We start from the raw sequence: 57,034 nt of genomic DNA on the forward strand, positions 1-57,034 counted from the left end.
CCCCGTCGAGACCTTCCCCTGGGGCACCGCGAACTCCACCAGCAGCCACACCCAGATCGACCACGAGGAACCCTGGCAACCACCCCGGCACGAACAGCCACCCGGAGCCGAACACCCCCAGGGACAGACCCGCGTCGACAATCTCGGCCCCCTCCACACCTTCCACCACCGCCTCAAGACCCACGGCGGCTGGCAGGTCCGCGAACCCTTCCCCGGCATCCACCTCTGGCGCGACCCCCACGGCCACACCTACCTCCGCGACGCCACCGGCACCCGCGCCCTGCCGAGCACCCCGGGCGAGGCCGCCCGCCGCACCACCGCAACCGTCGTCGAGATCTACCCGGGCCGCGCGGTCGAGCTCGTCGACGACCTCGGACCTGCCGGCTGGGCGGCCTGACCCCTACGGTGGCACCGTGGGGTCTCGGGTGCTCGTGAAGGTCGCGGCCGTGGTCGTCGTGCTCGCCGGCCTCGGCGTCGCGTGGGTGACGGTCCTCCACGACGATCTCGTGACCTACCGCCACGACCAGGCGACGTACGCCGACCAGGCACCACCGGCCCGCGTCATCGAACTCGCGGGTGACGAGGCAGCCCTGTCGGTCGGCAGCCCCGACGGTCGCGTGCTCACCGTCCAGTGGCGCGACCCCGACGGCGAGGGCTGGACCGCGCCCGAACAGGTCTTCGCGCTCGACGGCCGCGGCCGCGACCTCGCCGACACCACGGCGCGCGAGGCCGGCGGCACGGTGGCCGTGCTGGCGCTGTTCTCGAACGGCAACGAGGACGACGGGGATGACCTCGATGTCGGCCTCGTCTGCCGGGAGCAGCAGTGCTGGGTCCAGCCACGGCCCGGCTTCGGCGGCGAGCCGGAGGTGGCGCCGGACGGTGCGACCGCCTACCTCGGCGAGGACCCCGAGGGCGCCTGGCTCTGGGACGAGTCCGATGGCATCCGCCGCGTCCCCTGGTCCGGCCACCCGTCGTACGGCGCCGGGCCGGTGTCGGCCTCGCAGCCGGCGCTGGCACCGGACGGGTCGCTGCGGGTGGTGAAGGCCCGCGTCGTGCCCGGCGGCTGCCGGTTCACGCTCCTGGTCTCGGGCCCGCTCAGCGGCGACCTCACGCCGGTCGTCACCACCACCCGCCCCCGCGACGCCCCGGCCGACTCGGGGTGCCGGCCTTTCCTCACCGCTCCCGGTCCGGACCGGGTCGAGGTGCGTCCGGTGGACCCCGGCCAACGGTCCTTCGCCTGGGACCGCACCGGGGACGGGTGGACCGCCGGGCCGCTGCGCCGGTGAAGCGGGTGAACGTCTCGGCCCCCAGGGGCTAGCGTGCCTCGGGTGGACACGACGACGCACGGACTGGCCATCGCCGAGGGGGAGCTCCCGGCCCGCGAGGACCTGCTGGACCTCTACGACGCCGTCGGCTGGACCGCCTACACCCGCCACCCCGACCTGCTGGAGCGAGCGCTGGCCGGGAGCACCACCGTGGTGACGGCGCGACGCGAGGGACGGCTGGTCGGGCTGGCTCGCGCGCTGTCGGACGGGGCGACCATCTGCTACCTCCAGGACATCCTGGTCCGGCCCGAGGAGCAGCGCCACGGCGTGGGTCGCCTGCTGGTGCGTCACGTCCTCGACCGGCACGCCGAGGTGCGCCAGCGGGTGCTCGTGACCGACGCAGAGGCGGGCCAGCGCGCCTTCTACGAGTCGCTCGGCTTCACCGAGCTGCACGAGGTCGGGGCCGAGGACGGCGAGGCGGGGCTGCGGGGGTTCATCAGCTTCGGCTGAGTCCGCAGCCGCACCGTCGAGGCCTGGCAGCCGCGCTCGCGGGGGTGAGGCTGGCCCCGGCCGGCGGCGCCTAGCGTCGGGACATGTCCGAGAGCGAGCCCGAGCAGACCACCAGCGGCGTCCCCGACGAGCAGCTGCCGCCCGACCTGGTGCCGGGCGAGGACAACCCGCTCGCCGAGGGACTGCCCGACGGCGAGGGTGCCGAGCTGCTCGAGGGTGGCAAGACCGCCGACGAGATGGACGACAGCGCCGACGACACCGCCGATGAGGGTGCCGAGCAGGACGGGTCCGGCGCGTCCTCCTGACCGCGACCCGGTCGGCTGCCTAGCCTCGTCAGGTGACCGACCGCTACGGCTCCGACGTGCTCTCCACCGACTGGCGCGCCCCCAAGCGCGGCCGTGCCGTCGAGGCACCGGCCACGATGGGTGAGGTCGTGGAGGAGGTCACCACGGACTTCTGCGGCGAGATCGTCTCGGTCGACCGCGACCTGGACGTGCTCACGCTCGAGGACCGCCGCGGCACCCGGCGTACCTTCCCGCTCGGCCCGGGCTTCCTGCTCGAGGGCCGCCCCGTCGTGCTCGTCGCGCCGGTCACCCAGAAGGGCCCGGCCAAGCCGGCCCGCACCGCGTCGGGCTCGGTGGCCGTGGAGAGCAAGGCCCGGGTGGCGCGGGCCAGTCGGGTCTTCGTCGAGGGCCGCCACGACGCCGAGCTGGTCGAGAAGGTCTGGGGCGACGACCTGCGGGTCGAGGGCGTGGCCGTGGAGTTCCTCGGCGGCGTCGACGACCTCGCCGACCACCTGCGCGACTTCAGGCCAGGCCCCGGCCGCCGCGTCGGCGTGCTCGTCGACCACCTGGTGCCGGGCTCCAAGGAGAGCCGGATCGCCCAGGGCATCCTCCGCTCCCCCGTCGGCAAGCACGTCCTGATCGTCGGGCACCCCTTCGTGGACGTGTGGCAGGCGATCAAGCCCGAACGGGTCGGCCTCACCTCGTGGCCGACCATCCCGCGCTCGATCGAGTGGAAGAAGGGCGTGTGCCAGCACCTCGGCTGGCCGCACCGCGACCAGGCCGACATCGCCCGCGCCTGGAAGCAGCTGCTCGGCCGGGTCCGCTCCTACGCCGACCTCGAGCCGGCACTGCTGGGCCGGGTCGAGGAGCTGATCGACTTCGTCACCACCGACCAGTCCGACCGCTAGACCAGGGAGACCGATGAGCCAGACGCCCCCGCCGCCGCCGGGCCCTCCGGGTCCTCCTCAGGGGCCGCCGGGTCCGCCGTACGGCCAGCAGCCCGGCTGGGGCCCTCCCGGGCCCCGCCCGATGACCCCCGACGAGGAGCGCACCTGGGGCGGTGCCGCCCACTGGTCGGCCTTCGTCGGCGCGTTCGTGGCGCTGGCGTTCCTGGGCCCGCTGCTGGTGCTGCTGCTGAAGGGCAACGAGTCGGCCTACGTCCGGCGTCAGGCCGTCGAGTCGTTGAACTTCCAGCTCTCGATGCTGATCCTGACCATCCGGATGGTCAGCTGACCCCCAGGGTCACGCCAGCAGGTCCCGCACGACCCCGTCCGCCAGGAGCCGGCCGCGGTCGGTGAGCACGAGCCGGTCCCCGGCCACGCGCACCAGCCCGGCGGCCACCTGGTCGGGCACGGCCTCGCGGCCGGCCTGGTCGAGCACGTCCAGCGGCAGCCCGTCACGCAGCCGCAGCTCCAGCAGCACCCGCTCGACGCGCCGGTCCTCCGGCGACAGCACCTCGCGCGCCAGCGCGGGGCTGACCCCCGAGGCCAGCCGCTCGGCGTACGCCGCGGGGTGCTTGACGTTCCACCAGCGCACGCCGCCGACGTGGCTGTGCGCGCCGGGGCCCACACCCCACCAGTCCGCGCCGGTCCAGTAGAGGAGGTTGTGCCGGCAGCGGGTGTCGGGCCCGCTCGACCAGTTCGACACCTCGTACCACTCCAGGCCGGCGGCGCGCAGGTGGTGGTCGGCGAGCTCGTACTTGTCTGCGAGGTCGTCCTCCTCGGGCATCGGCAGCTCCCCGCGCCGCACCCGGCGGGCCAGGGCGGTGCCGTCCTCGACGATGAGGGAGTACGCCGACACGTGGTCGGGCCCGCAGTCCAGCGCCGCCCGCAGCGAGGTCTCCCAGTCCGCCACGGACTCCCCCGGAGTGCCGTAGATCAGGTCGAGGGAGACCTGCAGCCCCGCCTCGCGGGCCCACTCCACGGCCCGCGGCACCCGTTCGGGGTCGTGGGTGCGGTCGAGCACCGCCAGCACGTGCCGCACCTGCGACTGCATGCCGAAGGAGACCCGGGTGAAGCCGCCCTCGCGCAGCCGCGCCAGGCCCTCGGGGGTCACCGAGTCGGGGTTCGCCTCGGTCGTGACCTCGACGTCGGGGGCCAGGCCGAGCTCGTCGCGGGCCGCGGCCAGGACCGCGACCAGGTCCTCGGGCGGCAGCAGCGTCGGGGTGCCCCCGCCGAGGAAGACGGTGTCCGCGCGCACGTCGAGCTCGCCGAGCACCCCGCGGATCCGGCGGACCTCCGCGACGGCTGCGTCGGCGTACGTCGAGCGGGAGGCACCGGGGACGCTCGCCGGGCCGAGCTCCTCGGCGGTGTAGGTGTTGAAGTCGCAGTAGCCGCAGCGCACCGCGCAGAAGGGCACGTGCACGTAGAGCCCGAAGGGGCGCTCACCCACCCCCTCCAGCGCGCTGGCCGGGAGGCTGCCGTCGGCCGGCGCGGGCTCGCCGTCGGGGAGGGTGGAGGGCACCGACCCATCCTCCCCCGTCCCCGGACGCGACGACGCCCCGGCCCGTGCGAGGTGCACGGGACCGGGGCGTCGCGCCAGATGATCAGTCAGGCGGTGGCCGCGTCGATCAGCTGTAGAAGCTGTCGATCAGCTGCTTGTTGTTGTCCTCCACGACGGTGCGCTTGACCTTCATGGAGGGGGTCAGCTCGCCGGACTCGATGGTGAGGTCGTGGTCGAGGATCTCCCACTTCTTGATGGTCTCCCAGCGGTTGAGCTTGCCGTTGAGCTCCTCGACGTAGCCGCCGATCATCTCCTTGACCTGCGGCGAGCGCACGATCTCGGTGTAGGACTTGCCGGACATGCCGTTCTCCTCGGCCCAGCCCGCCATGGCGTCGGGGTCGAGGGTGACGAGGGCGACGACGAAGTTGCGCTCGCTACCGAACACCATGAACTGGCTGGCGTAGGGGCACAGCGCCTTGAACTTCGACTCGATCGCCGGCGGGGCGATGTACTTGCCGCCGGAGGTCTTGAAGAGCTCCTTGATCCGGCCGGTGATGGTGAGGAAGCCGTCGGCGTCGATCTCGCCCTTGTCACCGGTGCGCAGCCAGCCGTCCTCGGTAAACGCCTCGGCGGTCTTGTCGGGCAGGTTGTGGTAGCCGGCCATGATGTGCGGGCCGCGCAGCTGGACCTCGCCGCCCTCGCCGATGCGGACCTCGGAGCCGGGCAGCGCGGGGCCCACCGTCCCCATCTTGTAGTGATCGGGGTGGTTGACCGTGGCTCCCGCGGCGTTCTCAGTCATCCCGTAACCCTCGAGGATGAGGATGCCCGCAGCATGGAACCATTCAGCGATCTCGGCATTGAGCGCAGCGGCTCCCGAGATGAAGAAGCGTACGCGTCCACCGAATCGCTCGCGAACCTTGCTGAAGACAAGCTTGTCGAAGAGCGCGTGCTGGATCTTGAGCGGCAGCGGGATGCTTCTCCCGTCACGCTTGCGCTCGTTCACCTGCATCCCGACCTTGAAGGCCTGCTGGAAGATCTTCTCCTTCAACCCTCCCTCGGAAGCCGTCATGGTCACGATGCGCGCGTGTGCCTTCTCGAAGATGCGGGGCGCCGCGCCCATGAACGTCGGCTTCACCACCGCCAGGTTGTCGATGATCTTGTCGACCCTGCCGTCCACGGCGGTGGGGAACCCGCATGCCAGCTGGGCCGAGATCAGGACCTTGCCGAAGGAGTGGGCCATCGGCAGCCACAGGAACTGCAGGTCGTCCTCGTGCAGGATGTCCTGGGCCTCGATGGCGGCACCCTCGTACACCCAGGTGCGGTGCAGCAGCCGGACTCCCTTGGGCTTTCCCGTGGTGCCGGAGGTGTAGATCAGGGTGGCCAGCCCGTCCGGCTTGATTGAGGCGACGGTTTCCTCGATGGCGTCCGGGTGCTCCGCGAGATAAGCCTCACCGAGCGCCTCGAGGTCGGCCAGGCCGATGATCCAGTCACCATCGGTGGCACCGTCGAAGACGACCACCTTCTTCACTTCGGGCGTCTCCGCTTTGCGCTCACGGAGCTTTGCTACCTGCTCCTCGTCCTCGGCGAAGACGACCCGGCACTCGGAGTCGCTGATGATGTACGCGACGTCCTCGGCATTGGTCGTGGGGTAGACCGTCGTCGTGGCACCGCCTGCGCACATCACCGCCAAGTCGGCCAAGATCCATTCATAGCGAGTACCTGACGCGATGCCGACGCGCTGCTCGCTGCTCAAACCCAAGGCGAGCAGACCGGCAGCGAGGCGGCTGACCCGCTCGCCGGTCTGCTTCCACGTGACGGACTCCCACGCCTCGCCGACGGGGAATCGGTACGCCTCCACCTCCGGGGTCTTGGAGACACGGTCCAGGAAAAGCCTGGCCACGCTGGGCGAGAGTCGGTCGAGAAAGGCGGTGTCGTGGGTGATGGGCATGACGCTCCTGTGCAGGGGACAAGGGGCTTCCGGCGCTACGGACGCCAGGACATTGCCACGTAACCTATGTCACGTGACCTACTGGCGCGTAGGAACCCCGGACCTCTTCCGGCCACCGGACGCCTCAGGACGCCGCGCCGCGCCCCCGGGCCCCTTGGACGAAGGCCTCGGCCCGCTCCCGCGCCTTCGGCAGGAGGTCGGGGACCTCCAGCAGCCGGGGCAGCAGGGAGTGGTCGGTGTTGAGCGCGCGGAACATCGTGCTGACCGTGACCCCGTGACCGGGGCGGTGCACGACGGTGAGCTCGTCGCCGGCCGCGAGCGTGCCCTCGCCGAGCACCCGCAGGTAGGGCCCGGGGCGCGCGAGCTCGGCGAAGCGGCGTACCCACGCCCGGTTGTCGTAGCCCGAGCGCCCCATCCACTGCTTGAAGTCGTTGCACGGGGTGCGGATCGAGCGGACCTCGAGCAGCACGTCGCCGACCTGCCAGCGCTCGCCGATCTCGGCCTCGTTGACGTCGATCCCCTGCGTCGTGAGGTTCTCCCCGAACTGGCCGTCCGCGATCGGGGTGCCGAGCTCGCCCTCCCAGTGGTCGAGGTCCTCGCGGGCGAAGGCGTAGACCGCCTGGGCGGGCCCGCCGTGGTGGAGGGTGTCGGAGACCTCGTCGCCGTCCAGCCCGAGCCGACCCACGCGCACCGGACCGCGGACCGCGGTCTTGTCGATCGAGGTGCGGCCGATGCCCGCCCACGCGGCCTCGCGGGGGCGGCCGACGCTGACGGTGAGGATGCGCGACATGGCGGCATCCTCCCAGGCGGGCGGGGCCGGCGCCCCTCGATTGTCGTCCCCGCAGCCAGAACGCTTGCCTCACTGGAAAGCGATACCTATGCTTTCCGTCATGGAAACTTCTCGGACCCATGACGACAGGGAGCGCGAGGCTGCGCTCCAGCAGCTCCAGGACATCGAGCGCGCCCAGGCGGCGACCTGGCTGGACCACCCGGCCACGCCGTGGTGGTGGGCGCCGTACTTCGCCGTGTGGTCGGGAGCCCTGGTGCTCTCGGTCGGCTACCTCCCCGGCTGGGGCAGCGCCCTGGGCAACCTCGCACTGGTCGCTGCCTCCGGCTTCCTCATCGGCTACCACCGTCGCCACCGCGGCACCTGGCCCACCGGCGACATCCCGCGCGAGCTGCACCGACCTCTCTGGATGCTCCTGGTCGGGGCCGGGGTGGTCATGGCGGCCGCGACCGCGATCGGGTTCCTCGTCTCCGTGTGGGTGTCCGCGGTCGTGACCGACGTGCTCGCCGGGCTGCTGGTCTGGCGCTACGAGCGCGACTACGCCCGGGCGGCCGAGCGCGCGCGGCGGCGGCTCCCGTGAGCGCCCCTCCCGAGGCCGGGCACGAGGCGGCGCCCGCACCGCTGGCCGACCTCGACCCCGTGCTGACCGCCCCCAAGCGGCTCGCGTTCATGGCGGTGCTGGCCAGCTCGGCGTCGACGGACTTCTCCTTCCTCCGCCGGCACCTCGGCGTCAGCGACTCCGATCTCTCCAAGCAGGCCTCGGCGCTGGAGTCGGCCGGCTACCTCACGGTCACCAAGGACGGGCGGGGTCGGGGAGGCACGACGACCTTCAAGATCACCAAGGAGGGACGGCGCGCCTTCGAGCGGCACCGCGACACGCTGCGCGCCCTGCTGGGCTGAGCCCTGAAGGAGCCGGGCTCAGTCCGCGATCGCCTTGACGACGGTGAGCATCCGGGTGACGTACGCCGGGTCCGGCTTCCCGTCGCGGACCGCCCAGAACGCGTTGAGCACCAGCCGGACGGTGGCCCACGCGCGCGCCCGGTCCTCGTCGAGTCCGGCGGCGTCGACCACGGCGTGGAAGCGGGCCCGCAGCGCCCGGCGGACGTCGCCGGCGACCTCGTCGAAGCGGTTCCACAGCAGCGGGGCCGGCTCCCAGTGCGGGTCGCCGCTCATGGCGTGCGGGTCGATGGCGACCCAGTCCCCGCCGGAGTCACTCGCGGGACGCACCAGGACGTTCTCGTAGTGCAGGTCGCCGTGGACCAGCGTGCCGGTACTGGCCGGGTCGGTCGTCAGGTCGCGCAGCAGCGCGACGCACTGCTCGACCATCCGCCGCGGCAGGCCGGCGTCGCGTGGCAGCGCCGCCAGCGGCTCCAGGTTCCGCCCGACGTACGACGTCAGCAGCACCACCTGGGGCGGTGCCCGCACGTGCAGCAGCCCGTAGAGGTCGCCCACCACCTCGCACGCGTGGACGTCCCACTCCTCGGTGAGGTCGCGTCGCTCGAGCCGCTCCAGGAGCACCGCTCGCCGGTGGGGGTCGGCCCGCAGCAGCCGCACCGCGCCGCGACCGCCCCACTTCTGCAGCGCGAGCGCCTCGTGCTCGGTCTCGATCCCGGGGTCCGCGACCTTGAGCACGGCCCGCTCGCCGTCACCGGTGCGCACGGGGACCGCGACGGAGAAGCGGCCCCAGACCTCGTCGGTCTCCCGCTCCAGGTCCCACTCCTCCAGCAGCCCGCGCAGGACGGGCGGCAGCGGCTCGGGCACTACTTCTTGGACTTGTCCACCGAGCTGCCGGCACCGTCGTTGCTGAGCGCGGCGACGAACGCCTCTTGGGGGACCTCGACGCGGCCGACCATCTTCATCCGCTTCTTGCCCTCCTTCTGCTTCTCCAGCAGCTTGCGCTTGCGGCTGATGTCGCCGCCGTAGCACTTGGCGAGCACGTCCTTGCGGATGGCGCGGATGTTCTCGCGGGCGATGACCCGGGCGCCGATGGCGGCCTGGATCGGCACCTCGAACTGCTGCCTCGGGATGAGTTCCTTGAGCTTGCCGGCCATCATCACGCCGTAGGCGTAGGCGGCGTCCTTGTGCAGGATCGCGCTGAAGGCGTCGACGGGCTCGCCTTGCAGCAGGATGTCGACCTTGACCAGGTCGGCGGCCTGCTCGCCGGAGCGCTCGTAGTCGAGGGAGGCGTAGCCCTTGGTGCGCGACTTCAGCTGGTCGAAGAAGTCGAAGACGATCTCGCCCATCGGCAGCGTGTAGCGCATCTCCACACGGTCCTCGGAGAGGTAGTCCATCCCGCCGAGCGTGCCGCGCTTGGTCTGGCACAGCTCCATGATCGTGCCGATGAAGTCGCTGGGGCTCAGGATCGTGGCCCGGACGACGGGCTCGCGGACCTCGGCGATCTTGCCCTCGGGGAACTCACTGGGGTTGGTCACCTCGACCTCGGTGCCGTCCTCCATGAGGACCTCGTAGACCACGTTGGGTGCGGTGGAGATGAGGTCGAGGCCGAACTCGCGCTCGAGCCGGTCGCGGGTGATCTCCATGTGCAGCAGGCCGAGGAAGCCGCAGCGGAAGCCGAAGCCCAGCGCGCCGGAGGTCTCCGGCTCGTAGGTCAGTGCCGCGTCGTTGAGCTGGAGCTTCTCCAGCGCCTCGCGCAGGTCGCCGAACTGGTCGCCGTCGATCGGGTAGAGCCCGGCGTAGACCATCGGGTTGGGGTGCTTGTAGCCGCCGAGCGCCTCGGTGGCGCCGTGGTGGAGGGTCGTGACGGTGTCGCCGACGCGGGACTGGCGCACGTCCTTCACCCCGGTGATGAGGTAGCCGACCTCGCCGACGCCGAGCTCGCCGGCCTTGACCTGCTCGGGGCTGATGACGCCCACCTCGAGCATCTCGTGGGTCGCACCGGTCGACATCATCTTGATCCGGTCGCGGTGGTTGAGCTTGCCGTCGACCACGCGGACGTAGGTGACCACGCCGCGGTAGGTGTCGTAGACGGAGTCGAAGATCAGCGCCCGCGCAGGCTTGTCGGCGTCACCGACGGGCGGCGGGGTCTGCTTGACGATCTCGTTGAGCAGCGCCTCGACACCGAGGCCGGTCTTGGCGCTGACCTGGAGCACGTCCTCGGGGTCGCAGCCGACCAGGCCGGCCAGCTCCGCGGCGTACTTCTCCGGGTTGGCGCTGGGCAGGTCGATCTTGTTGAGCACCGGGATGATGTGGAGGTCGGCGCCCATCGCGAGGTAGAGGTTGGCCAGCGTCTGGGCCTCGATCCCCTGCGCGGCGTCGACCAGCAGGATCGCGGCCTCGCATGCCTCCAGCGACCGGGACACCTCGTAGGTGAAGTCGACGTGGCCCGGGGTGTCGATCATGTTGAGCACGTAGGTGCCCGGCTCGGCGCCCTGCTCGTTGTCGTCGGCCACCGCCCACGGCAGCCGCACGGCCTGGGACTTGATGGTGATGCCGCGCTCGCGCTCGATGTCCATCCGGTCGAGGTACTGCGCCCGGGCCGCGCGGTCGTCGACCACGCCGGTGAGCTGCAGCATCCGGTCGGCCAGCGTCGACTTGCCGTGGTCGATGTGGGCGATGATGCAGAAGTTCCGGATGATGGCCGGATCGGTCTGGCCGGGGACGGGCCAGGACTTCGGGGGAACGGCAGGCACGGGGGTCTCAGGCGTCTCTCGTACGTCGGGACGGACTCCGCCATCCTCCCACGGCACCCCACGAACCCCCGCCACGCCGAGGCCCCGGGTCCCGGGCTTCGGGCGTGACGCGGGCCACGATGGGCCGGTGCCCACCTCTTCCCCGGCGGTCGCGCCTGCCGTTGCGTCCCCTGCACCACCGACACCCGCGCCCGTGCACACCTACCTGCCGTGGGGTCGCACGGCCCGCCGCCTGGACTGGGCCCACCTGCCGCCGCAGGTGCGCTTCGAGGTCGAGGCCCGGCTCGGCTCCCCGGTGGTCTCGGACGCCACGCTGACCCATGGCTTCGTGCCGGTCGTCGAGACCGTCCTCACGTGTGCCGACGGCAGCACCCACCTGCTGCGGGCCGCCTCCGCCAAGGCGCAGTGCTCCTTCGCCGCCGCCCTGCGCAGCGAGGCCCGGTGGCTGGCCTCGCTGCCGGCGCAGGTCCCCGTCGTGGGGCTGACCGCCTTCCTCGACGGCGACTGGGTCGTGCTGCTGCTCGAGCACCCCGTCGGCACCGCACCAGCGCGACCCTGGTCCGAGGAGGAGCTGGAGCGCTGCCTGGCCGCGCTGGCGTCCGTGGCCGAGGTCCTGACCCCCGCGCCCGCGGGCCTGCGCGACTTCGCCGAGGACCTCGCCGACTGGCTCGGGCGATGGGACATCCTGGCCGAGCGCGAGGACCTCGGTACGCCGATGCAGCTGATCACCGCCGGCAGGCTGGCCGGTCGCCTCCCCGAGGTGACCGCCGGCGACACCCTGGTCCACACCGACCTGCGCGACGACACCCTGCGCCTGGCCTCGGACGGGCGGGTCCTCCTCGACGGCTGGGCCTGGCCGGTGCGCGGCGCCGCCTGGCTCGACTCGCTGCTGCTGCTGGTCGGGCCGTGCGGCGACGGCGTCGACGTCGAGGCCGTGCTCCGGCGTACCCCCCTGCTGGCGGAGGTCCCCGACGACCACGTCGACTGCGTGCTGGCCGCGATGGCGGGCTTCTTCCTCACCAGCTGCGACCTGCCCGTGCCGGCACCCTCGCCCTGGCTGCGGGAGTTCCAGCGGTGGCAGGGTGAGGCTGCCTGGGGCTGGCTGCGCCGACGGCGCGGCTGGTCGTGAGGCTCCCCCGGCAGGCGGTCCCACGCGATTTGGGTGCGCTCCGGCGCCACTGTTAGATTCTCCTGTCGCTTCCGTTGGCGCGCCTCTGCGCGCCCGTTGCGACCGTCAGCTCCACCAGACCAGCACGTACCGACACATGTGAGGCGGGCCCCGTGGCCAACATCAAGTCCCAGATCAAGCGCAACAAGCAGAACGAGAAGCGCCACGAGCGCAACAAGGCCGTCAAGAGCGAGCTCAAGACCGCCATCCGTCGCTTCAACGAGGCCGCCGAGGCCGGCGAGACCGAGAAGGCCGTCCTCGCCTCCCGCGTCGCCACCAAGAAGCTCGACAAGGCCGTCTCCAAGGGCGTCATCCACAAGAACCAGGCGGCGAACCGCAAGTCGTCGATCGCCAAGAAGGCCGCCACACTCTGATCCTCCCCCGGGTTCGACCCGGTCTGGGACGCTGACAGCGACCCGCTCCACTCCGGTGGGGCGGGTCGTCGGCGTTTCCGGGACCCGGCCTGCGCCTCAGGAGCGCAGGGCGGTAATGGTGAGCACCAGCCGCTCGAGGGTGTACGCCGGGTCGCTGGCCGCGCCCTTGATGTCGGCGTCGGCCTGCGCGACCGCGCGGATCGCCGCGACCAGGCCGTCGTCGCTCCAGCCCTTGACCTGCTCGCGCAGGGTGCGGATCTTCCACGGCGGCACGCCGACGTCGCGCGCCAGGTCGGCGTCGCGGGCGCCCCGTCCGCGGGACGTAGCGGCCTTGAACCGGGCCAGCCCGCGGGCGCTGCCGGCGAAGGCCGAGGTCACCAGGACTGAGGCCGTGCCGTTGTCCAGCGCCCAGCGCAGCTCCTCGAGCGCCTCGAACCGGCGTCCGGCGAAGGCCGCGTCGGCGACGACGAAGGACTTCGCCTCGGCCCGTCCCCCGAAGTACTGCGAGACCCGCTGCTCGGCGATGGTCTCGCCCGGGAAGTCGTGGGTCAGCTGGTCGACGGCCGCGGCGAGGGCGCGCAGGTCCTGCCCGATCGCCTGCACCAGCAGGGCGGCGGCGCTCGGCTCCATCCGCGACCCCAGCATCCGCGCCTCGGCGAGCACGAACTGCGGGAACTCCGAGGCCTTGAGCTCCTCGGTCTTGACCTCCGTGACCGGCCCGAGCTTGCGCAGCTTGGTCAGGGTGCCCGAGCCCTTCGGCCCGCCGCTGTGGACGAGCACGAGCGCGACGGCCTCGGCGGGGGCGGCGGCGTAGTCGAGCAGCGCCGCGACCGACTCCTCGGGCAGGTGCTCGAGCTCGCGCACGACGACGCAGCGGGTGCTGGAGAACAGGCTGGGTGCCGACATCTCCCCCAGGGACCCGAGGGTGAGGTCGGAGCCGACCGCCTCGGCCATCTCGGCCTCGGCGTCGTGGGCGCGGACCGCAGCGCGCACGGCACCGACGGTGCGCTCGCGCAGGAACTCCTCCTTACCCGTCACGAGGGTGACGTGGCCCAGGACGTCCCCGGGGGCCGGACCGGCCTGGCGGGCGGGAGCGGAACGGGTGGCTGCCATGGTGCGGCTCAGCCTGCCACAGCGCACCGACGGTGCCGCCCGCACCACCTCACCGCACCTCGCCGCACCTCACCGGGCCGTGAGGGTCGCGGGCGCCCCGGCGGCGTCACCGTCGCCGAGGACCGCGAGCGCCCCGTCGGTGTCGGTCCGCAGGACCCGCGTGCCGGCGCCCTGCAGGGTGCGGACGAGGTCGGGCGAGGGGTGGCCGTAGCCGTTGTCCTCCCCCACGGTGAGCAGGGCGACCTCAGGGCGCAGCGACAGCAGCCAGTCGAGGTCCTGGTGCCGGCTGCCGTGGTGCGGCACCTTCAGCACGTCCACGTCCAGCCCGGGCAGCGTCCGGGCGAGGGCGGCTTGCCCCGGCGGCTCGACGTCGCCGGTCAGCAGCACCCGCAGTCCGTGGACCTCGGCCAGCAGCACCACGCTGGCGTCGTTGGCCGCGCTGCCGTCGCCGGGCCCCGGGGCCGGCTCCCCCGCCGTCGGCCACAGCACCTGGAGGCGCACGTCGCCGGAGGTCCAGGTGCCGGCGTACGGCGCAGGGCGGACGGGGACACCCTGCTCCCGGGCCAGCGCCAGGGCCTCGCGTGCCCCGTCGGTGGGGTCGAGGACGCGCGAGACCCAGACCTCCCCGACGGCGCGGTCCTCGAGCGCCCCGCGCAGGCCGTCGACGTGGTCGGCGTGGAAGTGGCTGAGCACCAGCAGGTCGAGGGTCTCGACCCCGAGGTCGTCGAGGCAGCGGTCCACCGCCGCGGGGTCGGGGCCGACGTCGACGAGCACGGCGCGACCCGGTGCGGTGGCGAGCACGAGGGCATCGCCCTGCCCGACGTCGCAGGCGACCACCGACCAGCCGCGCGGCGGCCAACCCGGGGTCGGGGGTCGGACGAGGACGGCGACGACGAGGACCAGGCAGAGCAGGACCCCGCGCGCGCGGGAGCCCACGAGCCACGGGCCGCGCCACGCGAGGAGCACCGTCAGCGCCGTGAGCACGACCAGCGCGCCGGCAGAGGTACCCCAGTCGACGGCAGCCGTCGGCAGCGCTGCGCCCCGGTGCGCGACCTCGACGATCCAGCCCACGCACCAGGTGGCCAGCGTCCCGACCTGGCGCCCGGCCCACGGCCACACCAGTCCCAGGCAGCCGGCGAGCAGGCCGAGCACGGTGGCGGGGCCGACGGCCGGGGCCGCGAGCAGGTTGGCGGCGACCGCCACCAGGCTCACCTGGCCGCTGAGGCCGGCGACGACGGGGGTGCAGGCCAGCTGGGCTGCCGTCGGGACCGCGATCGCCTCCGCCAGCCACCGCGGCAGCCAGCGGGCGAGGGCGTCGCGCCAGCGCGGCGCGAGCAGCACGATGCCGGCCGTCGCCAGGACGGACAGGGCGAAGCCCGGGGCGACCGCCAGGGCGGGGTCGAGGAGCAGCAGCACGAGGACCGCGACACCGAGGCTGCGCACGGCCCTGCCACCACCGCCCCGGGTCAGGGCGAGCAACCCGACCACGCCCATGACGGCCGCCCGCAGCACGCTCGGCTCGGTGCGCGCGAGCAGCACGAACCCCAGCACCCCCAGGAGGCCGAGCAGCAGGAGCGCGCGCCCCCGCAGCCCGACCGCCCGGGCCGTGAGCAGGAGCGCCCCCAGCAGCAGCGTGAGGTTGGTGCCCGAGACCGCGAGCAGGTGCGTCAGACCGGTCGCGCGGAACTCCTCGGCGACAGCGGGGTCCAGGCCCGCGTCGTCGCCGGCGACGAGGGCAGGCACCAGGACCCGCTCGGGCGCGGGCCGGTGGGCCACGGCCTCGCGCAGCGACGCGCGCAGGGCCGCGGTGGCCCGCCACCAGGGGTCGGGCGCGGCTCCGCGCCGCGGTTCCCCGACCGCCACGACGACCGCCGAGAGGTGACGCTCCCCCGGCTCGGTCTCCTCGAGCCGGCCGGCGAACCCGACCTCGGCCCCCAGGGGCACCTCGGCCCACGAGCCGGGCGCGATGACCAGCACCGGGGAGCGCACCCGCCACGTGCTGCCCCGGCCGGTCAGCTCGCGCACCTGGGCCCGCAGCACCACCGCGTCGCCCCGGGCCGCGGCGATCGGCCGCGGGTCGCTGGTGAGGACCAGGGACCCGCTGACCGCCGCCCCGTCCCGCGCGAGCGCCGCGGTCGGGTCGGTGCCGACCCGCTCCGCCCGCAGCTCGGCGACACCCAGCACCGCGACCAGCGCGACGCCGCACGCCAGCGCCGTGGCTCCCCAGGCGGTCGCGCGCCACGCGAGCAGGAGGGGTACGACGACACAGAGCCCTGCCACGACGAGCCGCCACCCACCGGGCAGCAGCCCCGCGGCCAGGCCGCCGCCCCAGGCCGCGACGCCGACCAGCCCCATCCGGAGGTCCGTGCGGACCGGCCCCGCGGGCGGCACCTGCCCGCTCAGACCGTCACCAGCGGGGCGAGCGTCTCCAGGGTGGCGGGGCCGATGCCGTCGACCTCGAGCAGCTCCTGCACGGCGGTGAAGCCGCCGTTCTCGGTGCGCCAGGCGAGGATGGCCTGCGCCGTCACGGGCCCGATGTCCGGAAGTGCCTCGAGCGCCGCCTGGTCGGCGGTGTTGAGGTCGACGAGGGCGGCCGGGGCGGTGGCGCCGGGCACAGGGGGCGCTGCCGTCCCGGGCACCGCTCCGACAGCCGGTGCCGGCTGCGCGCCCACCAGCACCTGCTCTCCGTCGACCAGGACCCTCGCCAGGTTGAGGGCGCTGAGGTCGACGCCGCCCCGGACCCCGCCAGCGGCCTCGAGCGCGTCCACCACGCGCGACCCGACGGGCAGCTCGACCACACCCGGACGCCGGACCCTGCCGGCCACGTCGACCACCACGACCCCTGCCCCCGCCTCGGCCGCCCCCGCCTCGGCCGCGGCGCCGACGGGGGCGCCCTCGGGCTCGAGCAGAGTCAGGGGCGCGGCCGTCTCCCCCGGGCCGGGAGTAGCCGGCGCGGCGACCGGGACCGGGTCGGAGCGGACGACCCACCAGCTCGTGAGGGCCAGCGCCAGCGCCACCGCGACCGCGAGCACCGCGAGGTGGGCGGGCGCCAGCAGCAGCGGGCCGGTCGGCAGCCCCGGTCGGGCCCGCGGGCGTCGCGACGCGTGCCGACCCGGCACGGGCACCCGGACCGCGGACGGGGCGGCCTCCGTCGGTGGCGGGGTCGGCGGCGGCACCCGGGTCGCCGGGCGGACCACGTGCTCGGGCCACACCCCGGCCGGCTCGCTGGGCGGCGTCGGAGCAGGTGCGGAGCCGGGGTCCTCGGCCGCCGTCGCAACCGCGGCGTCGTCGCGCACACGCGTGTGGGTCCCCCACCACGGCGACACCTCCGCACCCGGACCGGGCTCCCCGGGCGGTCCGGCCATGCGAGCAGGGTCACCGCTCCCCGGCACCGGCGCGAGCAGGGAGAGCCGGTGGGCGACGACCTCGCGGCGGTCGGGGTCGGAGCGGCGGCTTCGCATGGACCCACGCTAGGAACGGCGCGACGCCCTGCCCGCGGGGACGCGCGCCGCTGGGGACGCGCCCGCAGCGCGGCACCGCTGTGGACGACCGGCGGGCCGTCAGCGTGGGCGCGGGGCGACGCAGGCGGCGATCATGCCCGGGCCGACGTGGGCGCCGAGCACGGCGCCGAGCTCCCCGCACGTGACCGGTCGGCCGTCGAGCCGGCCCGCGAGCCGCTCGGTCAGGTGGGCCGCGAGGGTGGCGGCGCGCTCAGGGTTGGCCAGGTGCGCGACGGCGACGTCGACGTCCTGCTCAGGGCCCAGCGCCTCGGCTGCCTCGACCGCCAGCTCCTCGAGCCGGGCCAGGGCGCGACCGGAGGTGCGGACCTTCTCGAGCGGGGCGACCCGGCCGTCCTGGATCTTCAGCAGCGGCTTGACCGCGAGCGCACCGCCGAGGAGGGCGGCGGTGGCGCCGATCCGCCCGCCCCGGCGGAGGTACTCGAGGGTGTCGACGTAGAACAGCGACGCCGCCTCGCCGGAGCAGGCCCGGGCCGCCTCGGCCGCCTCGGCCGCGCTGGCACCCTCGGCGACAGCGCGCGCCGCGGCCAGCGCGGCGAACCCGGTCGCCACGCCCACCTGGCGGGTGTCGACGGTGACCACCGGGATCGGCGACTCCAGGGCTGCGAGCTGCGCGGACTCGTAGGTCCCGCTCATCTCCGACGACAGGTGGATGGAGACGACCTCCTCGGCACCGACGGCGGCGACGTCGCGGTAGGTCTCGAGCATCACCGCAGGCGACGGTCGCGAGGTCGAGACCGGGGTCCACTCCCTCAGCGCCTCGGCCACGCGGGTCGGGGTCGCCCCCTCCGAGCCCTCGTCGAGCACCTCGGCGCCGATGACGACCTGCAGCGGCACGACGACGATCCCGTGCTCGGCCGCCACCTCCTCGGGGAGGCTGGCGGTGGAGTCGGTGACGACGGCGACGCGGTGGTGTGCTGCCACGGGTCTCAGACCACCACGTTGACCAGCTTGGGCGCACGCACGATCACGGTGCGGACCGTCGCATCGCCGATGGCGCGCTGCACGTCGGGATCGGCCAGCGCGGCCTCGCGCAGGGCGTCCTCGGTGACGTCGGGCGCCACCTCCAGGCGGGCCTTGACCTTGCCCTTGACCTGCACGACGCAGGTGACGGTGTCCTCGACCAGCAGCGCCGGGTCGACGGCCGGCCAGCCGGCGCGGGCCACCGTGCGGTCGTGGTCGGGGTTGTTGCCCAGCCGCTCCCACATCTCCTCGGCGACGTACGGCGCCACCAGCGACAGGAGGACGGCGACCGCCTCCACGGCCTCGCGCACCGCCGGGTCGGCGGGACCGCACCCGGAGTCGATGGCCCTGCGGGTGGCGTTGACCAGCTCCATCACCCGCGCGACGACGACGTTGAAGCGGTAGGACTCCACCAGCTCGGCCGCGTCGTGCACGGTCCGGGCGGTGACCCGGCGCAGCGCGACGTCACCGGTGTCGAAGGAGAGCCCGGGCTCGGAGGTGACGTCTCCCGACAGCCGCCAGGCGCGCTGCAGGAACTTCAGCGAGCCCTCGGGCGACATGTTCGCCCAGTCGATGTCGTCCTCGGGCGGGCCGGCGAAGACCAGCGTCAGGCGCACCGCGTCGACGCCGAAGGCGTCCAGCTGCTCGCCCAGGTTGACGCCGTTGCCCAGGGACTTGGACATCTTCTTGCCCTGGTTGATGACGAAGCCCTGGTTGAGCTGGGCCGACCACGGCTCGCGGAAGTCGACCAGGCCCATGTCGTTGAGGACCTTGGTGAAGAACCGTCCGTAGAGCAGGTGCAGGACCGCGTGCTCGACGCCGCCGACGTACAGGTTGGTCGGCATCCACGCGTTGACCTTGGCGCTGTCGAAGACGCGGTCGGTCTCGTGCGGGGAGCAGTAGCGGAACATGTACCAGCTGGAGTCCACGAAGGTGTCCATCGTGTCCCCGTCGCGGGTGGCCGGGCCGCCGCAGGTGGGACAGCTGGTGTTGACCCACTCGGTCGCCGCGGCCAGCGGCGAGGTGCCCTGCGGCTTCAGGTCGGCGCCGCGCAGCTCGGGCAGCAGCACCGGCAGCTGGTCCTCGGGCACCAGCACCTCGCCGTCCACCGGGCAGTGCACGACCGGGATCGGGGCGCCCCAGTAGCGCTGGCGGCTCAGCAGCCAGTCGCGCAGGCGGAAGTTCACCGCGCCCCGGCCGACCTTCATCTCCTCCAGGAAGTCGATGGCCGCCCGCTTGGCGTCGGCGACCGACAGCCCGTTGAGCGTCAGCGCCGAGGCGACCCCGGGTGCCGGTGAGTTGATGGCCGGGCCCTCCCCGGCGTACGCCTCCCCCTCGAAGCCCTCGGGGACCTCGGTGGTGCGCACGATCGGCAGCCCCATCGCGGTGGCGAACTCCCAGTCGCGCTGGTCGCCGCCGGGCACGCCCATGACCGCGCCGGTGCCGTAGTCGGCCAGGACGTAGTCGGTGGCCCACACCGGGATCTGCTCGCCGGTGACCGGGTTGGTGGCGGTGACGCCCAGGTCGACCCCGGTCTTGGGTCGGTCGGTGGCCAGGCGCTCGATCTCGCTGGCCTTGCGGACCTCCTCGCGATAGGCCTCGAAGGCCGGGCGCTGCGCGTCGGTCACCAGCTCCTCGGCCAGCGCGGCGTCGACGGCCACGACCATGAAGGTGGTGCCGAAGATGGTGTCGGGACGCGTCGTGTAGACCGTGACCGGCTCCTCACGGCCCTGGATCGCGAAGTCGACGTGGGCACCCTCGGAGCGGCCGATCCAGTTGCGCTGCGCGGTGACGACGCGGTCGGGCCAGGTCCTCTCCAGCTCGTCCAGGCCGTCCAGCAGCTCCTGGGCGTAGTCGGTGATCTTGAAGTACCACTGGGTCAGCTCCTTCTTCGTCACCTCCGCCCCGCACCGCTCGCACGTGCCCTGCACGACCTGCTCGTTGGCCAGCACCGTCTGGTCCTGCGGGCACCAGTTGACAGGGCTGTTCTTCCGGTAGGCCAGGCCGCGCTCGTAGAACTTCGCGAACAGCCACTGGGTCCAGCGGTAGTACTCCGGGTCGCTGGTGTTGAAGGTGCGCGTCCAGTCGAAGGACGCGGCGTACTTCTGGCAGGACTCGATGGACTTGGCGATGTTGGCCTTCGTGTACGTCGCCGGGTGCTCGTCGTTGCGGATCGCGGCGTTCTCGGCGGGCAGGCCGAAGGAGTCGAACCCCATGGGGTTGAGCACCTCGAAGCCGCGCTGCCACCAGTAGCGCGCCACGACGTCGTGCAGGGCGAAGACCTCCGCGTGGCCCATGTGCAGGTCGCCGGAGGGGTAGGGGAACATCGTGAGCGCGTACTTCTTCTCGCGCGGGGAGTCGTCGTCGGCGCGGAAGGGCTGCAGCCGGTCCCAGACCGGGCGCCACTTCTCCTCGACGGCCGTGACGTCGTACGTCGTCGGGTCCTGCTCCTGCTGGTGCTCGCTCATCACTGTCTCTCTCGCGTCTGGCTCACGTCGGTGGACCTGGCTCGTGGTCTGGCTCCGGGCACAAAAAAACCCCTCGGGCACGAGGGGCAGCCGCGGCGGCGTGGTGCTGGCCGTCGCGGCTAGGTAAGGAGCAGGTCCTGGCGCACGGGGTCGATGCTACTCGCCCCCGGCGCGCCCGTCACAGCGAGCCGACCAGGGCGGCCACCTCCTCGACCTGGCGCACGTCGGAGCCGGTGGGGATCAGCTGGACCTCGTCGGCGCCGGCGGCAGCCATCCGCAGCAGCACCTCGCGCAGCCCGGCCAGCGTGCCGGCGTACCCGGTCGTCGGGGCCATCGCGTCGACGAGGTCGGCGGGGATCCAGTTCATGTAGTGGCGCAGGTGGCGGTGGACCTGGGCCCGCGCCGACCCGTCGCCGTCGTCGAGGGCGAACCAGAACGACGTGGCCAGGTGCGGTGCGGGCTTCCCGGCCTCGGCCCAGGCGGTGCGGGCGGTGTGGAAGAGGGCCGCGACGCCGGCGGGGTCGAGGTCGAGGGTGACGCCGGCCAGGCCCTGGGCCCACGCGGCGGCGTGCCGGACGGTGCGCGGTCCCATGGTGCCGACGTGCACGGGCGGACCGCCGGCCTGCAGCGGCGGCGGCCCGACCGGCAAGGTCGCGCCGGTGACGTCCTCCCCCGCCCAGACCCGACGCATCACCGCGACCCGATCAGCCATCTGCTGCATGGTCTGGGTCGCCGGGTCGGCCCCCGCCGCGCGGTAGTCCTCCTCGCGTCCCCCGACGCCGACCCCGACGGTCAACCGACCGCCGCTGAGCCGGTCGGCGGTCGCGAGCGCCTTGGCGAGGGTGACCGGGTCGTGCAGCTGCGGCACCAGGACGGTGGTGACGATCGGGACCCGCGAGGTCCAGGCCGCGACCGCGCCGAGCAGCGTGAGCGAGTGCGGGTTGGCGAAGGCCATCCGCTCCCCGAAGCAGAGGCTGGAGAACGGCCCCTCGTCGATGGTGCGCGCCCAGCGCTCGAGGGTGTCCGGTGCGTCCCAGAGGTCCGGCTCCATCACGGGGAGCGTCATGCCCAGCTGCATGGCCGGATGCTGCCACAGCAACAGCGCTCGTCCGCGCGGACGACTGATGGTCGAGCAGGCGAGCGCCAGCGAGCCGTCGTCGAGACCGCAGCAGCGGACTGTGGTCGCCGCCCACAGGCAGCTCACCCGGTCTCGACGACGCCCTCGCTAGCGCTCGGGCTGCTCGACCAACGGGTCGGGGACCGGTCGGCGCAGCAGCGGGGCGAGGACCAGGAGGGCGAGCAGCGGGAGGGCGGCGAGGACGACCAGGGCCGTGCCCATGCCGACGGTGTCGCCGAGGCCGCCGACGACCGCGGAGCCGACCGAGCCGCCGGTGAGGAACACCAGCGTCGCGATGCCGAGCGCGACCCCGCGGACCTCGGCGGGCACGGCCTGGCCGACGGCAGCCGACAGGGCCGGCTGGCCGAGCAGGAAGGCGAAGGTGACCACGACGACCGCGGCGGCGATGACCGCGACCTGGGAGGTGCCGACGCCGACCGCGGAGAGCGCGAGCGCGAAGGAGGCGCTGCCGGCGCTGATCGCCAGCGAGCGCGAGGGTCCGATCCGGCTCAGGAGCGGGCCCGTGACCCGCGGCACCACCAGCGCGACCAGGGCGCTGGGCACCAGCAGCATCCCGACCTGCCACGGCTCCCACCCGTCGGCCACCAGCACCGCAGGCACGGCGATGAGCAGCCCGAACCACGCGGCCGGGACCGCCGCGGCCGCGGTCGCGCTGCGCACGACGGCCGGGTCGGTGACGACCACGAGCGGGAGGAACCCCTCCGGTCGGCGGCGCACCCGCCGGGCCGTGACGGGGGCGCCCAGCACCAGCAGCACCGCACCGACCAGGGCGACGACGAGGCCGGTCGAGGGCGACTGCACCAGCAGCACCAGCCCGGCGGCCGTGAGCCCGACCAGCACCGCACCCGGGACGTCGAGGTCGGCGCCGCTGCCGGTGGCGCCCAGGGCGTGCCAGAGCAGCGGCAGCACCAGCAGCCCGAGTGCCGGCAGTGCGAGGACGGCCCGCCAGCCGAAGGCGGCCTCGATCGCCCCGCCCATGAGCGGGCCCAGGCTGGCGACCACCGCCGACCAGCCCGCGAGCCGACCCAGCGCGAGGTTGCGGACGGCGCCGTCGTACCGCGCGCTGAGGGCGGCGACGCCGAGCACGGGCACGGCGGCCGCACCGGCTCCCTGGAGCAGGCGGGCGAGCAGGAGGAGGGGGTACGTCGGCGCCAGGGCCGCCGCGACGGCGCCGCCGGCCATCAACGCGACGCCGACGAGCAGCGGGGTGCGCACCCCGACCAGGTCGGAGATCCGGCCGTGCACGGCGGTGGTGACGGCGAGCAGCAGCGCGTAGAGGCTGATCACCCACGCGGCCTGGCCGACCGAGACGTCGAACTCGGCCGCCACGTCGGACAGCACGATCGCCGCGGAGGCCGAGCCGGAGGCGGACAGGCCGAAGAGGAGACCGAGGACGGTGCTCACCCGACGGGAGTCGTCGCGCTGCTGGTCCGAGGTCACGACCGGGCACAACACCGGGGCGCGGCGGCTGATTCCGCCGGCCGATGGAACGTGCCCGCTCAGCCGCGGAAGGCGGGCTTCTCCTTGGCCAGGAACGCCCGGACGCCCTCGGCGAAGTCGGGTCCGGTGTAGACCTCGCGGAGCATCTCGGCGTCAGCGGCGGGCGAGACCTCGAGCCGGCGGGCGCGGTCGAGCAGCTGGCCCTTGGTCGCCCGGATGGTGACCGGGCTGGCGGCGGCGAGGCCCTCGAGCAGCCGGGCGAGCTCGGCGTCGAGCTCCTCGGCGTCCGGGGCCACCGTCATCACCGCACCGACGGCGTGGGCGCGCGGGGCGTCGACCAGCCGGGAGGCGAGCAGCATCTCCCGGGTCAGCGACTCCCCGAAGACGCTCGCACAGCGGTAGACGATCGAGCCGGCCAGCGCGTTGCCGAGGGTGCGGGCGATCGGGTAGCCGAACCGGGAGCCGGCCGTGGCCAGGCGCAGGTCGCAGTGGGTGGCCACGGCCAGGCCTCCGCCCACACAGACCCCGTCGACCACCGCGACCGTCACCTGCGGCAGGGCGAAGAGCGCCTCGAGCAGCTCGCGGATCCAGTCCTCGTAGGCCACGGGCTCCTGCTCCAGGAAGTCGGAGATCTCGTTGCCGGCGGCGAAGGCCCGGCCACCGGCCCCGCGCAGCACGAGCACCCGGGTGTCGGGGTCGGTGGCGAGCTCCTCGCAGAGCGCGCGCATCGCGGCGTACATCTCGCGGGTGAAGGCGTTGTGGCGGTGCGGCCGGTCGAAGGTCACGGTCACGACGCCGGGCGCCCGCTCGATCCGGAGGTCGCGGGTCGCGGGGTCCTGGGTGGCGGGGTCCTGGCTCACGCGCGCCGACGGTACGGCGTCGGGGCAGCCTCGCGGGTCTCGTCCCGGCTCGCGAACCGCCGCGCCGCGACGAGCCCGCCGACCGCCCCGAAGAGGTGCCCCTGCCAGGAGATCCCGGGCTGTCCGGGCAGCACGCCCCACAGGATGCCGCCGTAGGCGAGGAAGAGCAGGGCCCCCAGCAGCACCTGGCCCAGGCTCTGGGCGAACCAGCCGCGCAGCACCAGGAAGACCAGCCAGCCGAAGACCAGCCCCGACGCCCCGACGTGCACGGTGTCCGAGGGCGCGACCAGCCAGGTCCCGATGCCGGCCACGAGCCAGATGACGGCCGTCACGGCGAGCCCGCGGCCGATGTTGCCCAGCAGGGTCAGGAACATCAGCAGCAGCACGAGCGGGGTGTTGGCCTCCAGGTGCCCCCAGCCGCCGTGCAGCAGCGGCGCGAGGAGCACGCCGAGGAGCCCCTCGGAGCTGCGCGGGCGGATGCCGTCGTCGTCGAGCACCGCGGGTGTCCACTGGTCCCAGGCCTCGAGGACCCACAGGAGTGCGGTGAACCCGAGGGTCAGCGCCGCGGCCGTCGGCCACGTGCGCGGTCGGCTACCGGTGCGGGTGGAGGAGGCGGGTGCCATGCCCCCGAGCGTACGGGCCGCGACACGGGACCGAGCGAGTGATCGGTCCGGGATCGCCGCTCCCCTACGATGCCCGCATGAGCACTCCGAGCACCGTGCCCGACATGTTCCGCCTCGACGGGAAGGTCGCGATCGTCACCGGCGCCTCCAGCGGCCTGGGCGTCGCCTTCGCCCAGGGCCTGGCCGAGGCCGGCGCCGACGTCGTGCTCGGCGCCCGCCGGGTCGACCGGCTCGCCGACACCGCGAAGCTGGTCGAGGCGGCCGGCCGCAAGGCCCTGTGCGTGGCGACCGACGTGGCGAGGCCGGAGGACTGCACGAACATCGTGGCGCTGGCGATGGAGGAGTTCGGCCACGTCGACGTGCTGGTCAACAACGCCGGCATCGGCACCGCCGTCCCGGCCACCCGCGAGAGCGTCGAGCAGTTCACGAACGTCATCGACGTCAACCTCAACGGCTGCTACTGGATGGCCCAGGCCTGCGGCCGCGTCATGGGTGAGGGCTCGAGCATCATCAACATCTCCTCGGTCCTCGGCATCACCACCGCGGGCCTCCCCCAGGCGGCGTACGCCGCGTCCAAGGCCGGCCTCAACGGGCTGACCCGCGACCTGGCGCAGCAGTGGACCGGACGCAAGGGCATCCGGGTCAACTCCATCGCCCCGGGCTTCTTCGCCTCCGAGATGACCGAGCAGTACCCGCCCGGCTACCTGGAGTCCCAGCAGGGGCGCATCCCCGCCGGCCGCAAGGGCGACCCGCGCGAGCTGGCCGCCGCCGTGGTCTTCCTCGCCAGCCCGGCGGGCGGGTACGTCACGGGGCAGACCCTCGCCGTCGACGGCGGCATGACGATCACCTGACCACCCGGTCGCGTACGCCGCACGCACCGCGCCCCCGGGACCTGGCCGGTCCCGGGGGCGCGGTGTCGTGCTGGGGCGGGGCGGGTGCCTGCGCTCAGCGGCGCCGGAACGCGACGACCACTGACGGGCGCGGGAAGTCGTCGGTGTGCGGCCAGGTCGAGGCCTGGTTCTCGAAGGTCGCCCCGTCGACCTCCCCCGGGTGCTGGACGGCGAAGAACAGCGACCGGTTGGCGTCGGTGATGAGCGGCCCGCACGCCTCCGCGCCGCGCGGCATCGTGACGAACTGCTGGACGTTGCCGCGCTCGGGGCCCTCGGTCGGGACCCGGAAGACGCCGTCGTTGGACCCCAGGACGTTGCCGTCGGTGGAGATCCACAGGTTGCCCTCGGAGTCGAAGGCGACGTTGTCGGGGCAGCTGATCGGGCTCACCTGCGCCTTGTCGAAGCCCGCGAAGTAGGTCTCGGGGGCCTCGGGGTCGCCGCAGACCAGCATCAGGTCCCAGGTGAAGGTGTCAGCGGTGTGGTCGTTGCTCGGCGCCGTCATCTCCAGCACGTAGCCGTTGCGGTTGCCCGACGCCGGCGTCAGCGGCGCACCGAGGGCCGAGCGCACCATCGAGCTCGTGATCGGGTTGGCCTCGTCGGCGGCGAACCGGCTGCCGCGCTGGGAGTTGTTGGTCAGCGCGGCGTAGACCTTCCCGGTGGCCAGGTTCGGCTCGACGTCCTCGGGACGGTCCATCGCGGTGGCCGACACCGCGTCGGCGGCGAGCCGGGTGAAGATCAGCACGTCGGCGACCGACATGCCCGGCACGAAGGACTCGGTGTCGCTGCACAGCGGGATCCACTCGCCGCTGCCGTCGAAGGTGCCGTCCTCGGTGCCGTCGCCGACCAGCTTCGCGACGTACAGGGTGCCCTCGGTCAGCAGGCGCTTGTTGGCCAGCCGGGCCTTGCGCGAGGTGCCCTTGGCGACCTTGCGCTTGGAGACGAACTTGTAGAGGTAGTCCCCGCGCTCGTCGTCGCCCATGTAGGCCACGGCGTAGCCCTTGGACACGATGACGTTGGCGCCCTCGTGCTTGAAGCGGCCGAGCATCGTGTGCTTGACCGGCGCCTCGTCGGGCTCGTAGGGGTCGACCTCGACGATCCAGCCGTGGCGGTGCGGCTCGTGCGGCTCGGTGGTGAGGTCCCAGCGCGGCTCGACGAGGGACCAGTTGCGGCCCGAGCCCGTGGCGTTGATGCCGTAGCGGGCGTACTCGTCGGTGTAGCGGGGGTCCAGCTCGCCGCTGGCCTGGAAGTACTGGTTGAAGTTCTCCTCGCCCGAGAGCGACGTGCCCCACGGGGTCATCCCGCCGGCGCAGTTGTTGAAGGTGCCCAGCACCCGGGTGCCGGTCGGGTCGTCGGCGGTCTTGAGCCGGTCGTCGCCGGCGGCCGGCCCGGTGACGACGAACTCGGTGCGGTGGTGGATGCGCCGGTTGTAGCGCGCCCTCTCGAGGTCGGTGACCGGGTACCACGAGCCGGGGACCAGGCCGCGGCGCAGCTCCACGATCGACATGCCGTGGTTGGCCAGGCCGATCTCGGCGACCTGCTCGGCGGAGTAGGCGTCGGCGGGGAACATCAGGTTCTCGTCGGTGTACTCGTGGTTGACCACGAGCAGCGCCCGGTCCTTCCTGTCGTTCCTGGCATCGCGCAGCGGGTGCACGCCCACGTAGTCGCAGTTGTAGCCGAACTGCATCCGGGCGGCCTCGCCGGACTGGTTGCGCACGTCGAAGTCGGGGGCGCCGGCCACGACCTTGTCGCCCCAGCGGATGACGACCTCGTGGTCGAAGCCGGGGGCGGTGACCACGGCGTCGCGCTTGTTGGGGCGCACCGCGGTGAAGGCCGCGCGGGCCAGGTCGGCGGTCGGCGCGCCCGCACGGGCGGCGGCACCGCCGCCGGACGTCGCGGCGGCAGGCGCGGCGACGGCGCCGGAGGCCAGGCCACCGAGGACCAGGGCGCCCGAGCCGGCGGCCGCGCCCTTGAGCACCGAGCGCCGGGCCACGGCCTTGGCGATCTCGTCGCGCACGTGGCCGTTGCCCGAGGTGTTGGGCTCGGGGTGGTCGCAGGCGTTGCCACAGCGGAAGAAGCAGGTCATCCGGCTGCGCGAGCCGTGCCGGTTGCCCCGCACGTCGGGGCCGTCGAGCTCGGCGAGCGGGGTGATGGAGAGCAGGGTGCGGCCCTCGGGCGCAGGAGTCATGGGGGACTCTCCCTTTCAGGGGATGGGCGGGTCGGGGGCCGGGGTGCCGGCCGCGACGAAACCTAGGAAGCGCGCAGGTGCGGTTCGGCGGCCTCGACCTGTCGCCGGGACGACGGTTCGGTGAACGACCGGTGGTCTGGACCGCGAGCTGCCCTGCCCGCGTCCCTCAGCGGGCAGCGCTCGGCGGCCGACCGGTCCAGCGCCGGTGCGCCCGGGTCAACGGCGCGGTCTCGGCGTAGCCCAGCCGGACGGCGACGTCGGCCACCGGGAGCCCGACGGCGAGCAGCTCGGCGGCCAGGCCGGAGCGCACCTCCTCCACGAGCGCGCGGTAGCCCGTGCCCTCGGCCGCGAGCCGCCGACGCAGCGTGCGCTCGGTGACCCCGAGGGCGGCGGCCACCTCGGCCATCGGCGCCCCCTCACGCAGCCGCTGGGCCACCAGCACCCGCACGTCGGCCACGACACCGGTGCGCTCGCGGCGCGGGAGGGCGAGCGCCTGGCAGGCGGCCTCGGCCGCCGCGTGGTCGGCGCCCCGCTCGCGCACCAGGGGCCGGTCCAGCTCGCGCGCGGGGAAGCTCAGGGTCGCCCGGTCCCCCTCGACCACCTGCACCAGCCCGACCCCGCCGGGCACGAGCGAGGTCAGCACCGTGGCCACGGCCGTGGCGTCGCGCTCGAGCAGCCAGCGTCGTACGTCGCGGGGCAGGGCGGACGCGTCGAGCTCGGCGACCACGTGCTCCTCCCCCGGCTCCCCCTCCAGTCGCGCCTGCGGGATGACGAAGGCGAAGCTGAGGTCGATGAAGCTCAGCGCGATGCCGACCGCCTCCCCCAGCGTCGCCGAGGCGCGCATCGCCCAGCCCATGACGCCGAAGGAGGCCGCGGTGTAGCGACGTCCCACGTCGGCACCGCTGTCGGGCAGCAGCCGGGCCAGCGCACGGACCACGCGCAGCTCCTGCGCGGCGGTGACGACCTGGACCCGGTCGAGGTCCTCGGCCCGCAGGCCCGAGCCCACCAGCAGCGGCTCCACCGGCAGGCCGGCGCGCTCGGCGTACGCCAGGAGGTGCCGCACGCCCGCGGCCGAGCGCGGGAAGTCCCAGGCGGTGGCGCCGGGCGGCGGCAGCGTGCGGGACATGTCCGGAATGATCAACCACGTTTCCGCCGATGTCTCCCCCGGGGCCGGGTCCGCTCCTAGCCTCGGAGCCGTGACCAGCACTCCCGACCAGACCCCTGGCCCGCGCACCAGCCCGCGTGTGGTGATCGTCGGTGCCGGCTTCGGCGGCCTCGGCGCCGCCCGCGCCCTGCTGCGCCGCGGCGTGACCGACGTGACCGTCCTCGAGCGCGGCGACTCCGTCGGCGGCGTGTGGCGCGACAACACCTACCCCAAGGCCGCCTGCGACGTGCCGTCCCCGCTCTACTCCTGGAGCTGGGCGCCCAACCCACGCTGGGGCCGGCGCTACTCCGAGCAGCCGGAGATCCTCGACTACATCCAACGCACCGCGCAGGAGGAGGGCCTGCTGCCCCTCGTGCGCACCGGCACCACCGTGCTCGGCGCCGAGCACGTCGACGGCGCCTGGCGGGTGCGCACCGCAGGCCCGGACGGCTCCGCCGGCCAGACGTACGACGCCGACGTGCTCGTCCTGGCCACCGGCCAGCTCTCGGAGCCGGTCGTCCCGCGGCTCCCCGGCCGGGACACCTTCGAGGGCCCGGCCTTCCACTCCGCGCAGTGGCGCCACGACGTCGACCTGACCGGCAAGCGGGTCGCCGTCGTGGGCACCGGCGCGAGCGCGGTCCAGCTCGTCCCGGGCATCGTCGACCGGGTCGGGTCGATGACGGTCTTCCAGCGCTCGGCGCCCTACGTCGTGCCGAAGCCGGACCAGGCCTACGCCTCGTGGCACCACCGGCTCTTCGAGAAGCAGCCCGCCGTGCTCGCGGCCGAGCGCAACGTCGTCTACTGGCTCTCCGAGCGGCTCAACGGCGCCCTGGTGGGCAGCTCGCCGATCAGCCGACCGTTCCTCGCCGCGCTCAAGACCGTCTGGCGCGCGCACCTGCGCCGCCAGGTCCCCGACGCCGAGCTGCGCCGCAAGCTCGTGCCCGACTACGACATCGGCTGCAAGCGGGTGCTGTTCTCCAACGAGTTCTACCCCGCACTGGCCCGGCCCCACGTGGAGGTCGTCACCGAGCCGGTGACCTCGGTCGAGCCGACCGGCGTGGTCGACGCCACCGGTCGCCTGCACGAGGTCGACGTGATCGTGTGGGGCACCGGCTTCGCGGCCACCGACTTCCTGCGTGGCATGGAGGTCAGCGCGCCCGACGGTCGCAGGCTCGACGAGGTGTGGGCCGACGGCGCCCGTGCCCACCTGGGCCTCACGGTGCCGGGCTTCCCCAACTTCTTCACGATCTACGGCCCCAACACCAACCTCGGAGGTTCCTCGATCATCGGCATGCTCGAGGCGCAGGCCGACTACGTCGCGCAGGTCGCCGCCGGCATCCGCGAGGGCCGCCACCACGCTGTCGCCCCGCGTGCGGAGGTCTGGGACGGCTTCGACCGCGAGGTCCAGGGCCGGCTGGCGAGGTCCGCGTGGGCCGGCTGCGACAGCTGGTACACCGACGGTCGCCGCATCACGACGAACTGGCCCGGGCTGGTGCAGGAGTACAAGGACCGGTTGGCGGAGGTCGACTGGTCGGAGCTGGAGGAGGTCTCGTGAGCGAGCAGGTGACGGGTCGGGAGCAGGAGCCGAAGGCCGTGGACTACCCGCCGGAGCCGTGGGACCTGGCGGGCACGGGCGCGATCACGACCTGGCGGGTGCCGGTCGCCGCGCTACCGCGGCTGCCCAGCGGCGTACGTCCTGCCGCGTGGCGGGGCACCGCCCTGGTCACCACCGCCTTCGTCCGCTACGACGAGCGCGGGCTGATGGCCTACGACGAGCTGCTCGCCGCGGTGCTCGTGCGGCACGGCCGCGGCCTGGCGCTGTCGATCACCGACATCTGGGTCGACAGCCCGACCTCGGTCGCCGGCGGCCGCGGGCACTGGGGCATCCCCAAGGACCTCGCGACCTTCGGTGAGCGGTACGCCGAGACCGCGGACGGCCCGATCGCCGCGGCGTCCTTCTCCCCGCGCCGGGCCCCGGACCTGCGGCTGCCCCTCCCCCTGCGCGGGTCGGTGGTCCAGACCCTCGACGGGGCCACGAAGGCCAGCCCGATCCGGGCCGGCGGCACCGTGCGGCCCGCGACCGCGCGCTGGGACCTCGCGGAGACCGGCCCGCTGGCCTGGCTGCGCGCCGGTCGCCCCGGGCTCAGCCTGCTGGCCCGGGACTTCTCGATGCGGTTCGGATCCTGAAGGCCCCGACCGCCCGCCGGTTGAGGAGGCGCGCCAGCCCGACCGCCCGCCGGTTGAGGAGGCGCGCCAGCGCCGTCTCGAAACCCCTATCCTCCGCACGTGACGTCACTGGGCAGGCGGGTCCTGAGCCCGCTGGTGCAGGCCGGCTGGGCCTGGCTGGACCGCGTGGGCGAGATCGTGCCGGGCACACGCGCGGCCGCCCGCTTCGGCTCCTTCGGCGAGGGCTCGGCCATCGGCTTCCCGACCGCCACGATCATGAACCCGCGCGCCATCCACGTCGGCCGCGACACCCTGGTCGGGCGCCAGGTGACCCTCTCGGTCGGGTACGGCGTCGACGACCCCGGCATGCCCGAGCGCGGGCTGGTCATCGGTGACCGCTGCATCATCGGCGCCCGCTGCACCCTCACCGCCCACGAGTCGATCGTCGTGGGCGACGGCGTGTGGTTCGGTCAGGACGTCTTCGTCTCCGACGCCGGCCACGGCTACCAGGACCCGGACGTGCCGATCGGCGAGCAGTTCGGCAGCCACGACCCGGTCGTCATCGGCCCCGGGTCGTGGATCGGCCACGGCTCGATACTGCTTCAGGGCACCCGGCTGGGCCGCAACGTCGTGGTCGCCGCCGGCTCCGTGGTGCGCGGGGAGGTCCCGGACCACGCGGTCGTCGCGGGCGCCCCGGCCCGCGTCGTACGCCGCTACGAGCCGGGGGTCGGGTGGGTCGGCCGCACCGGGGACGTCCGCCCGGTGCTGCGCGCGGACTACCTCCAGCAAGCGCTGACCGAGCTGCGCGAGGCCTGAGGCGGGGCCCGGGACCGCGGCTTCCCCCAGGACCTAGGTCCCGACCTCGGGGGTCGTCGGTCCCGACCTGGCGCCCTGCCTCTCAGGTCGGTGCCCCGGGGACCGATGCGACTCACGCAGGCGGGGGTGAAGCCTCATCCGCGCCGGCCTCCCAGGGGGTGGGAACCATGCGCATCGTCCATCTGTCACGTCTCCCCCGGGCCCCGTGGCCCGGCCAGCGGCTCCGCGTCGACCACGCCAGCCTGCTCGGGCTCGACTCCGGTCTCGATCCCGGCGAGGTGGTCGTGTTGCGGGTCCGCGGGACCCTGCACCGCGCCGTCGTGCTGCGGGTCTCCTTCGGCCTCGACGAGACCGTCTACGACCTGCAGGTCGGTGCGGTCGTGGAGCCCGACGGGCTCGACGGTCTCGACGCCGCCGCGGTGGAGCACCGGCACTGGGAGGCCGAGGACGTCATGGCCGTCCTGTGCCGGCTCAAGCGCACCGGGACCGGGTGCGAGGAGACCTGCTCGGCCTGCGCGCTCAACCCGGACAGCCCGCAGGGATGGATGCTCCAGCGCGCCGTGCGCGACCTCGGCTGACCGGGCGCGAGGCCCCAGGGGGTGCTGGCGCGGGCGGCAGAGCGACCTAGGCTCGACCCGACCGTGACCCGAGTTGAAGGAGAGAGTCCTTGATCTTCATCACCGCCCGCTTCCGCATCAAGCCCGAGCACGCCGAGGACTGGCCTGAGATCTCGCGCGAGTTCACCGAGGCGTGCCGGGCCGAGCCGGGCTGCCTGTGGTTCGACTGGGCGCGTGCGCTCGACGACCCGCACGAGTACTTCCTCACCGAGGCGTTCGCCGACGACGACGCCGCGGTCGCCCACGTGCAGTCCGCGCACTTCCAGAAGGCCACGGCCGAGCTGCCGGCGTACCTGCTCGAGACGCCGCGCATCGTCAACGCGAAGGTCCCCGGCACGGACTGGTCCGAGCTCGGCGAGATGGCCGTCTCCTGACCGGGAGCCCGTTCGAGGCGCTCGGGCCGGACCTGGTCACCACCGACCCCGACCTGCTCGCCTCCGTCGCGGCGGACCAGGGCTGGGCCGGCGCCGGGACCGGTCCGGCGCCGAGCACCGGACCGGTGGCGCTGGTCCGCCCGCGCACGACCGCCGACGTCGCGGCGGCGCTCGCGATCGCCCACGAGCACCGGGTGCCCGTGGTCGTCCGCGGCGCCGGATCCGGCCTGGCCGGGGCGGCCACCGCTCCCCCGGGATCGGTGGTCCTCTCCACCGCGCGGATGACCGGGATCCTCGAGCTCGACCCCGTCGAGCGGCTCGCGGTGGTGCAGCCGGGCGTCGTGACCGCCGACCTGCGCGCGGCCGCCGCCCAGGCGGGACTCGCCTACCCGCCCGACCCCGGCTCGGTGGCCTTCTCCACGATCGGCGGTAACGTCGCGACCGACGCGGGCGGCATGTGCTGCGTGAAGTACGGCGTCACCGGCGACTTCGTGCTCGGCCTGGAGGTCGTGTGGGCCGACGGCACCGTCTCCCGCACCGGCCGCCGCACCGTCAAGGGCGTCGCCGGCTACGACCTCACCTCGCTGCTCGTCGGCTCCGAGGGCACCCTCGGGGTGGTCACCGAGGTGACGCTGCGGCTGGTGCCGGCTCCCCCGCCGGCCCTGACGCTGGTGGCGACCTTCGGGACCCTCACCGCCGCAGGGGAGGCGGTCGGCGCGCTCGTCGGCGCCGGCCTGGACCTCTCCGCCCTCGAGGTCATGGACCGCACCACTCTCACCGCCGTCGACGACCTCACCGGCATGGGGCTGGCCAGCGGCGCAGGGCCGGACCGACGTACGCCGGCAGCGATGCTGCTCGTGCAGTCCGACTCCCCGGCGGCCGCCGAGGTGCTCGCCCGCGCCGCTGCCCTGTGCACGGACGCAGCGGACCTGGCCGTGGCCGAGGACCCCGCCGAGGGCGAGGCCCTGATGGAGGCGCGTCGTCAGGCGCTCCCGGCGCTGGAGCGGCTCGGGGACTGGATCCTCGACGACGTCTGCGTCCCGCGCAGCCGTGTCGTGGCGCTGCTTCAGCGGGTCGAGGAGGTCGCGGCGGCCGAGGGACTGGTCATCGGCGTCTTCGGGCACGCCGGCGACGGCAACATGCACCCCACGATCGTCCACGACCGCAGCGACCCGGCGTCGCTCGCCGCCGCGCAGCGCGCCTTCGACGCCATCACCACCGCCGCACTGGACCTGGGCGGCACCATCACCGGCGAGCACGGCGTGGGCAGGCTCAAGCGCTCCTGGCTGGCCCGCGAGCTGGACCCCGGCACGCTGGCCGCCTCCCGCGCGGTCAAGGCCGCCCTGGACCCGCACGGCATCCTCAACCCGGGCGCGGTGCTGTAGCCCGAGCCACGGAGCCCAGAGACGCAGAAGGGCGGCCCGCCGGGCCGCCTTCTCTGTCTTCCTGTGGTCCTAAGTGGACAACTTTCGAACCCCCCTCGACCCCTGTTGCGGATGCTCCGGGGTGAAGCCGCCAAGGTCACGACGCATCCCAATCAGTCCACGTCAGCCCCCGAGCGTCAGCGCCAGGTCCACCTGCCCGCCCAGCGCCAGCGCGATCTGATCGAGCAGTACAAAGCCGGCGCCACACACAACGGGAGCTGGCGGGCCAGTACGGCGTTCACCGGACCACCGTCACCAAGATCTTCCAACGCCACGGTGTCGAAGCACGGCGCGGCCTGCATCCTGACCTGATCGACGAAGCCGTCCGGCGCTACGAGGACGGCCAATCCCTCGCGACCGTCGGACGGGCACTCGGCGCCGATCCCGGCACGATCAGGGCCAGGCTTGTCGAGCGAGGCGTAACCATGCGGGACACCCACGGTCGACCCCGGTGAACCGAACGCACCTCTTCGACCGCTCGGCGAAACCGCAGACACGCCGATACCAGCGCGCCGCGTGTTTCTAGACCACGAATGCGGTAACGTTTCGCGCAGTAGCCCCATCGACCAGGAGGCGCGCGATGACCCTGACCACTGCTCCCGAGTTCGAGCACGGCGACGAGCAGCGTCTGGCTGCATTCGGGCTCTCCTACACGATCTTCCACGATGGCCTCCGCGCTGGCGCGACCCGCGCCGCCAACCGAAGCGCGCTGGCACTCGACACCTCGCCCGGCACCGACATTTATCACGACGGCATGGAAGGCCTCGCCCAGATTCTGGCGTCCGACGGCTGGCGGCTGATGTACGTGGACAAGCAGCCTCGACTCGTTCACCCCGAGGGGATCGTCTCCTTCGCCGTGTCCTCCGGAATCAATGTGGGCAAGGCGAACATGCGGGTTCCGCGCACCCGGAAGAAGGGCATCGCTACACGCAACAGCCTGGCCCCCGCTCCCAGCACCCCGAGCCTGTTCGATGACCCTGAGAACGACCGGCTCGCAGAATTGGCGCGTGCTGCCGAGAAGGCACCGTTTTACTTCCTGCTGTTCGAACGCGTCACCGTCGGCAAGTCCGGCCTGCTCCTCGAGTTTTCGCGCCCCGCTGAAATGACGGACGGCGGCAGCGTTGTGGAGTGGGCCGACCGAATTGCTGTCCCCATCCTCGACCTCGAAGGCGACCTGTCGATGTTCGACGAGCCCGGCGATGACGAGTTCGACGTTGCCGTCGAGCCGCGCTGATACAGGTCGACGACCAGCGAGCATGTTCACGCCATCACGACTGCGGCTGGCCCGGGCCCGTCTTGGACTGACCCGGACAAGACTGGCCGACCTCAGCGGTATCTCGCTTCGCACCCTGACGGAGTACGAGAACGAAGAGCGCGCCCCCAGCGAGGACAACCTCGTTCGCTTGTCCGAGGCTCTGTCGGTGCCTCGGTCCTTTTTCGAGCGCGACGCGATCGAAGCTGTCCCGGTCGAGGCGGCCAGCTTCCGAAAGCTCAGCAAGGCCTCGGCGACCCGGCGGGACGCGGTGCTTGCCAACGCCGCCTTGGCGCTGGAGTTCTTCGAGATGCTGGAGCAACACTTCAAGCTGCCCACCCCGGCGATCCCAACGTTGGACAAGCTTGGGCCGGCGCGCGCGGCCGACCTGGTGCGGAACCAGTGGGCTCTTGGCGATCGACCGATCTCCAACATGCTGCACTTGCTCGAGTCCAAGGGTGCGAGAGTCGCGTCCCTCAATCACGAATACGGGGACATCGACGCGTTCTGCTTCTACCGCGATGCCGCTCCTTACGTCTTCCTCAATACGAGCAAGTCCGCTGAACGGCAGCGGTTCGACCTCGCCCACGAGCTTGGCCATCTGGTGCTTCACAGCGAGACGGAGATGGAGACCGCCTCGTCGAAAGAACGGGAGGCCCAGGCCAACGAGTTCGCCGCGAACTTCCTGATGCCGACCAGCGCGGTTCGCCAACAACTGCTGTCGGGCGCAAGCGTGGAGCGGATTCTCACGGCGCGCAGCTACTGGAAGGTCTCGGCGATGGCCATGACCCACCGCCTAAAGGAACTTCACCTGCTGAGCGACTGGCAGTACCGGTCAACCTGCATCACGCTTTCCGAGCGAGGATTCCGTCGACAAGAACCTGGCGGCGTGGCCCCCGAGACTTCTCAGCTTCTCCGAAAGGTGCTCTACGGAAGCTCCGCGCGAATCAGCTTCAAGGCAGCCGCGCTGGAGCTGGATCTGACCCCGAACGAGATCCGCTCCTTCGCACGAGATCTAGTACCGATGGGCGCCTGAACTTCCGCCGCTATCGCCGAGCGACTTGCGCCAACGGCGCTGGCTTGGCCATCCGAAGGCCGCAACCGATCGAAGCATGCTGGCGAAACCACAGTGCAGGCCGTCACAACAGGTCCTCAAAGTCGACGGAGGCTTCGTCTCCGATCTCGACGCGGTCTTCTTCGGGCATCGAGTTCGCGTCGATACCGCCACCATCGACGAGGCTGGCCGCGTTCTCCCGGGCAAACCCGGACACATGAACGGCGCTGTCCGACAAGTTCCGAGCGTGTCGAAGGAGCCAGTCCCAGGAGTGGATCGCGATCCGCTGCCCTTCCTCCCATTGAGCACGCGACGCGTCACGTTCCGCCTTGGGATCGTCACGGCCGATGATGACCAGCCCCGGAGCCTTGTTGGTCAAGCCATAGAGGTGCAGCCCGGTCTGGGCGTACGCCACGTGACTCGTCAGCCATTCACGCCAGTCCTGAACTTGCTTGACGCCTTGGCGAGTGGGACCGGATAGAGAGCCGTCCTGGTTCAGGATCTTGTGACGTGGAGCTTCCAGCTCCACAGTCACCCACTCGGGGCCGACGCTGTTGAGCCCGAGGACCAAGAAGTCCGGCACATACTCTGATCCCAGCCGCTGCTTGGGGATTACGAAGGTCTTCCAACCGCCAACGACCGTTGACGCCAGCAGGGCGGGGTAACGCGTGACGAGTTTCTGGAACGGCTCTTCGTCGGTGACGCCAGATTCGAGAAGCTCCTCCAGCGAGCGAATGGCTTCTGGTGACGGGACATGGGTGTCGAGGGCGAAGGATCGCAACTCCGCTAGCTTGGCGAAGTTGCTCGTGTACGTCGCTTGGTTTCGAAGGATCGCGTCGATCTCCCTAACCGCGGCCGGGTAGCCGGGGTCAGCGACGCGTTCGACAACCTCGACGTGGTTCGGCCATGAGCGGCGAGTAGGACGGCCCTTCATGTAAACGCACCCGTCGGGGCCGATCGACGAGATGACACGCTTCTCGCCAGCCCAGCCAAAGCGGACGACGTCACCCGGTTCGGGCATCACATCCCTCAACGCACGCGCTGTCATGACCATGTACCTCGCGGCGAACCACGCCGATACCTCGGCTCGAGAGTCGGTGATGAGGTACGCACGTGCAGTGATACCCAGCTCGTCTTCAAGTTCGGTCAGGGAGTCCGGAATCTCGGCACCGCCGCGGACGGGATCGAAGAGAACCTTGCTGAGCCCGGCCTTAAGCACGACAGCGGCAACAGGCGCTGGGAGGCCGGCGGGCAACTCAACGCCCACCGCCTCCGAAACTCTGATCTGTTCCGCCGTCGGCCCCGATATCAGCATCTCGAGATACTCCGCGACCGCACGCCACCGCGGCACCTCGGGCGTCGAACTTGAGCGGTCAGCCTTGGCGATCACGCTGGGACCCTCTTCCCGAACGCTCGTCGGTAGCGCGATCGATCTGCGTTGTACAGCGCCGCCAATCAAGCGTGAACCACATGAGGTACTCCATCCTTGGTCAACTTGGCGACGACCTCATTCTTCCTCGATTCGTGCGTTGCCAGGATGAGGAGTTCTTGGGCCCTAGAGGCGCCGACGTACAGGACTCGGCGCGACTCCCCAGGTTGATCGGAAAGCCATTGGTCAATGCCGTCGTCCTGGGAGCCCGCTTGCGCCTTCGGCAGAATCAAGGCAACCGCGCGCTGCTGAAGTCCTTTGAAGCCGTGAATCGTTGCGTGGCGCAACGCGCTCTCATTCTGGCTCGGGCGGACTGGCCACTCGTCCCCGCTCGGGGTCCGGAGCATCGAGAGGTTGCACGTCAGGACCTGATGGGCACGAAGCAGCTCGGACAACTCGGTCTTGAACCTGGAGGGCGGTCCGCCAAACGGGGGCTGGAGCTCGGTAGCGATTCGCAAGCAGCGCTCAGCGAGTGAACGCTCGGTGAGACCACGCGACTCGAGGTAGTCAGCCTCCGATTCCTCGCCGCCGCCGAGTTCGCACATAAGCCGCTGCACCTGGCGCAGTGCCTCTCGCCGCGTTGATGGCGAACTTGCAACCGACTGAAAGCGATGTACGGCGATAGCAAGAGAGACGAACCGGCTGTCAGTTGAGCGCATGGATCCGCCAGCGCCCGCGCAGCCACGGCTCGTTGCAGCCGCGTGAGCGAGGACGATGACTTCATCCTCCGGGATCCCCCGAGCTTCAAGGATCTCGATCACCCTGGATCGGACGTCGGTCGGCCGACGGAATACGGCCACCGCGACTGACCCTGTGACCCCGGAGGCATCCCCGACCGCCACGTCCGACTCGTTGCCCTGACGCAGACTACCTACCGCAGTGCAGATCGCCGGTGAGCTCCGGAAGTTCCCATCAAGGCGATCCCCGACAGCCAGGCGATCGAGAAGGCGCCCGAGTGACTCCGTTCCCGAGCCACGAAACCCATAGATCGCCTGATCAGGGTCACCAACGCAGATCAGCCTGGGTCCAGCTTCTTTGATCATCTCGAGGAGGAGAACGTCCTCTTCCGTGCAGTCCTGAACCTCGTCGACGATCACCTCGGCAAATCGGGCATCGAGAAACCCGTGCAGACGGTTCTTGGTCCCCTCGTCTTTCAGGTATTCCGCCATGAGTTGCCTCGACGTCGTCGCATCGAGAATGCCGCGTTCAACCAGCGCGTTCCATCTCGCGCTCGCAGCGCTCACGATCTTGTCGAGCTGATCCCGCCTGAGCGATCGTGCGCCGGTACGTCTGTCTGGCGGGATCCGCTGGTAGACGAGTTCTGCATCGCCGTCGAGCGTGAATTCGAACCAATCGAGTGCATAGGCACCAGCAACTCCCTTGACGCTGATCCGAGTCCCCGGCACCGATGCCCAGGTGTCGCGGAAGGATGGTGCCCGCCCGGTGCGTGCGACGTGAACCGGACCAACGATGAACCGGTTGATGAACGCGTCGATGGTTCCGACAAAGTTGGGGACCTCCAGCAGCTCTGGCACCGCGGCACAGCGAGCACGAGCTTCGTCAACGGCAGCGTTCGTGAAGGACAGCAGGGCTACCCCTCGACGAGGGTGGTTGGCGACCGGGCGCTCAATGAACCGCTGCACGATGGCTTGCGTCTTGCCGGCCCCCGGACAAGCTTCGACGTACGTGGCCTCTGTCGCGTCGATGAGCGCTCGCTGCTCCGCAGTGAAGTTCAGCGGTGCAACGATCGTCATGGGTTCTCCCCGACAAGCCACTCCAGTCCCGCCTTGATGTACGGCGGGCTGACGAAGGCGGCACCTTCACCAATCTGGTTGGCTACGTCGAAGGCGAACTGTCCCTTGCTTACCAGCTTCTTGTTGGCCCGCAGGAGCTCATAGAACTTCTCAGTTGGATCGTCAGCCGACGCGATCGTCGACCACTTCGTCAGCGAGCGCGGGTGCTGAAGGAGATACGCCTTCTTGAGGACGTCGGCATTCGCGGACTCCGGCACAAGTAGGTCGGCCTCGAGCGTATGCGGCGCTTCGGCGACGAAAAGCACTTCGTTCGCTTCGAGGCCAGCAGCGAGGGCGCGAAGCGCGTCCGCTCGGTTATACGTGATCGTGTCAGCCGTTGGATCGGCAACCTCCTCCTCACCATTCGAGTCAGCGGCCTCGCCCCCGCTCACGCCCGGATCGGCATCCGTCACAACCAACAGCGCGTCAACGAGGCGATGCCCGTTGATGGGCGACAGGAGCAGTTTGAGGTACGGCGTGAAGTCGACCGAACCGATGTGGATCGTCGATACCCCGCGCAGCTTGCGGCGAGATCTCACTGCTTCCTCACCGTCGCCAACGAACACGCAGTGGCGCGCGATCACCGGAAACAAGACCGCTTCAGCGATGCCCTCGACGAGGATTGCCCGCCGGGCGAACAGCAACTCGGAACGCGAGACATCGAGATACTGATCGATCTTGCGCCGCTCCACCTCATCCAGGTTGATCTGGCCTAAGGGCAGCGCCACCGATTCGGGCGCCACGACGTCGCCGGCTGGATACGCGGTGCGGATGACCACGACGTTGGATGATCCGACCGCGCTGGCCAGGTTCGGCGAATGCGTGGTCGCGATGACCTGGATGCGTCCAGCCGGTCCCTGCGAGTCATCGCGAACAGACTGCTCGGCCTGCTCCAGTAGGAAGTCCAGCAGGACAGCTTGGAGCTGTGGGTGCAGGTGCGCCTCTGGCTCCTCGACCAAGAAGATGGTCAACTCTGAGTCCTTGGCGTACTGCAGCTCCAGAATCACGGTCGCCATGAACAGCAGGTTCGCGTAGCCGAGACCCGACGAAGCGAGGTCGGCGAACTCAACATCCCGCTCGGCCATCTTGAGTCGAAGACCGCGGGCCAGCCTCGTAAGCTCTGGTGGGTCGAACCCAGCGGAGACGAGCTGTTCACGGGAAGCATCGGTTAGGCCGCTCAGATGACCCTGCAGGTTTTGGCTAACCGTTTGGATCGTTGGATGCTCCGCAAGCGCCTTCATGCCTTGTTGGGCTTGTGCAACAAAGGCTTCACGCTGCTCTTCAGGCACCAGGTGACGAATGATGGTCGCCAGCCGAGTTCCCGACCCCGAGTCGAGTTCTCGCTGCGCGTCACGCAGGGGTGCCAGATAGACGTGGTTGATGAGATCACGCCTCTCAGGCTCAGGATCGGATGCCATCGCCACGCCCGCTAGTCGCTCCGTACGCCCACGCGGATACTCGTCGCTCGGCACGTGGTAGCGCACGCCATGCATGATCGTGCCCGTGTTGAGGTCGACGCCGCCAACGAAATGGGCTTGTTGAAACTTGCTCGCGCCCTCAAAGATCAGCATGAACTCCACGGGCGTGTCCCAAGTCCGATTGACGTCCTCAACGTCAAAGTATCGAGTTCGTCGGCCGCTGAGCGGTGGCGTAGCCAGGCGCAAGGCCTCAATGATGTTCGACTTTCCTGCGTTGTTCTCCCCAACAAGCAAGGTCAAGGTTGGCTGAAGTGGCACTTCAACAGAGCGGCATGAGCGAAAGCCCTCGATCTTGACTCTCGCGAGATGCATCGCTTCGGGGCTGCCATCAGTCTCGTCCTCAACTGATTCCGTCATGGCATCGTCGGCTTGGCGCTGCTCCCTCATGCTTGACCTACACGCTCCCCTCGCCCGAGCTGAGCCCAAAAAATCGATCGAAGAACTCACCGAGGCGGTCGAGAACGCGTGCCTTCTTCTCGCCGTGGCCTCCCCCGCTAGAGAAGCGGGATGCGGGCGGAAGGATCTTGGTGATCGCGGTGCCTGTCGTCGGGATGGAGCCGTCGCGGAAGGCGTGGTCGACGAAGGCGCGGGTCTCGTCGGGCTTGAGGTTCTCGTCGTTGATGATCGCCTCGAGCTCGGTGCTGCGCTGGGCCTGGATGTAGGCGCGCCACTCATCATCGATCTCACCCGATGCCGAAACACGGTCGACGAAGTCGAGGATGAGGTCCTTCTTGTTGCGCAGTGTCGGGCTGGAGTCGACCGAGCGTTGGATGTCCATGAGCGCGGACATCTCCTTGTCAGCACCATTGCCTCGTGTATCACGCCACTTGGCGACGAGCATGAGGATGTAGTCGACGTTGATCTCGACCTGCTTGATGAGCTCGATCTCGAAGACGACGTCGTCGTTGATCGACTCCTTCTCGCTCTCGCCCTCCTTGCGGAACTCGGCGTAGAGGTTCAGGTAGATGCTGCGGTAGTCCTGCATCTGGCGAGCGGTGATGATTTCGTTGCCCGCGAAGTCGTCGAACGAAGTCAGGATGTTCTGCAGCCGCAGGATAGCGCCAAGCAGCGCGATGAACTCCTTCTGCGCGGTCTCACCGACGATCTGTCCCTCGAGCGGGAACTTCGCCAACAGCTCGGAGGCCTTGTCGGCGTACTCGTCGTAGTACTCGCCGTACGGCTTGAGCAGGACGATGCCGCGTGCGTCCTTGTTTCCGAACAGGGCGATGGCCTCGTTGGTCTCTTCCTCCAGGTCCCGGAAGGAGACGATGTTGCCGTAGGTCTTGACCGAGTTGAGGATCCGGTTGGTGCGCGAGTACGCCTGAATGAGGCCGTGGTTCACGAGCCGTTTGTCGACGAACAGCGTATTCATCGTGGTGGCGTCGAAGCCGGTCAGGAACATGTTGACCACGATGACGAGGTCGATCTCGCGGTTCTTCAGCCGCAGCGACAGGTCCTTGTAGTAGTTCTGGAACTTGTCGGCCGAGGTGTCGTAACTAGTGCCGAAGAGCTTGTTGTAGTCCTTGATCGCCTCATCAAGGAAGTCGCGTGAAGACTGGTCGAGCGAACTGGTCTCGAAGCCCTCTTCGTCGAGGTAGTCGTCGCCGACGTCCTCGTTCGCTGCGTAGGAGAAGATGGTGGCGACCTTAAGGCGCTGGTCAGGCAGGAGGTCGGCCTGCTGCTTCTTGAACTCCAGGTAGTAACGCTTCGCTGCCTCGATCGAGGCGGTGGCGAATATGGCGTTGAAGCCCTTTACACGGCTGGCCTGCTTGAGTTCGGAGACCTTGTTGCGGCTGCCGACCACGTCGGCGACGTTGGTCACCACGGCGTAGTCGTAGCCCTGCGTCCGCTTGGTCTTCTGCTCGAAGTGCTCCAGCGTGTAGGCCGCAACCTGGCGCAGACGCTCCGGGTCGAGCAGCGCTCGCTCGGTGTCGATGGCGCTGACCTGCTTGTCTCCGACGCTGTCGGGCACCTTGACGGTGTTCACGTAGTCGATGCGGAACGGCAGGACGTTCTTGTCGTTGATCGCGTCCACGATCGTGTATGTGTGGATCGCCATCTGGTGATCAGCAGGCGGGCAACCTGCCGGGGCGCCGTGCTGGTAGCAGCCGAACGCCTGTGGCGTGGTGCGCAGCTTCGGGTTGCCGCCACTTGAGGAGTTGACCGCGAAGATCGGCGTGCCGGTGAAGCCGAAGATGTTGTAGCGCTTGAAGGACCGGGTGATCGCCGTGTGCATATCGCCGAACTGGGACCTGTGACACTCGTCGAAGATCAGGACGATGTGGCCGTCGTAGATGGCGTGGCCCTTGTTCGCGTTGATGAACGTCGCAAGCTTCTGGATCGTCGTGATGATGATCTTCGCGCTCGGATCCTCAAGCTGCCGCTTCAGCACCGACGTCGAGGTGTTGGAGTTCGCCGCGCCCTTCTCGAAGCGGTCGTACTCGCGCATGGTCTGGTAGTCGAGGTCCTTACGGTCGACCACGAACAGGACCTTGTCGACGCTCGCCATCCGCGACGCGAGCTGCGCAGTCTTGAACGAGGTCAGCGTCTTGCCAGACCCCGTTGTGTGCCAGACGTAGCCGCCCGCGCCCACGGTGCCGAGCTGCTTGTAGTTCGTGGCGATCTCGATCTTCTGGATCACCCGCTCGGTGGCGACGATCTGGTACGGACGCATCACAAGCAGAAGCCGGTCAGCGGTGAGTACGCAGTACTTCGTCAGGACGTTGAGCAGCGAGTGCTTCGCGAAGAAGGTCTTGGTGAAGCCGGTCAGGTCTTGGATCGGGCGGTTCGCAGCGTCGGCCCACCAAGAGGTGAACTCGAACGAGTTCGAGGTCTTCTTGCCGCGCTTGGCGCCCGTCGCTTCCTTCACGTGTTGGAAGCGCGTGGTGTTCGAGTAGTACTTGGTCAGCGTGCCGTTGCTAATCACGAAGAGCTGGACGTACTCGAACAGCCCTGACCCAGCCCAGAAGCTGTCACGCTGATAGCGATCGATCTGATTGAACGCCTCGCGGATATCGACGCCGCGGCGCTTAAGCTCGACGTGAACGAGCGGCAGGCCATTGACGAGGATCGTGACGTCGTAGCGGTTGGACCGGCGGGCACCGCCGTCGCCCTCGCCGATCTCGTACTGGTTGATGACCTGCAGTCGGTTGTTGTGGATGTTGGTCTTGTCGATGAGCTGGACGTTCTTCGTCGTCCCGTCATCCCGCTTCAGGACCTGGACGTGGTCCTCTTGGATGCGGACGGTTTTCTCGACGATGCCGTCGTTGGCCCCGGCGACCTTCTCGCTAAAGAACCGCTCCCACTCGGTATCGCTGAACGTGATCCCGTTCAGTACTTCCAACTGGGAACGGAGGTTTGCGACAAGCTGCTCCTCGGTCGTGATCGGGAGGTAGTCATACGCCTGCCCCTGCAGGAGCTTCACCAGCTCGCGCTCCAGGTCAGCCTCAGACTGGTACGAGGTCGCGGACGCGGCATCCGGCACGAACTCTGCGACCACCGTGCTCTCCGAGGAGACCGCGATCGGTTCATATCGCATCGCCGCCCGCTCGTTCACGCTGCGACCTCCTCGAAGGCCAGGAGCTTGCCCCTGTAGTACTCGTACTGCCCTCGACGAGCTTCAAGTTCCGCCGGAAGGCCCTCGCTCCGGCTGTTGACTAGCGCATCGAAGCAGTCGAGCATCTCGACAATTCGCTGCTGTTCATCGAGGGAAGGCAAGTCGATCGGGAGCGCCTTGATGATGCTCGAATTAAGGTCTGCTCGAGCTCCCCGGCCTTGGCCCTTGAGTTCCTCGTAGTGCTTCGAAACCCAGTGATACACGTAGCGATAGTGCGCTTGCGCCGGGTCGATTTGCATGTTGAAACAGTGTTGATTGGTCGTCAGCGGAATCTTGTTGACGCAGGCCCGCGCGGCAGACGCGCCCGAGATTGCGACGATCACACAGTTCTCCGGAATCCACTTGATCGCGGTCTCCTTGAGGGCCTGTTCCGTCACCTTCATCTCGGTGTCCCATACGTCGGCCCACACAACCTCCTGCGTGCGCAGCCACGGAATCGTCCCGCCCTCGTAGTACGCCGGGCTGCCCGCGAGAGGTGTAGCCCCGGAAGATGTCTTGATGCAGACGTCACCCATTGGAATCCTCCGTACCCCCCCCGCTTCAGCGAAGGTCAGGAGGGCGTTTCGGTAATGGGCATACTGGAGACGTCGGGCCTCGAGTTCCGCCTCAAGTTCCGCCTCAAGCTCAGTGAATGCGTCCAGGACGTTGACTATCGCCCGCTGCACCTCGATGGGCGGCACCGGAACCAGCAAGGTGTCCGTGTCGCTCACCGTCAACTGCGGCAACTTCACGGATTTTGAGCGGGCCAACTCCTGGAGGGACGCGGTCTGCGTGAGCAAGTAGTAGTACACAAACTTCTGATCGACGCCGTCGGCGTCGATTGAGTAGGACCACATCTCAGTCTTGTGAGTGAACGGGCCCTCATAGAAGGCGAATCCGATGTTTCCCCGCGACTTCACGATGATGCTCGGCACGCGGATGACGTCCTTGGCAGGAACAGCCCCTTCCGCAACGTCCGCAAAGGTCGCGCCAGCTGCGAAGACGCGGATCGGACCGCCGTGCTCCTGAATGCTCTTCATTCGGCTTGCGGTGATCGACGTTCCTTTATTCCGTCTACCCAACGCGCCCAGGGCCTTCCGCTCGACACCGTTCGGGCAGTGCTCGCGAAGTAGGTCTTCAATCCGGCTCATGACACCGTCTCCAGATCTTCGACGATGGCATCCACACGAGCGCGAACCGCAGCCTGGCGGGACACAATGTCGGCGATTCGACCATTGAGGTCTGCAATGTCGACGACTTCGCGAGTGTCCGCGGCCTCCACCCAAGCAGTGACCGACAGGTTGTAATCGCTGTCTGCGAGCGTCTCGCTCGAGACAGCCGTACTGAAGTGCTCCATCTCCTCGCGGCTGGCGTAAGTATCGAGGATCTTCTTCTGATGATCTGGCAGCAGCTTGTTCTTGTTGCCTACACGCTTGAACTCGGCAGACGCGTCAATGAAGAGCACCGAGGTGTCCTTGCGAGACTTCTTCAGCACGAGGATGCAAGTCTTAATCGGCGTTCCGAAGAAGAGGTCCGGAGGCAACTGGATGACGGCGTCGACGTAGTTGTTGTCGATCAGGTACTTGCGAATCTTCTGCTCTGCGCCGCCCCGGTACATGACCCCGGGGAACTCGACGATGGCCGCGGTGCCGTTGACCGCCAGCCAATTGAGCATGTGCATCGTGAACGCCAGGTCGGCGTAGTTCTTTGGGGCGAGAACACCCGCCGGAGCGAACCGGGGGTCGTTGATCATCAGCGGGTTGGCATCACCATCCCACTTAATCGAGTAGGGCGGGTTGGAAACGATCGCCTCGAACGGCTCGTCGTCCCAGTGCGCCGGGTCGGTCAGGGTGTCGCCATGGGCGATGTCGAACTTCTCGTAGTTGATGTCGTGCAGGAACATATTGATCCGCGCAAGGTTGTACGTGGTCAGGTTGATCTCCTGACCGTAGAAGCCCCGCCGGACGTTGTCCTTGCCGAGAACCTTGGCGAACTTCAGCAGGAGCGATCCAGAGCCAACCGCCGGGTCGTAGACCTTGTTGACCTGGGTCTTGCCGACCACCGTGATGCGAGCCAGGAGCTCGGAGACCTCCTGCGGCGTGTAGTACTCACCGCCGGACTTGCCTGCGCTGGAGGCGTACATGCCCATGAGGTACTCGTAGGCATCACCGAAGGCGTCGATGGTGTTCTCGGTGAAGCCACCATTGCCGAAGTTCAGCTCACCGATCGCGTCAAGCAGCTTGACCAGCCGCTCATTCCTCTTGGCCACGGTCGGGCCAAGCCTCGGGCTGTTGACGTCAAGGTCGTGGAACAGGCCCTTGAGGTCGTCCTCGCTCGCGGCGCCAACCGCAGATCCCTCAATGCTCGCGAACACTCGCGAGAGCGTCTCGTTGAGGTTCTCGTCGCGCGCGGCTCGCTTGCGAACGTTCTCGAACAGCTCGCTCGGGAGAATGTAGAAGCCCTTCTCGTCGACCGTGTCCTTGCGGCCGAACTCTGCGTCCTTGTCGCTGAGTTTGCCGTAGTCGAAGTCAGCGATGCCGGCCTCGCCCTCGAGCTTGTTCAGGTAGGCGGCGAGGTTCTCGGAGATGAAGCGGTAGAAGAGGATGCCGAGCACGTAGGACTTGAAGTCCCAGCCGTCGACGCTGCCTCGCAGGTCGTTGGCGATGCGCCAGATGGTCTTGTGAAGCTCGGCTCGCTGCTGTTCCCCGGACGTCATCAAAACACCTCTCCGAAAGAGCCAAGTCCGATGGGAGGGTGGATGGCGGCGGTGTTCATGCGTACCCCGATTTTAGCAAATGTCGACATTTCGGCAAAGATCGAATCTATCGGCCCCGGTGGCCCGACTGTGGGGTGCAGTCTTTCAGTAGGTGCCGACAGTTCATGGGATTCAGCTCACCAGTCCCATGCAATGCCGCTGTAGAGGTCGCTGAACTCCGTTCGTGCGGACTGCTTCTCGTCGAGCTGAAGGATGGTGTCGCGGGTTGGTTGGCCTGGGGCGGCGATGTCGGTGAGCCGGTCGACGCGCCAGACCTCTCACTAAAGCGAAGAGGTCCGCTGGCGATGCCGGCGGACCTCTTCGTCAATCTTCAAATCACTCATCGGCGCTTACTCAAGCCATTTTTTTGAGTAAGGACACCGTGGTGGAGGTGAGGGGACTCGAACCCCTGACCCTCTGCATGCCATGCAGATGCGCTACCAGCTGCGCCACACCCCCAGGTGGTGTGCCGGAACCGGCCTGCAGACCGTTCCAGCGACGACGGAACACTAGCCGACGGGTGTCGACTACGCGAAATCGGGGTCCCCCGCGGTGCGGTTGTACGCCAGCAGGCGCAGCCGTCCCGCCTCCGGCTGCTCGAGGAGCTCGACCCAGCCGCAGTTGTCGACCCCGCGCAGGGCGTGGATGGCCTCGGTGGGCCAGCCGAGCAGGGCGACGGTGGCGACCCGGATGGCCGCGCCGTGGGAGACGGCCAGCGCCGTGCGGCCGGGCTCCACGGTGTCGAGCAGCGCGTGCAGCGCCCCCACCATCCGGTCGCGGACCTGCTCGGTGGTCTCGGCCCCGGGGACGACGTCGAAGTCGCCCTGGTGGAAGCGCGCGAACTCCTCGGGCGCGAGCGCGCGGTACTCGTCGTGGGAGAGCCCCTGGCGCTCGCCCAGGTGGAACTCCCGCAGCCGCGCGTCGTACGACGCCTCCAGCCCGCACGCGGCCAGGACCGGCTCCGCGGTGCGGCGGGTGCGGGCGAGGTCGCTGCACCACACGACGTCGGGTGCCAGGGCAGCCATGGCCGGGGCGACCGCCGCCGCCTGGGCACGCCCGACGTCGTCGAGATCGACGTCGAGCTGGCCCTGGATGCGGCGCGCGTGGTTGTGGGCGGTGCGGCCGTGCCGCAGGAGCACGAGACGCCGGCCGTGCCCCCGCCCGTCACGCATGTCGGGCACGTCGCTCACGAGCGGGTGACGTCCTCCGGCAGGGCGATGGCCGGGCAGTCGCGCCACAGCCGCTCCAGGGCGTAGAACTGCCGCTCCTCCTCGTGCTGGACGTGGACGACGATCTCGCCGTAGTCCAGCAGCACCCAGCGCCCGTCGCGCTGGCCCTCCCGACGGATCGGCTTGGCGCCGACCTCGCGCAGGGCGTCCTCGACGGCGTCCACGATGGCGCCCACCTGGCGCTCGTTGGAGGCCGAGACGAGCAGGAAGGCGTCGGTGATGGCCAGCTGCTCGGAGACGTCGAAGGCGATGATCTGCTCGCCCTTCTTGTCGCTCGCGGCGCGGGCGCCGGCGACGACGAGCTCGACGGCATGGTCGGTGGCGGTCATGGTGCTCCAGGGTCTGCCCGGCGCTCGGTCACGGGGGCGGGCGCCCCCTCCGGCCCGGACGGGTAGAGGTCGTGCTTGACGAGGTACTGCACCACACCGTCGGGGACGAGGTACCACACGGGCTCCCCGCGCCGGCGGCGTCGGCGCACGTCGGAGGACGAGATCGCCAGGGCGGGGATCTCCAGCATGGTCACGCGGTCGGCCGGGATGGCGGCCAGCACGGCCGGGTCCATCTCGTAGCCGGGCCGGGTCACGCCGACGAACCGCGCGAGCTCGAAGAGCTCCTCGTGGTCGCGCCAGGTGAAGATGTCGGCCAGCGCGTCGGCACCGGTGATGAAGAAGAGCTCTGCGTCGGGCAGCTGGGCCGCGAGGTCGCGCAGGGTGTCGACGGTGTAGGTGCGCCCGGGTCGGTCGATGTCGACCCGGCTCACGGTGAAGCGCGGGTTCGAGGCGGTGGCCACCACAGTCATGAGGTAGCGGTGCTCGGCGGGCGCGACGTCGCGCCCCGCCTTCTGCCAGGGGTCGCCGGTGGGCACGAAGACGACCTCGTCGAGGTCGAACCAGTGCTGGACCTCCGAGGCCGCCACGAGGTGGCCGTGGTGCACGGGGTCGAAGGTGCCCCCCATGACGCCGACACGGCGTCGGGGTGGGCGGGTCACCGGGTGGAGCTCAGCTGTGCTCGCGGCCGCCGCCGAAGGCGAGGAGCGCGAAGAGCAGGCCCATGAGGATGCCCAGCGTCAGGAGGCCGATGCCCCACGAGAGACCCATGTTGAGGGAGTTCTCCTCGGCCTCCGTGGCCAGGATGGTCAGCGCATGCATGGTCAGATCCTAGCGGGCCGGGCCACGGGCCCCTTCGGCGGTCCGCCCCCCGCCGCTCCGGCTCAGCGCACGTGGCCGTCGCCGGTGACGACGTACTTGGTCGAGGTCATCTCCGGCAGTCCCATCGGCCCGCGGGCGTGCAGCTTCTGGGTGCTGATCCCGATCTCGGCACCGAAGCCGAACTCCCCGCCGTCGGTGAACCGGGTGCTGGCGTTGACCAGCACCGCGGCGGCGTCGACGGCCGCGACCCAGCGCCGCGCGGCCGCCTGGTCCTCGGTCACGATCGCCTCGCTGTGCTGGCTGGAGTGGCGGCGCACGTGCGCGAGCGCCTCGTCCAGCGAGGGCACGACGCGCGCGGCGAGGTCGAGACAGAGGTACTCGGTGTCCCAGTCCTCCTCGGTCGCGGGCACCACTCCGCCGTACGCCGTGAACGCGGCGTCGCCGTGGATCGTCACGCTCTCGCGCTGCAGTGCCTCGACGACCCGGGGCAGGAACGCCTCGGCCACGTCGGCGTGCACCAGCAGCGACTCGGCGGCGTTGCACACGCTGGGCCGGTGGGTCTTGGCGTTGACCACGATCGCGAGCGCCTTGTCGAGGTCGGCCGCGGCGTCGACGTAGACGTGGCAGTTGCCCACACCGGTCTCGATCACCGGCACCGTCGACTCCTCGACCACCGCGCGGATCAGTCCGGCGCCCCCGCGCGGGATGAGCACGTCGACCGCCCCACGCGCCCGCATCAGCGCCTTGACCGTGTCGTGGGAGTCCGCGGGCACCAGCTGCACGACGTCGGCCTCCAGGCCGGCGTCCTCGGCCGCACCGCGCAGCACCTCCACGATGGCGGCGTTGCTGGCCGCTGCGCTGGAGGAGCCGCGCAGCAGCACGGCGTTGCCCGACTTCAGGCAGATCCCGGCAGCGTCCGCGGTCACGTTGGGCCGGGCCTCGTAGATCATCCCGACCACACCGAAGGGCACCCGCACCTGGCGCAGCTCCAACCCGTTGGCCAGCGTCGAGCCCCGTACGACCTCCCCCACCGGGTCCGGCAGCGCCGCCACGTCGCGCAGCCCCTGGGCCATGCCCTCGAGGCGGGCCGGGGTCAGCCGCAGCCGGTCGACGATCCCCTCCGGCGTACCCGCCGCCTCGGCGCGCGCGACGTCCTCGGCGTTGGCGGCCAGCACCTGCTCCTGCGCGGCCAGCAGCGCCTCGGCCATCGCCAGCAGCGCCGCGTCCTTCTGCGCCCGCGTGGCCAGGGCCAGGCCCAGGCTCGCCGCCCGCGCCCGCTGAGCCAGCGCCAGCACGTCCTGCTCGGTGGTGGGGGTCGTCATGGCCGAGAGCCTAGGACTGGGAGCACGACGAAGCCCCGACGGTCCGAGGACCGTCGGGGCTCGCCACGAGGACTGGGGCGTCCTCGATCAGTTCTTGCGCTTCTCGATCTGCTCGGTGGCGGCGGGCAGCACGCTCTGCAGGTCGCCGACGACGCCGAAGTCGACGAGCTCGAAGATCGGCGCCTCCTCGTCCTTGTTGACTGCCACGATGGTCTTGGCGGTCTGCATGCCGGCGCGGTGCTGGATCGCACCGGAGATGCCGTTGGCGACGTAGAGCTGCGGCGAGACGACCTTGCCGGTCTGGCCGACCTGGAAGCTGTGCGGCATCCAGCCCGAGTCGACGGCGGCGCGCGAGGCACCGACGGCGGCACCGAGCGCGTCGGCGAGGCCCTCGACGGCGGAGAAGTCGCCACCGGTGCCACGGCCGCCGGAAACGACGATCGCGGCCTCGGTCAGCTCGGGGCGACCGCTGGCCTTGCGCGGCTGCGAGGCGACGATCTGCGCCTTCTTGGCCGAGTCGGAGATGGTCGCGGCGAACTCCTCGACCTCACCGGCGCCGGCGGTCTCCTCCGGAGCGGCGGAGTTGGGCTTGACCGTGATGATCGGGGTGCCCTTGGTGACCTTGGACTTCACCGAGTAGTTGCCGGCGAAGACCGACTGCGTGGTCACGCCGCCCTCCTCGATGTCGACGGCGTCGGTGATGATCCCGGAGCCGGTCTTGACCGCGAGGCGGCCGGCGATCTCCTTGCCCTCGTAGCCGGAGACGATGAGGACCGCGGCCGGGGAGGTCTTCTCCACCAGCTGCTGGAGCGCCTCGGCCTTCGGGGCCACCAGGTAGCCCTTGATCTCGCTGTCGTCGACGACGTAGATCTTCTCGGCGCCGAACGCCTTCAGCTTCTCCACGACCGCGCTGTCGGCGGACCCGAAGTGGACCGCGGAGGGGGTGCCGAGCCGCTTGGCCAGGGCCAGCAGCTCGAGGGTGGGCTTGCGGACTGCTCCGTCGACGTGGTCGACGACGACCAGGACCTCAGACATGTGTGTGTTCCTCTCCTATCCGAGCCCGGCTCAGATGAACTTCTTGGACGCGAGGAACTCGGTCAGCGCGGTGGCGCCGGAGCCGTCCTCGTCGGTGACGATCTCGCCGGCGGTGCGCGGCGGGCGCTCCGAGGCCTCCTCGACGGCGCTGGTCGCGGCGGTGAGGCCCACGAGCTCGGCGTCGACGCCCAGGTCGGCGAGGGTCCAGGTCTCCAGCGGCTTCTTCTTCGCGGCCATGATGCCCTTGAAGGAGGGGTAGCGCGCCTCGCCAGTCTGGTCGGTGACCGACATGACGATCGGCATGGTGGCACCGATGACCTCGGTCGCGGTGTCGCCGTCACGCTTGATCCGGACCTGGTCGCCCTGGGTCTCGATCACGGCGGCGAAGGTGACCTGCGGCAGGTCGAGGCGCTCGGCGAGCATCGCCGGGACGACCGAGCCGGAGGCGTCGGTCGAGGCCATGCCGCACATCACGATGTCCGGGGTCTTCCCGATGTCCTGGGCGATCTTCTTGACCGCCTCGGCCAGCACCAGCGAGGTGCCGAGGTAGTCGGAGCCGGCGATGGCCTCGTCGGAGACGAGGATGCCCTTGTCGGCACCCATCTGCAGGGCCTTGCGGACGGCGTCGACCGCCTTCTCGGGACCGATGCAGAGCGCGGTGACCTCGGTGTCGTCGCCGGCCTTCTCCTTGAGCTGGAGCGCCTGCTCGACGGCGTACTCGTCGAGCTCCGACAGCAGGCCGTCGACGCCGACGCGGTCCACGGTGTTGTCCGACTCGAACCGCCGGTCGGCGGTGGCGTCGGGGACGTACTTCACACAGACGACAATGTTCATGGTGGGTCGGCCCGTCAGGGCCCCTCCTGTGCACTCGGGGTCGATCGCGAGGCTACCCGCGCGATCCAGGCGATGTAACTGGCGTTTACGGTTGGCTTTCTCACACCCGCCGGGGGTGGCCCCCACAGGGCCGGGCACCCGCGTCGAGCAGGTGCGCGCAGGTCAGCGACCCGGGCGCACGAGCCGCTCGACCAGGCGGCCGAGCAGCAGGTAGACGACCGCACCGAGACCCCAGTTGAACAGCGCGTTCTTGGTCTCGGCGTTGTCGCCGGTGAACTCCCGCACGCCGTTCTCCCGGGAGAAGACCCCCAGGTCGACGGCGTCGGCGGCCCGGAGCACGAAGTCCACCAGGCCGTTGTCCTCGTTGGCGTCGATCGCGACCAGCAGGGCCGCCACCGCCAGCACCAGGGCCAGCAGCACGAACGCGGTCCACAGCAGCTGCGAGACGCGGGTGCGCCAGACCGTCAGGTCGGCGCGTTCCCGTGACGCCTTCGGCGGCTTCTCGGCCTTCGTCGGCTTCTCGGCCTTCGGCGGCTCCTCGGCGTCGGCGGGCTGGGGGGCCACCGGGGGCGTGGGGGCCCCCGCAGGCTCGCCGGCCGCAGCGGGCACGGCAGCAGGCGCAGCGGGTGCGGCAGCAGCAGCCGGCTCGCCGACCACCGGCTCCGCGGCAGGCCGCTCCGCCGGCTCCACCTCCGAGGTCCCGCCCGCTCGTGCGGAGGAGAACCTGTCCCTGATGCCCATCCGTTGCCCCTACCGTCCCGTGAAGGTCGCCTTGCCCGGACCGCTCTCCACGAAGGATCGCATACCGGCCCCACGGTCCTCGGTGGCGAAGAGCGCCGCGAACTGCATGCGCTCGATCTCCAGACCGGTCTCGATGTCGGTCTCCAGGCCGCGGTCGATGCACTCCTTGGCCGCCCGCAGGGCGAGCGCGGCGGCGCCGCTGAACTGGGCGGCCCAGGCGACGGCCTCGGTGTAGACGTCGGCGTCCGGGACGACCCGGTCGACCAGGCCGATGGACAGCGCCTCGTCGGCCTTGACGAAGCGGCCGGTGAAGATGAGGTCCTTGGCCTTGCTGGGGCCGACCAGACGGGCCAGGCGCTGGGTGCCGCCGGCGCCGGGAATGATCCCGAGCAGGGTCTCCGGCTGGCCGAGCACGGCCTTCTCCCCCGCGATCCGGACGTCGGCGGCGAGCGCGAGCTCGCAGCCGCCGCCCAGGGCGTAGCCGGTGACGGCGGCGACGACCGGCTTGGGGATCCGGGCGATGGCGGTGACGGCCGACTGCAGCGGGCCGGAGCGGGCGACCATGTCCTGGTAGGACATCTCGGCCATCTCCTTGACGTCGTTGCCCGCGGCGAAGACCCGCTCCCCGCCGTACACGACGACCGCGCGCACGTCCTCGCGCTCGGTGGCCTCGGCCGCGGCGGCGCGCAGCTCCTCCTGGACCGCGATCGAGATCGCGTTCATCTTCGGCCGGTCGAGCCGGATCGTGCCGACCCCGTCGGCGACCTCCAGCCGCACGAACTCACCCATGACACTCCACCTCTCGCCGCGTCCTCGTCTTCCGGGCCTCGGTTCCCGGGTCCTGCGTCGGCATCGTGCCACCCCTGGGATGATCGCCCGCATGGCACCGGTGACGTGGACGCATCTGGGGCAGACCGCCCGGGTCTGGCCGGGCCGCAACTGGCCGCTGGGGGCGACCTGGACGCCGGAGTCGACCAACTTCGCGGTCTACGCACCGGCCGCGACCCAGGTGACGCTGTGCGTCTTCGAGGACGCCCCCGACGGCGGGGAGGAGGAGCACCGCTTCGTGCTCACCGAGCAGTCGCTGGGCATCTGGCACGGCGCCCTGCCCGACCTCCCGCCCGGCACCCGCTACGGCTACCGGGTCGACGGCCCGTGGGACCCCGCCCAGGGGCACCGGTTCAACCCGCACAAGCTGCTGCTGGACCCCTACGCCCTGGCGATCAGCGGCGACCTCGACCCCCAGCCGCCCGTCTTCGGCTACGTCTTCGGCTCCCCCGAGGAGCAGTCCACCGAGGACTCAGCCGCCTTCGTGCCGCGCAGCGTGGTCGTCGACCCCTCCCACGGCGGGGACTTCGACTGGGAGGGCGACGCCCCGATGCGCCGCCGGTGGCGTGACACGGTCGTCTACGAGTGCCACGTCAAGGGCATGACCGCCCTCCACGACCGGGTGCCCGAGGAGCTGCGGGGCACCTACGCCGGGCTCGGCTCCGCCGCGGTCACCGACTACCTCCGCGACCTGGGGGTGACGGCCGTCGAGCTGCTCCCGGTCCACCAGTTCCTCACCGAGCCGGGCGTGAGCGAGCGCGGCCTGGTCAACTACTGGGGCTACAACTCCATCGGCTACTTCGCCCCGCACGGGGCCTACTCCGCCTCCGGCGACCGCGGCCAGCAGGTCCGCGAGTTCAAGGAGATGGTCAAGGCCCTGCACCGGGCGGGCCTCGAGGTGATCCTCGACGTCGTCTACAACCACACCGCCGAGGCCGGTCCGCTCGGGCCCACGCTGTCCTTCCGCGGCCTCGACGACCGTGGCTTCTATAAGCGCGTGATCCCGGTCCCCGACCCGGAGACGGGCGCCGTGGAGTACGACGACACCTACTGGGACGTCACCGGCTGCGGCAACACCGTCGACTCCAACCACCCGCTGGCGCTGCGGCTGATCCTGGACTCCCTGCGCTACTGGGTCACCGAGATGCACGTCGACGGCTTCCGCTTCGACCTCATGTCGGCGCTGACCCGCACCGGCTACGACATCGACATGGGCTCGGACCTGCTCGTCGCCATCGGCCAGGACCCGGTCCTGCGCCACGTGAAGCTGATCGCCGAGCCGTGGGACGCCTCGATGGACGGCTACCTCGTGGGTCGGATGCCGCCGCCGTGGGTGGAGTGGAACGACCAGTACCGCGACGAGATCCGCGACTTCTGGCGCAACCACGCCCCCGGCCCCCGCACGGTCGCGACCCGCCTCGCGGGCTCCTCGGACCTGTACGCCGACGACGGCCGCTCGGCGTACAACTCGATCAACTTCGTCACCGCCCACGACGGCTTCACGCTGCGCGACGTCGTCACCTACGAGCGCAAGCACAACGAGGCCAACGGCGAGGAGAACCGCGACGGCACCGACAACAACCGCTCCTGGAACCACGGGGTCGAGGGCGAGACCGACGACCCCGCCCTCCAGGCCGTACGCCGTCGGCAGGCGGCCAACATGATGGCGACCCTGTGCCTGTCCAACGGCGTCCCGATGATCACCGCGGGCGACGAGCGCGGGCGCACCCAGCGGGGCAACAACAACGCCTACTGCCAGGACAACGAGACCTCGTGGGTCGACTGGCGCCCCGACGACGCGTGGCTCGACGTCTACGAGGTCACCAAGACCGCGTTGCGGCTGCGCCGCGACCACCCGGCGCTGCGCCAGCGGCACTGGTTCGAGGGGCGGCCCACGATCCGCGGCGGCCCGAAGGACCTGGCCTGGCTGCACCCCTCGGGCCGGGAGATGACCGACGAGGACTGGTTCGACCACGAGCAGCGCACCATCGGGATGTTCGTCTCCGGCGCCCCGCTGCGCGCCCCGGGCCCGTGCGGGGAGCAGCAGGTCGACCGCTCGTTCATGATGTGGTTCAACGCCGGCTGGCTGCCCCAGGCGGTCCACCTGCCCGAGAACGACTGGGTGCAGGCCGGCGAGGTCGTGCTCTCCACCGACGCCAAGCTCTCGGTGGGGGCCCGGGTCGACGCCGGCGGCCGGATCGCGATCGGGCGCCGCAGCGTCGTGGTGCTGCGCGAGCTCGCGCCGTAGGAGGGACCCTTCACGGCGCCGGCAGCGACAGCACGCCCAGCACCGCGGCGGCGGACAGCACCTCCTGCCGCGGCACCACCCCCACCCAGGAGCCGAACCCGACGGGGTGGGCGACGGCGACCTCGC

Annotated in this window: 50 protein-coding genes, 1 tRNA gene and 1 pseudogene; 20 read left to right on the plus strand and 32 right to left on the minus strand. The window is 70.7% G+C overall.

All coding sequences use genetic code 11. The features are described 5' to 3' along the window. From Q1V71_RS18485 to Q1V71_RS18510, 6 genes and pseudogenes are all read left to right on the plus strand, one after another. A pseudogene (locus Q1V71_RS18485) lies at nucleotides 1-397 on the plus strand (hypothetical protein); the annotation flags it as partial. A 16-nt stretch (nucleotides 398-413) separates the two neighbouring features. Then, on the plus strand, nucleotides 414-1,286 hold the full coding sequence (locus tag Q1V71_RS18490) for a hypothetical protein (protein WP_300645744.1): 873 nt from the start codon (nucleotides 414-416) through the stop codon (nucleotides 1,284-1,286). A 42-nt stretch (nucleotides 1,287-1,328) separates the two neighbouring features. After that, nucleotides 1,329-1,775 (plus strand): GNAT family N-acetyltransferase, encoded by a 447-nt coding sequence (locus Q1V71_RS18495; protein ID WP_300645746.1) that lies wholly within the window; start codon nucleotides 1,329-1,331, stop codon nucleotides 1,773-1,775. Between the two features lie 83 nt (nucleotides 1,776-1,858). Beyond that, complete coding sequence (locus tag Q1V71_RS18500) at nucleotides 1,859-2,080, plus strand: hypothetical protein (RefSeq protein ID WP_300645748.1); 222 nt, start codon at nucleotides 1,859-1,861, stop codon at nucleotides 2,078-2,080. A 32-nt stretch (nucleotides 2,081-2,112) separates the two neighbouring features. Continuing rightward, nucleotides 2,113-2,967, plus strand: a complete 855-nt coding sequence (locus Q1V71_RS18505; protein WP_300645749.1) for a DUF3097 domain-containing protein — start codon at nucleotides 2,113-2,115, stop codon at nucleotides 2,965-2,967. 13 nt (nucleotides 2,968-2,980) lie between these two features. Next, nucleotides 2,981-3,292: a DUF4870 domain-containing protein gene (locus tag Q1V71_RS18510; RefSeq protein WP_300645750.1), complete on the plus strand. Its 312-nt coding sequence runs from the start codon at nucleotides 2,981-2,983 to the stop codon at nucleotides 3,290-3,292. Nucleotides 3,293-3,301: 9 nt separating this feature from the next. Here the strand turns inward: Q1V71_RS18510 and hemW are convergent, their stop codons facing one another. From hemW to Q1V71_RS18525, 3 genes are all read right to left on the minus strand, one after another. Continuing rightward, on the minus strand, nucleotides 3,302-4,522 hold the full coding sequence (gene hemW, locus Q1V71_RS18515; protein ID WP_300645752.1) for a radical SAM family heme chaperone HemW: 1,221 nt from the start codon (nucleotides 4,520-4,522) through the stop codon (nucleotides 3,302-3,304). 106 nt (nucleotides 4,523-4,628) lie between these two features. Next, on the minus strand, nucleotides 4,629-6,449 hold the full coding sequence (locus tag Q1V71_RS18520) for a long-chain fatty acid--CoA ligase (protein WP_300645753.1): 1,821 nt from the start codon (nucleotides 6,447-6,449) through the stop codon (nucleotides 4,629-4,631). 124 nt (nucleotides 6,450-6,573) lie between these two features. Continuing rightward, complete coding sequence (locus Q1V71_RS18525) at nucleotides 6,574-7,239, minus strand: MOSC domain-containing protein (RefSeq protein ID WP_300645754.1); 666 nt, start codon at nucleotides 7,237-7,239, stop codon at nucleotides 6,574-6,576. 100 nt (nucleotides 7,240-7,339) lie between these two features. Here Q1V71_RS18525 and Q1V71_RS18530 point away from each other — a divergent pair, with 100 nt between their 5' ends. Together Q1V71_RS18530 and Q1V71_RS18535 are read left to right on the plus strand one after the other, a co-directional pair. Beyond that, a complete protein-coding gene (locus Q1V71_RS18530; RefSeq protein ID WP_300645755.1) occupies nucleotides 7,340-7,816 on the plus strand; it encodes a hypothetical protein in 477 nt (158 codons plus the stop codon). Further along, the gene (locus tag Q1V71_RS18535; RefSeq protein ID WP_300645756.1) at nucleotides 7,813-8,136 is read left to right on the plus strand and encodes a transcriptional regulator; all 324 of its coding nucleotides are present in this window, start codon (nucleotides 7,813-7,815) and stop codon (nucleotides 8,134-8,136) included. The genes Q1V71_RS18530 and Q1V71_RS18535 overlap by 4 nt, the downstream gene beginning before the upstream one ends. Nucleotides 8,137-8,154: 18 nt before the next feature. Here the strand turns inward: Q1V71_RS18535 and Q1V71_RS18540 are convergent, their stop codons facing one another. Both Q1V71_RS18540 and lepA read right to left on the minus strand, forming a co-directional pair. Then, the gene (locus Q1V71_RS18540) at nucleotides 8,155-8,997 is read right to left on the minus strand and encodes an aminoglycoside phosphotransferase family protein (RefSeq protein WP_300645758.1); all 843 of its coding nucleotides are present in this window, start codon (nucleotides 8,995-8,997) and stop codon (nucleotides 8,155-8,157) included. Continuing rightward, the gene (lepA, locus tag Q1V71_RS18545) at nucleotides 8,997-10,886 is read right to left on the minus strand and encodes a translation elongation factor 4 (protein ID WP_300645760.1); all 1,890 of its coding nucleotides are present in this window, start codon (nucleotides 10,884-10,886) and stop codon (nucleotides 8,997-8,999) included. The genes Q1V71_RS18540 and lepA overlap by 1 nt, the downstream gene beginning before the upstream one ends. Before the next feature lie 193 nt (nucleotides 10,887-11,079). Between lepA and Q1V71_RS18550 the strand changes: the two genes are divergently transcribed. Together Q1V71_RS18550 and rpsT are read left to right on the plus strand one after the other, a co-directional pair. Beyond that, entirely contained in the window at nucleotides 11,080-12,015 is a 936-nt protein-coding gene (locus Q1V71_RS18550; RefSeq protein WP_300645761.1) for a hypothetical protein, read from the plus strand. 152 nt (nucleotides 12,016-12,167) lie between these two features. Continuing rightward, nucleotides 12,168-12,428: a 30S ribosomal protein S20 gene (rpsT, locus tag Q1V71_RS18555; RefSeq protein WP_300645763.1), complete on the plus strand. Its 261-nt coding sequence runs from the start codon at nucleotides 12,168-12,170 to the stop codon at nucleotides 12,426-12,428. 96 nt (nucleotides 12,429-12,524) lie between these two features. On the opposite strand, the gene holA is transcribed toward rpsT, so the two are convergent. The 9 genes from holA to Q1V71_RS18600 all read right to left on the minus strand — a co-directional run bounded on the left by holA (nucleotide 12,525) and on the right by Q1V71_RS18600 (nucleotide 24,551). Next, entirely contained in the window at nucleotides 12,525-13,541 is a 1,017-nt protein-coding gene (gene holA, locus Q1V71_RS18560; RefSeq protein WP_300645765.1) for a DNA polymerase III subunit delta, read from the minus strand. A gap of 69 nt (nucleotides 13,542-13,610) precedes the next feature. Beyond that, nucleotides 13,611-15,896: a DNA internalization-related competence protein ComEC/Rec2 gene (locus Q1V71_RS18565; protein WP_300645766.1), complete on the minus strand. Its 2,286-nt coding sequence runs from the start codon at nucleotides 15,894-15,896 to the stop codon at nucleotides 13,611-13,613. 44 nt (nucleotides 15,897-15,940) lie between these two features. Next, nucleotides 15,941-17,002, minus strand: coding sequence for a ComEA family DNA-binding protein (locus Q1V71_RS18570; RefSeq protein ID WP_300645767.1), 1,062 nt, complete (start codon nucleotides 17,000-17,002; stop codon nucleotides 15,941-15,943). Between the two features lie 99 nt (nucleotides 17,003-17,101). Beyond that, nucleotides 17,102-17,983: a DegV family protein gene (locus Q1V71_RS18575; RefSeq protein WP_300645768.1), complete on the minus strand. Its 882-nt coding sequence runs from the start codon at nucleotides 17,981-17,983 to the stop codon at nucleotides 17,102-17,104. 5 nt (nucleotides 17,984-17,988) lie between these two features. Next, nucleotides 17,989-20,490, minus strand: a complete 2,502-nt coding sequence (gene leuS / locus Q1V71_RS18580) for a leucine--tRNA ligase (protein ID WP_300645770.1) — start codon at nucleotides 20,488-20,490, stop codon at nucleotides 17,989-17,991. A 178-nt stretch (nucleotides 20,491-20,668) separates the two neighbouring features. Continuing rightward, on the minus strand, nucleotides 20,669-21,694 hold the full coding sequence (locus Q1V71_RS18585) for an LLM class flavin-dependent oxidoreductase (protein ID WP_300645771.1): 1,026 nt from the start codon (nucleotides 21,692-21,694) through the stop codon (nucleotides 20,669-20,671). A gap of 21 nt (nucleotides 21,695-21,715) precedes the next feature. After that, nucleotides 21,716-23,068: an MFS transporter gene (locus tag Q1V71_RS18590; RefSeq protein WP_300645772.1), complete on the minus strand. Its 1,353-nt coding sequence runs from the start codon at nucleotides 23,066-23,068 to the stop codon at nucleotides 21,716-21,718. Nucleotides 23,069-23,127: 59 nt separating this feature from the next. After that, nucleotides 23,128-23,928 (minus strand): enoyl-CoA hydratase-related protein, encoded by an 801-nt coding sequence (locus tag Q1V71_RS18595; protein WP_300645773.1) that lies wholly within the window; start codon nucleotides 23,926-23,928, stop codon nucleotides 23,128-23,130. Continuing rightward, nucleotides 23,925-24,551, minus strand: coding sequence for a rhomboid family intramembrane serine protease (locus Q1V71_RS18600; protein WP_300645775.1), 627 nt, complete (start codon nucleotides 24,549-24,551; stop codon nucleotides 23,925-23,927). The genes Q1V71_RS18595 and Q1V71_RS18600 overlap by 4 nt, the downstream gene beginning before the upstream one ends. A gap of 77 nt (nucleotides 24,552-24,628) precedes the next feature. Between Q1V71_RS18600 and Q1V71_RS18605 the strand changes: the two genes are divergently transcribed. Then, on the plus strand, nucleotides 24,629-25,402 hold the full coding sequence (locus Q1V71_RS18605) for an SDR family NAD(P)-dependent oxidoreductase (protein ID WP_300645777.1): 774 nt from the start codon (nucleotides 24,629-24,631) through the stop codon (nucleotides 25,400-25,402). A gap of 94 nt (nucleotides 25,403-25,496) precedes the next feature. On the opposite strand, the gene Q1V71_RS18610 is transcribed toward Q1V71_RS18605, so the two are convergent. Beyond that, complete coding sequence (locus tag Q1V71_RS18610; RefSeq protein WP_300645778.1) at nucleotides 25,497-27,626, minus strand: PhoX family phosphatase; 2,130 nt, start codon at nucleotides 27,624-27,626, stop codon at nucleotides 25,497-25,499. A gap of 166 nt (nucleotides 27,627-27,792) precedes the next feature. Continuing rightward, nucleotides 27,793-28,752: an AraC family transcriptional regulator gene (locus Q1V71_RS18615; protein WP_300645779.1), complete on the minus strand. Its 960-nt coding sequence runs from the start codon at nucleotides 28,750-28,752 to the stop codon at nucleotides 27,793-27,795. 70 nt (nucleotides 28,753-28,822) lie between these two features. Here Q1V71_RS18615 and Q1V71_RS18620 point away from each other — a divergent pair, with 70 nt between their 5' ends. The 8 genes from Q1V71_RS18620 (at nucleotide 28,823) to Q1V71_RS18655 (ending at nucleotide 36,455) form a co-directional block, all read left to right on the plus strand. After that, nucleotides 28,823-30,325, plus strand: a complete 1,503-nt coding sequence (locus tag Q1V71_RS18620; protein ID WP_300645780.1) for an NAD(P)/FAD-dependent oxidoreductase — start codon at nucleotides 28,823-28,825, stop codon at nucleotides 30,323-30,325. Next, nucleotides 30,322-30,957, plus strand: a complete 636-nt coding sequence (locus tag Q1V71_RS18625) for an acetoacetate decarboxylase family protein (protein ID WP_300645781.1) — start codon at nucleotides 30,322-30,324, stop codon at nucleotides 30,955-30,957. The genes Q1V71_RS18620 and Q1V71_RS18625 overlap by 4 nt, the downstream gene beginning before the upstream one ends. 99 nt (nucleotides 30,958-31,056) lie before the next feature. After that, a complete protein-coding gene (locus Q1V71_RS18630; RefSeq protein ID WP_300645782.1) occupies nucleotides 31,057-31,752 on the plus strand; it encodes a DapH/DapD/GlmU-related protein in 696 nt (231 codons plus the stop codon). A gap of 167 nt (nucleotides 31,753-31,919) precedes the next feature. Next, nucleotides 31,920-32,330 carry a hypothetical protein gene (locus tag Q1V71_RS18635; protein ID WP_300645783.1) on the plus strand — a complete coding sequence of 137 codons (411 nt, stop codon included), beginning with the start codon at nucleotides 31,920-31,922 and terminating at the stop codon, nucleotides 32,328-32,330. A gap of 89 nt (nucleotides 32,331-32,419) precedes the next feature. After that, nucleotides 32,420-32,743, plus strand: a complete 324-nt coding sequence (locus tag Q1V71_RS18640) for a putative quinol monooxygenase (RefSeq protein WP_300645785.1) — start codon at nucleotides 32,420-32,422, stop codon at nucleotides 32,741-32,743. Nucleotides 32,744-32,868: 125 nt separating this feature from the next. Continuing rightward, on the plus strand, nucleotides 32,869-34,128 hold the full coding sequence (locus tag Q1V71_RS18645; protein ID WP_300645786.1) for an FAD-linked oxidase C-terminal domain-containing protein: 1,260 nt from the start codon (nucleotides 32,869-32,871) through the stop codon (nucleotides 34,126-34,128). Between the two features lie 619 nt (nucleotides 34,129-34,747). After that, nucleotides 34,748-35,401: a hypothetical protein gene (locus Q1V71_RS18650; RefSeq protein ID WP_300645787.1), complete on the plus strand. Its 654-nt coding sequence runs from the start codon at nucleotides 34,748-34,750 to the stop codon at nucleotides 35,399-35,401. Nucleotides 35,402-35,423: 22 nt separating this feature from the next. Next, nucleotides 35,424-36,455 carry an XRE family transcriptional regulator gene (locus Q1V71_RS18655; protein WP_300645788.1) on the plus strand — a complete coding sequence of 344 codons (1,032 nt, stop codon included), beginning with the start codon at nucleotides 35,424-35,426 and terminating at the stop codon, nucleotides 36,453-36,455. 103 nt (nucleotides 36,456-36,558) lie between these two features. On the opposite strand, the gene Q1V71_RS18660 is transcribed toward Q1V71_RS18655, so the two are convergent. The 16 genes from Q1V71_RS18660 to Q1V71_RS18735 form a co-directional block, all read right to left on the minus strand. Then, the gene (locus Q1V71_RS18660) at nucleotides 36,559-37,863 is read right to left on the minus strand and encodes a hypothetical protein (RefSeq protein WP_300645789.1); all 1,305 of its coding nucleotides are present in this window, start codon (nucleotides 37,861-37,863) and stop codon (nucleotides 36,559-36,561) included. 65 nt (nucleotides 37,864-37,928) lie between these two features. Continuing rightward, on the minus strand, nucleotides 37,929-39,656 hold the full coding sequence (locus Q1V71_RS18665; protein ID WP_300645790.1) for a UvrD-helicase domain-containing protein: 1,728 nt from the start codon (nucleotides 39,654-39,656) through the stop codon (nucleotides 37,929-37,931). Further along, on the minus strand, nucleotides 39,653-41,560 hold the full coding sequence (locus Q1V71_RS18670; RefSeq protein WP_300645791.1) for an AAA family ATPase: 1,908 nt from the start codon (nucleotides 41,558-41,560) through the stop codon (nucleotides 39,653-39,655). The genes Q1V71_RS18665 and Q1V71_RS18670 overlap by 4 nt, the downstream gene beginning before the upstream one ends. A gap of 7 nt (nucleotides 41,561-41,567) precedes the next feature. Next, nucleotides 41,568-44,729: a type I restriction endonuclease subunit R gene (locus Q1V71_RS18675; RefSeq protein ID WP_367280165.1), complete on the minus strand. Its 3,162-nt coding sequence runs from the start codon at nucleotides 44,727-44,729 to the stop codon at nucleotides 41,568-41,570. Then, complete coding sequence (locus tag Q1V71_RS18680) at nucleotides 44,726-45,919, minus strand: restriction endonuclease subunit S (protein ID WP_300645792.1); 1,194 nt, start codon at nucleotides 45,917-45,919, stop codon at nucleotides 44,726-44,728. Before Q1V71_RS18680 ends, Q1V71_RS18675 begins: the two co-directional genes overlap by 4 nt. After that, entirely contained in the window at nucleotides 45,916-47,484 is a 1,569-nt protein-coding gene (locus tag Q1V71_RS18685) for a type I restriction-modification system subunit M (protein ID WP_300645793.1), read from the minus strand. The genes Q1V71_RS18680 and Q1V71_RS18685 overlap by 4 nt, the downstream gene beginning before the upstream one ends. A gap of 422 nt (nucleotides 47,485-47,906) precedes the next feature. Beyond that, a tRNA-Ala gene (locus Q1V71_RS18690) sits at nucleotides 47,907-47,982 on the minus strand. A gap of 68 nt (nucleotides 47,983-48,050) precedes the next feature. Further along, nucleotides 48,051-48,713 (minus strand): histidine phosphatase family protein, encoded by a 663-nt coding sequence (locus Q1V71_RS18695; RefSeq protein ID WP_300645795.1) that lies wholly within the window; start codon nucleotides 48,711-48,713, stop codon nucleotides 48,051-48,053. Continuing rightward, nucleotides 48,710-49,081 carry a ribosome silencing factor gene (gene rsfS / locus Q1V71_RS18700; RefSeq protein ID WP_300645796.1) on the minus strand — a complete coding sequence of 124 codons (372 nt, stop codon included), beginning with the start codon at nucleotides 49,079-49,081 and terminating at the stop codon, nucleotides 48,710-48,712. The genes Q1V71_RS18695 and rsfS overlap by 4 nt, the downstream gene beginning before the upstream one ends. Further along, nucleotides 49,078-49,740, minus strand: a complete 663-nt coding sequence (gene nadD, locus Q1V71_RS18705; protein WP_300645797.1) for a nicotinate-nucleotide adenylyltransferase — start codon at nucleotides 49,738-49,740, stop codon at nucleotides 49,078-49,080. The genes rsfS and nadD overlap by 4 nt, the downstream gene beginning before the upstream one ends. 10 nt (nucleotides 49,741-49,750) lie before the next feature. Next, on the minus strand, nucleotides 49,751-49,900 hold the full coding sequence (locus Q1V71_RS18710; RefSeq protein WP_300645799.1) for a hypothetical protein: 150 nt from the start codon (nucleotides 49,898-49,900) through the stop codon (nucleotides 49,751-49,753). A gap of 62 nt (nucleotides 49,901-49,962) precedes the next feature. After that, nucleotides 49,963-51,222, minus strand: coding sequence for a glutamate-5-semialdehyde dehydrogenase (locus Q1V71_RS18715; protein WP_300645801.1), 1,260 nt, complete (start codon nucleotides 51,220-51,222; stop codon nucleotides 49,963-49,965). Nucleotides 51,223-51,309: 87 nt separating this feature from the next. Continuing rightward, entirely contained in the window at nucleotides 51,310-52,257 is a 948-nt protein-coding gene (locus Q1V71_RS18720; RefSeq protein ID WP_300645803.1) for an electron transfer flavoprotein subunit alpha/FixB family protein, read from the minus strand. 30 nt (nucleotides 52,258-52,287) lie between these two features. Continuing rightward, entirely contained in the window at nucleotides 52,288-53,091 is an 804-nt protein-coding gene (locus Q1V71_RS18725; RefSeq protein WP_300645804.1) for an electron transfer flavoprotein subunit beta/FixA family protein, read from the minus strand. A gap of 162 nt (nucleotides 53,092-53,253) precedes the next feature. Continuing rightward, the gene (locus Q1V71_RS18730) at nucleotides 53,254-53,832 is read right to left on the minus strand and encodes a hypothetical protein (RefSeq protein ID WP_300645805.1); all 579 of its coding nucleotides are present in this window, start codon (nucleotides 53,830-53,832) and stop codon (nucleotides 53,254-53,256) included. Between the two features lie 9 nt (nucleotides 53,833-53,841). Further along, complete coding sequence (locus tag Q1V71_RS18735) at nucleotides 53,842-54,621, minus strand: enoyl-CoA hydratase-related protein (RefSeq protein WP_300645807.1); 780 nt, start codon at nucleotides 54,619-54,621, stop codon at nucleotides 53,842-53,844. Nucleotides 54,622-54,712: 91 nt separating this feature from the next. Here Q1V71_RS18735 and glgX point away from each other — a divergent pair, with 91 nt between their 5' ends. Next, entirely contained in the window at nucleotides 54,713-56,908 is a 2,196-nt protein-coding gene (gene glgX, locus Q1V71_RS18740) for a glycogen debranching protein GlgX (protein ID WP_300645808.1), read from the plus strand. Nucleotides 56,909-57,034 lie beyond the last annotated feature (126 nt).

The organism is Nocardioides sp., from assembly GCF_030149505.1.
In the GTDB taxonomy this organism is placed as follows: Bacteria; Actinomycetota; Actinomycetes; order Propionibacteriales; family Nocardioidaceae; genus Nocardioides.

Coding starts and splice junctions, on each gene's coding strand:
- Q1V71_RS18500 (WP_300645748.1), top strand. CDS start 1,859: ATGTCCGAGAGCGAGCCCGAGCAGACCACCAGCGGCGTCCCCGACGAG.
- Q1V71_RS18510 (WP_300645750.1), top strand. CDS start 2,981: ATGAGCCAGACGCCCCCGCCGCCGCCGGGCCCTCCGGGTCCTCCTCAG.
- Q1V71_RS18520 (WP_300645753.1), bottom strand. CDS start 6,449: ATGCCCATCACCCACGACACCGCCTTTCTCGACCGACTCTCGCCCAGC.
- Q1V71_RS18525 (WP_300645754.1), bottom strand. CDS start 7,239: ATGTCGCGCATCCTCACCGTCAGCGTCGGCCGCCCCCGCGAGGCCGCG.
- Q1V71_RS18530 (WP_300645755.1), top strand. CDS start 7,340: ATGGAAACTTCTCGGACCCATGACGACAGGGAGCGCGAGGCTGCGCTC.
- holA (WP_300645765.1), bottom strand. CDS start 13,541: ATGGCAGCCACCCGTTCCGCTCCCGCCCGCCAGGCCGGTCCGGCCCCC.
- Q1V71_RS18565 (WP_300645766.1), bottom strand. CDS start 15,896: ATGGGGCTGGTCGGCGTCGCGGCCTGGGGCGGCGGCCTGGCCGCGGGG.
- Q1V71_RS18570 (WP_300645767.1), bottom strand. CDS start 17,002: ATGCGAAGCCGCCGCTCCGACCCCGACCGCCGCGAGGTCGTCGCCCAC.
- leuS (WP_300645770.1), bottom strand. CDS start 20,490: ATGAGCGAGCACCAGCAGGAGCAGGACCCGACGACGTACGACGTCACG.
- Q1V71_RS18600 (WP_300645775.1), bottom strand. CDS start 24,551: ATGGCACCCGCCTCCTCCACCCGCACCGGTAGCCGACCGCGCACGTGG.
- Q1V71_RS18605 (WP_300645777.1), top strand. CDS start 24,629: ATGAGCACTCCGAGCACCGTGCCCGACATGTTCCGCCTCGACGGGAAG.
- Q1V71_RS18610 (WP_300645778.1), bottom strand. CDS start 27,626: ATGACTCCTGCGCCCGAGGGCCGCACCCTGCTCTCCATCACCCCGCTC.
- Q1V71_RS18615 (WP_300645779.1), bottom strand. CDS start 28,752: ATGTCCCGCACGCTGCCGCCGCCCGGCGCCACCGCCTGGGACTTCCCG.
- Q1V71_RS18635 (WP_300645783.1), top strand. CDS start 31,920: ATGCGCATCGTCCATCTGTCACGTCTCCCCCGGGCCCCGTGGCCCGGC.
- Q1V71_RS18650 (WP_300645787.1), top strand. CDS start 34,748: ATGACCCTGACCACTGCTCCCGAGTTCGAGCACGGCGACGAGCAGCGT.
- Q1V71_RS18655 (WP_300645788.1), top strand. CDS start 35,424: ATGTTCACGCCATCACGACTGCGGCTGGCCCGGGCCCGTCTTGGACTG.
- Q1V71_RS18665 (WP_300645790.1), bottom strand. CDS start 39,656: ATGACGATCGTTGCACCGCTGAACTTCACTGCGGAGCAGCGAGCGCTC.
- Q1V71_RS18670 (WP_300645791.1), bottom strand. CDS start 41,560: ATGAGGGAGCAGCGCCAAGCCGACGATGCCATGACGGAATCAGTTGAG.
- Q1V71_RS18680 (WP_300645792.1), bottom strand. CDS start 45,919: ATGAGCCGGATTGAAGACCTACTTCGCGAGCACTGCCCGAACGGTGTC.
- Q1V71_RS18685 (WP_300645793.1), bottom strand. CDS start 47,484: ATGACGTCCGGGGAACAGCAGCGAGCCGAGCTTCACAAGACCATCTGG.
- rsfS (WP_300645796.1), bottom strand. CDS start 49,081: ATGACCGCCACCGACCATGCCGTCGAGCTCGTCGTCGCCGGCGCCCGC.
- Q1V71_RS18710 (WP_300645799.1), bottom strand. CDS start 49,900: ATGCATGCGCTGACCATCCTGGCCACGGAGGCCGAGGAGAACTCCCTC.
- Q1V71_RS18715 (WP_300645801.1), bottom strand. CDS start 51,222: ATGACGACCCCCACCACCGAGCAGGACGTGCTGGCGCTGGCTCAGCGG.
- Q1V71_RS18720 (WP_300645803.1), bottom strand. CDS start 52,257: ATGTCTGAGGTCCTGGTCGTCGTCGACCACGTCGACGGAGCAGTCCGC.
- Q1V71_RS18725 (WP_300645804.1), bottom strand. CDS start 53,091: ATGAACATTGTCGTCTGTGTGAAGTACGTCCCCGACGCCACCGCCGAC.
- Q1V71_RS18730 (WP_300645805.1), bottom strand. CDS start 53,832: ATGGGCATCAGGGACAGGTTCTCCTCCGCACGAGCGGGCGGGACCTCG.
- Q1V71_RS18735 (WP_300645807.1), bottom strand. CDS start 54,621: ATGGGTGAGTTCGTGCGGCTGGAGGTCGCCGACGGGGTCGGCACGATC.
- glgX (WP_300645808.1), top strand. CDS start 54,713: ATGGCACCGGTGACGTGGACGCATCTGGGGCAGACCGCCCGGGTCTGG.